Origin of the sequence: Entomohabitans teleogrylli, from assembly GCF_001484765.1 — a bacterium.
GTDB lineage: Bacteria > Pseudomonadota > Gammaproteobacteria > Enterobacterales > Enterobacteriaceae > Entomohabitans > Entomohabitans teleogrylli.
The window spans coordinates 1-57671 of sequence record NZ_LLXO01000015.1 but is presented as its reverse complement, the minus strand read 5'-3'; the positions used below and the strand labels follow the sequence as shown (position 1 = coordinate 57671).

General features: G+C 56.2%; 52 protein-coding genes (1 of these 52 running past the window's edge). 28 read left to right on the top strand and 24 right to left on the bottom strand.

Annotated features, from left to right (window positions below; all coding sequences use genetic code 11):
• Both ftsK and lrp read right to left on the bottom strand, forming a co-directional pair.
• Positions 1-3298, bottom strand: the 5' portion of a protein-coding gene (gene ftsK, locus AQ981_RS17750; protein ID WP_058913080.1) for a DNA translocase FtsK. Its footprint begins 734 nt before the window's first position; the window shows 3298 of its 4032 coding nt (coding positions 1-3298); it begins with the start codon at positions 3296-3298; its stop codon lies beyond the left edge, outside the window.
• 124 nt (positions 3299-3422) lie between these two features.
• Positions 3423-3917 carry a leucine-responsive transcriptional regulator Lrp gene (gene lrp, locus AQ981_RS17745; RefSeq protein WP_000228469.1) on the bottom strand — a complete coding sequence of 165 codons (495 nt, stop codon included), beginning with the start codon at positions 3915-3917 and terminating at the stop codon, positions 3423-3425.
• A gap of 495 nt (positions 3918-4412) precedes the next feature.
• Between lrp and trxB the strand changes: the two genes are divergently transcribed.
• The 5 genes from trxB (at position 4413) to infA (ending at position 10312) form a co-directional block, all read left to right on the top strand.
• Positions 4413-5381, top strand: a complete 969-nt coding sequence (gene trxB, locus AQ981_RS17740) for a thioredoxin-disulfide reductase (RefSeq protein WP_058913079.1) — start codon at positions 4413-4415, stop codon at positions 5379-5381.
• Positions 5382-5499: 118 nt separating this feature from the next.
• On the top strand, positions 5500-7266 hold the full coding sequence (gene cydD, locus AQ981_RS17735; RefSeq protein ID WP_058913078.1) for a heme ABC transporter permease/ATP-binding protein CydD: 1767 nt from the start codon (positions 5500-5502) through the stop codon (positions 7264-7266).
• A complete protein-coding gene (gene cydC, locus AQ981_RS17730; protein ID WP_058913077.1) occupies positions 7266-8987 on the top strand; it encodes a heme ABC transporter ATP-binding protein/permease CydC in 1722 nt (573 codons plus the stop codon). The genes cydD and cydC overlap by 1 nt, the downstream gene beginning before the upstream one ends.
• A 143-nt stretch (positions 8988-9130) precedes the next feature.
• Entirely contained in the window at positions 9131-9832 is a 702-nt protein-coding gene (gene aat, locus AQ981_RS17725) for a leucyl/phenylalanyl-tRNA--protein transferase (protein ID WP_058913176.1), read from the top strand.
• 261 nt (positions 9833-10093) lie between these two features.
• Positions 10094-10312 (top strand): translation initiation factor IF-1, encoded by a 219-nt coding sequence (gene infA, locus AQ981_RS17720; RefSeq protein WP_001040187.1) that lies wholly within the window; start codon positions 10094-10096, stop codon positions 10310-10312.
• A 183-nt stretch (positions 10313-10495) separates the two neighbouring features.
• On the opposite strand, the gene clpA is transcribed toward infA, so the two are convergent.
• Positions 10496-12772 (bottom strand): ATP-dependent Clp protease ATP-binding subunit ClpA, encoded by a 2277-nt coding sequence (clpA, locus tag AQ981_RS17715; protein WP_058913076.1) that lies wholly within the window; start codon positions 12770-12772, stop codon positions 10496-10498.
• A gap of 30 nt (positions 12773-12802) precedes the next feature.
• Complete coding sequence (clpS, locus tag AQ981_RS17710) at positions 12803-13123, bottom strand: ATP-dependent Clp protease adapter ClpS (protein ID WP_058913075.1); 321 nt, start codon at positions 13121-13123, stop codon at positions 12803-12805.
• Positions 13124-13453: 330 nt separating this feature from the next.
• On the opposite strand from clpS, the gene cspD reads away from it, so the two are divergent.
• Complete coding sequence (cspD, locus tag AQ981_RS17705; RefSeq protein ID WP_058913074.1) at positions 13454-13675, top strand: cold shock-like protein CspD; 222 nt, start codon at positions 13454-13456, stop codon at positions 13673-13675.
• Between the two features lie 61 nt (positions 13676-13736).
• On the opposite strand, the gene macB is transcribed toward cspD, so the two are convergent.
• The 3 genes from macB to AQ981_RS17690 all read right to left on the bottom strand — a co-directional run bounded on the left by macB (position 13737) and on the right by AQ981_RS17690 (position 18671).
• Positions 13737-15683, bottom strand: coding sequence for a macrolide ABC transporter ATP-binding protein/permease MacB (macB, locus tag AQ981_RS17700; RefSeq protein ID WP_058913073.1), 1947 nt, complete (start codon positions 15681-15683; stop codon positions 13737-13739).
• Positions 15680-16792 carry a macrolide transporter subunit MacA gene (gene macA, locus AQ981_RS17695; protein WP_058913072.1) on the bottom strand — a complete coding sequence of 371 codons (1113 nt, stop codon included), beginning with the start codon at positions 16790-16792 and terminating at the stop codon, positions 15680-15682. The genes macB and macA overlap by 4 nt, the downstream gene beginning before the upstream one ends.
• A gap of 205 nt (positions 16793-16997) precedes the next feature.
• The gene (locus AQ981_RS17690; protein WP_058913175.1) at positions 16998-18671 is read right to left on the bottom strand and encodes an ATP-dependent endonuclease; all 1674 of its coding nucleotides are present in this window, start codon (positions 18669-18671) and stop codon (positions 16998-17000) included.
• Positions 18672-19119: 448 nt separating this feature from the next.
• On the opposite strand from AQ981_RS17690, the gene aqpZ reads away from it, so the two are divergent.
• The 8 genes from aqpZ (at position 19120) to AQ981_RS17650 (ending at position 29371) form a co-directional block, all read left to right on the top strand.
• Complete coding sequence (aqpZ, locus tag AQ981_RS17685) at positions 19120-19815, top strand: aquaporin Z (protein ID WP_058913071.1); 696 nt, start codon at positions 19120-19122, stop codon at positions 19813-19815.
• 132 nt (positions 19816-19947) lie between these two features.
• A complete protein-coding gene (locus tag AQ981_RS17680) occupies positions 19948-20847 on the top strand; it encodes a LysO family transporter (RefSeq protein ID WP_058913070.1) in 900 nt (299 codons plus the stop codon).
• A gap of 142 nt (positions 20848-20989) precedes the next feature.
• Entirely contained in the window at positions 20990-22642 is a 1653-nt protein-coding gene (hcp, locus tag AQ981_RS17675; protein ID WP_058913174.1) for a hydroxylamine reductase, read from the top strand.
• An 11-nt stretch (positions 22643-22653) separates the two neighbouring features.
• Positions 22654-23622 carry an NADH oxidoreductase gene (gene hcr, locus AQ981_RS17670; protein ID WP_058913069.1) on the top strand — a complete coding sequence of 323 codons (969 nt, stop codon included), beginning with the start codon at positions 22654-22656 and terminating at the stop codon, positions 23620-23622.
• A 364-nt stretch (positions 23623-23986) separates the two neighbouring features.
• A complete protein-coding gene (gene poxB, locus AQ981_RS17665) occupies positions 23987-25705 on the top strand; it encodes a ubiquinone-dependent pyruvate dehydrogenase (RefSeq protein WP_058913068.1) in 1719 nt (572 codons plus the stop codon).
• A gap of 101 nt (positions 25706-25806) precedes the next feature.
• Positions 25807-26808, top strand: a complete 1002-nt coding sequence (gene ltaE / locus AQ981_RS17660; protein WP_058913067.1) for a low-specificity L-threonine aldolase — start codon at positions 25807-25809, stop codon at positions 26806-26808.
• On the top strand, positions 26805-28271 hold the full coding sequence (locus AQ981_RS17655) for a DUF2867 domain-containing protein (RefSeq protein WP_058913066.1): 1467 nt from the start codon (positions 26805-26807) through the stop codon (positions 28269-28271). The genes ltaE and AQ981_RS17655 overlap by 4 nt, the downstream gene beginning before the upstream one ends.
• Before the next feature lie 89 nt (positions 28272-28360).
• The gene (locus AQ981_RS17650) at positions 28361-29371 is read left to right on the top strand and encodes an NAD-dependent epimerase/dehydratase family protein (protein ID WP_058913065.1); all 1011 of its coding nucleotides are present in this window, start codon (positions 28361-28363) and stop codon (positions 29369-29371) included.
• A 56-nt stretch (positions 29372-29427) separates the two neighbouring features.
• Here AQ981_RS17650 and AQ981_RS17645 read toward each other — a convergent pair whose 3' ends face one another.
• A complete protein-coding gene (locus AQ981_RS17645; RefSeq protein ID WP_058913064.1) occupies positions 29428-30264 on the bottom strand; it encodes an N-acetylmuramoyl-L-alanine amidase in 837 nt (278 codons plus the stop codon).
• Entirely contained in the window at positions 30261-30584 is a 324-nt protein-coding gene (locus tag AQ981_RS17640) for a heavy metal-binding domain-containing protein (protein ID WP_058913063.1), read from the bottom strand. The genes AQ981_RS17645 and AQ981_RS17640 overlap by 4 nt, the downstream gene beginning before the upstream one ends.
• A 144-nt stretch (positions 30585-30728) precedes the next feature.
• Between AQ981_RS17640 and AQ981_RS17635 the strand changes: the two genes are divergently transcribed.
• The 6 genes from AQ981_RS17635 to artJ all read left to right on the top strand — a co-directional run bounded on the left by AQ981_RS17635 (position 30729) and on the right by artJ (position 35306).
• Positions 30729-31256 (top strand): lipoprotein, encoded by a 528-nt coding sequence (locus AQ981_RS17635; RefSeq protein WP_058913062.1) that lies wholly within the window; start codon positions 30729-30731, stop codon positions 31254-31256.
• Between the two features lie 283 nt (positions 31257-31539).
• A complete protein-coding gene (gene artP / locus AQ981_RS17630) occupies positions 31540-32268 on the top strand; it encodes an arginine ABC transporter ATP-binding protein ArtP (protein WP_058913061.1) in 729 nt (242 codons plus the stop codon).
• A gap of 20 nt (positions 32269-32288) precedes the next feature.
• Positions 32289-33020 carry an arginine ABC transporter substrate-binding protein ArtI gene (gene artI, locus AQ981_RS17625; RefSeq protein ID WP_058913173.1) on the top strand — a complete coding sequence of 244 codons (732 nt, stop codon included), beginning with the start codon at positions 32289-32291 and terminating at the stop codon, positions 33018-33020.
• Between the two features lie 8 nt (positions 33021-33028).
• Positions 33029-33745 carry an arginine ABC transporter permease ArtQ gene (gene artQ, locus AQ981_RS17620; protein WP_058913060.1) on the top strand — a complete coding sequence of 239 codons (717 nt, stop codon included), beginning with the start codon at positions 33029-33031 and terminating at the stop codon, positions 33743-33745.
• The gene (gene artM / locus AQ981_RS17615; RefSeq protein ID WP_058913059.1) at positions 33745-34413 is read left to right on the top strand and encodes an arginine ABC transporter permease ArtM; all 669 of its coding nucleotides are present in this window, start codon (positions 33745-33747) and stop codon (positions 34411-34413) included. The genes artQ and artM overlap by 1 nt, the downstream gene beginning before the upstream one ends.
• A gap of 161 nt (positions 34414-34574) precedes the next feature.
• The gene (gene artJ, locus AQ981_RS17610; protein ID WP_058913058.1) at positions 34575-35306 is read left to right on the top strand and encodes an arginine ABC transporter substrate-binding protein ArtJ; all 732 of its coding nucleotides are present in this window, start codon (positions 34575-34577) and stop codon (positions 35304-35306) included.
• A 68-nt stretch (positions 35307-35374) separates the two neighbouring features.
• On the opposite strand, the gene rlmC is transcribed toward artJ, so the two are convergent.
• The 10 genes from rlmC to AQ981_RS17560 form a co-directional block, all read right to left on the bottom strand.
• On the bottom strand, positions 35375-36502 hold the full coding sequence (rlmC, locus tag AQ981_RS17605) for a 23S rRNA (uracil(747)-C(5))-methyltransferase RlmC (RefSeq protein WP_058913057.1): 1128 nt from the start codon (positions 36500-36502) through the stop codon (positions 35375-35377).
• Positions 36503-36550: 48 nt separating this feature from the next.
• Positions 36551-37024: a YbjO family protein gene (locus AQ981_RS17600; protein WP_058913172.1), complete on the bottom strand. Its 474-nt coding sequence runs from the start codon at positions 37022-37024 to the stop codon at positions 36551-36553.
• An 83-nt stretch (positions 37025-37107) separates the two neighbouring features.
• Positions 37108-37953: a putrescine ABC transporter permease PotI gene (gene potI / locus AQ981_RS17595; RefSeq protein ID WP_058913056.1), complete on the bottom strand. Its 846-nt coding sequence runs from the start codon at positions 37951-37953 to the stop codon at positions 37108-37110.
• Positions 37950-38903, bottom strand: a complete 954-nt coding sequence (gene potH, locus AQ981_RS17590) for a putrescine ABC transporter permease PotH (protein WP_058913055.1) — start codon at positions 38901-38903, stop codon at positions 37950-37952. The genes potI and potH overlap by 4 nt, the downstream gene beginning before the upstream one ends.
• Positions 38904-38913: 10 nt before the next feature.
• Positions 38914-40047 (bottom strand): putrescine ABC transporter ATP-binding subunit PotG, encoded by a 1134-nt coding sequence (gene potG / locus AQ981_RS17585; protein ID WP_058913054.1) that lies wholly within the window; start codon positions 40045-40047, stop codon positions 38914-38916.
• A gap of 134 nt (positions 40048-40181) precedes the next feature.
• Positions 40182-41294 (bottom strand): spermidine/putrescine ABC transporter substrate-binding protein PotF, encoded by a 1113-nt coding sequence (gene potF / locus AQ981_RS17580; RefSeq protein ID WP_058913053.1) that lies wholly within the window; start codon positions 41292-41294, stop codon positions 40182-40184.
• A 356-nt stretch (positions 41295-41650) separates the two neighbouring features.
• Positions 41651-42130 (bottom strand): type III secretion system chaperone family protein, encoded by a 480-nt coding sequence (locus AQ981_RS17575; protein WP_058913052.1) that lies wholly within the window; start codon positions 42128-42130, stop codon positions 41651-41653.
• A gap of 92 nt (positions 42131-42222) precedes the next feature.
• Entirely contained in the window at positions 42223-43125 is a 903-nt protein-coding gene (gene rimK, locus AQ981_RS17570; protein WP_058913051.1) for a 30S ribosomal protein S6--L-glutamate ligase, read from the bottom strand.
• Positions 43126-43276: 151 nt separating this feature from the next.
• A complete protein-coding gene (gene nfsA / locus AQ981_RS17565) occupies positions 43277-43999 on the bottom strand; it encodes an oxygen-insensitive NADPH nitroreductase (protein WP_058913050.1) in 723 nt (240 codons plus the stop codon).
• On the bottom strand, positions 43983-44273 hold the full coding sequence (locus tag AQ981_RS17560) for a YbjC family protein (RefSeq protein WP_338031304.1): 291 nt from the start codon (positions 44271-44273) through the stop codon (positions 43983-43985). The genes nfsA and AQ981_RS17560 overlap by 17 nt, the downstream gene beginning before the upstream one ends.
• A gap of 171 nt (positions 44274-44444) precedes the next feature.
• Between AQ981_RS17560 and AQ981_RS17555 the strand changes: the two genes are divergently transcribed.
• On the top strand, positions 44445-44708 hold the full coding sequence (locus AQ981_RS17555) for a GrxA family glutaredoxin (RefSeq protein ID WP_058913049.1): 264 nt from the start codon (positions 44445-44447) through the stop codon (positions 44706-44708).
• A gap of 48 nt (positions 44709-44756) precedes the next feature.
• On the opposite strand, the gene ybjM is transcribed toward AQ981_RS17555, so the two are convergent.
• Positions 44757-45116 carry an inner membrane protein YbjM gene (gene ybjM / locus AQ981_RS17550; protein WP_058913048.1) on the bottom strand — a complete coding sequence of 120 codons (360 nt, stop codon included), beginning with the start codon at positions 45114-45116 and terminating at the stop codon, positions 44757-44759.
• Positions 45117-45410: 294 nt separating this feature from the next.
• Between ybjM and AQ981_RS17545 the strand changes: the two genes are divergently transcribed.
• Positions 45411-47099 carry an aspartate:alanine antiporter gene (locus AQ981_RS17545; RefSeq protein ID WP_058913047.1) on the top strand — a complete coding sequence of 563 codons (1689 nt, stop codon included), beginning with the start codon at positions 45411-45413 and terminating at the stop codon, positions 47097-47099.
• Between the two features lie 199 nt (positions 47100-47298).
• Here the strand turns inward: AQ981_RS17545 and AQ981_RS17540 are convergent, their stop codons facing one another.
• Entirely contained in the window at positions 47299-47886 is a 588-nt protein-coding gene (locus AQ981_RS17540) for a TetR/AcrR family transcriptional regulator (RefSeq protein ID WP_058913046.1), read from the bottom strand.
• Between the two features lie 88 nt (positions 47887-47974).
• Between AQ981_RS17540 and AQ981_RS17535 the strand changes: the two genes are divergently transcribed.
• Together AQ981_RS17535 and AQ981_RS17530 are read left to right on the top strand one after the other, a co-directional pair.
• The gene (locus tag AQ981_RS17535; protein ID WP_058913045.1) at positions 47975-49210 is read left to right on the top strand and encodes an MFS transporter; all 1236 of its coding nucleotides are present in this window, start codon (positions 47975-47977) and stop codon (positions 49208-49210) included.
• Between the two features lie 22 nt (positions 49211-49232).
• Positions 49233-50048 carry a Cof-type HAD-IIB family hydrolase gene (locus tag AQ981_RS17530; RefSeq protein ID WP_058913044.1) on the top strand — a complete coding sequence of 272 codons (816 nt, stop codon included), beginning with the start codon at positions 49233-49235 and terminating at the stop codon, positions 50046-50048.
• A gap of 18 nt (positions 50049-50066) precedes the next feature.
• On the opposite strand, the gene AQ981_RS17525 is transcribed toward AQ981_RS17530, so the two are convergent.
• On the bottom strand, positions 50067-51299 hold the full coding sequence (locus AQ981_RS17525) for an MFS transporter (protein WP_058913043.1): 1233 nt from the start codon (positions 51297-51299) through the stop codon (positions 50067-50069).
• A gap of 171 nt (positions 51300-51470) precedes the next feature.
• Here AQ981_RS17525 and AQ981_RS17520 point away from each other — a divergent pair, with 171 nt between their 5' ends.
• The 3 genes from AQ981_RS17520 to deoR all read left to right on the top strand — a co-directional run bounded on the left by AQ981_RS17520 (position 51471) and on the right by deoR (position 53674).
• Positions 51471-52202, top strand: a complete 732-nt coding sequence (locus AQ981_RS17520) for a phosphatase PAP2 family protein (protein ID WP_058913042.1) — start codon at positions 51471-51473, stop codon at positions 52200-52202.
• A gap of 4 nt (positions 52203-52206) precedes the next feature.
• The gene (gene ybjG, locus AQ981_RS17515) at positions 52207-52815 is read left to right on the top strand and encodes an undecaprenyl-diphosphate phosphatase (RefSeq protein ID WP_058913041.1); all 609 of its coding nucleotides are present in this window, start codon (positions 52207-52209) and stop codon (positions 52813-52815) included.
• A gap of 94 nt (positions 52816-52909) precedes the next feature.
• Positions 52910-53674: a DNA-binding transcriptional repressor DeoR gene (gene deoR, locus AQ981_RS17510; RefSeq protein ID WP_058913040.1), complete on the top strand. Its 765-nt coding sequence runs from the start codon at positions 52910-52912 to the stop codon at positions 53672-53674.
• A 31-nt stretch (positions 53675-53705) separates the two neighbouring features.
• On the opposite strand, the gene dacC is transcribed toward deoR, so the two are convergent.
• Positions 53706-54908 (bottom strand): serine-type D-Ala-D-Ala carboxypeptidase, encoded by a 1203-nt coding sequence (dacC, locus tag AQ981_RS17505; RefSeq protein WP_249226335.1) that lies wholly within the window; start codon positions 54906-54908, stop codon positions 53706-53708.
• A 267-nt stretch (positions 54909-55175) separates the two neighbouring features.
• On the opposite strand from dacC, the gene AQ981_RS17500 reads away from it, so the two are divergent.
• A complete protein-coding gene (locus tag AQ981_RS17500) occupies positions 55176-55802 on the top strand; it encodes a glutathione S-transferase family protein (protein WP_058913038.1) in 627 nt (208 codons plus the stop codon).
• Between the two features lie 35 nt (positions 55803-55837).
• On the opposite strand, the gene AQ981_RS17495 is transcribed toward AQ981_RS17500, so the two are convergent.
• Positions 55838-56956: a PQQ-dependent sugar dehydrogenase gene (locus AQ981_RS17495; protein ID WP_058913037.1), complete on the bottom strand. Its 1119-nt coding sequence runs from the start codon at positions 56954-56956 to the stop codon at positions 55838-55840.
• Positions 56957-57671: the final 715 nt, after the last annotated feature.

Here is a 57671-nt window from a genome sequence, read left to right as displayed (position 1 = left end):
CCGCTTCTTTAATCTTGTCGTTGTAACCCGCGAGATTACGCACTCCCAGCGCCGACATCAACTTATAGCGCCGCTCCATTTCGTTGACACTCCAGCGCAGCGCATTAGCCGCATCCTTCATGTCTGTCACCACCTCAGTCAGCAAATGCGGGATACCTTCATACACTGAAAGTTCGAGCATCTTCGGGTCGATCATGATAAAGCGCACCTCTTCCGGCGTCGCTTTGTACAACATGCTGAGGATCATAGCATTGACCCCCACCGACTTACCGGAGCCGGTGGTACCGGCGACCAGCAGATGCGGCATTTTCGACAAATCGGCAATCACCGGATCGCCCGCAATATCTTTACCCAGCACCACCGTGAGGGGAGAGGCGCTGTCGCGGAATTTCTGGCAGTCCAGCACTTCGCGCAGGTAGACGGTCTGACGCTTTTTGTTCGGCAGTTCAAGGCCGACATATGGCTTACCGGGAATCACTTCCACGACACGTACCGCCACTGTGGAAAGCGAACGAGCCAGATCGCGGGATAAGTTTGAGATGCGCGATGCCTTAACGCCCGGCGCCAGGTTGAGTTCAAAGCGGGTAATCACCGGACCCGGCGAATAATTCACCACATCAGCCTTGATGCGGAAATCCGCCAGCCGCGCTTCCACCAGACGCGCCATCTGTTCAAGAGCGAAAGTATCCACCGGCTCGACCTCCGCCGGTGGCGAGGTCAGCAAATCCAGAGACGGCAATGGCGTGCTCGGTTTGTGCAGCGGACGATCGTCACCGTTACGCATCAGCAGCGGGTGAATCAGACTCTCCTGGGCTTCAGGCTGCGGCGGCGCTGTCACCGTTGCCGGCGCCTGTCCAGGCGGATATGCCTGGCCCGGCGCTGACGGGTGACCGCTGACGCCGTGTCCCGGGTAATTTACGGCAGCAGACGGATGGCTGCCAGCCGTTTGCCCCGGATAACCGGCGGCCTGCTCTGGTCGGGGCGCCGGCGCAGCAGGCATAAATGGCTGCGCATCGGAAGACGCCGGGCTGAATGGTTGCGCAGACGCAACCCGCGGGGCCGGCTCTTCGACAAAGCCGGGCGTAAACAGCGGCGCCGACGGGCTTTCATCGACCAGTGCTTTAGTCGGCGACCAGGCATAGTCATCATCGGTGTACTGGTGCGCATTAGGCGGCTGTTCGCCGGAATAGCGCTGCTGTTGCTGAGCGGCAAACTGACGCGCCAGGTCCGCCATGTCTGCATCATCGTCATCCTGATCTGTCGTCTGTTGCGCCGCCGCAGACTCATCCTGATGATATTGCTCGCCATAGCGGTTTTGCTGCTGAGCAGCAAACTGGCGCGCCAGCTCTTCCTGCTGCAGAGCTTCCGCCTCTTCATCCGACAAAGTGGCCGACCGCGCCTGCTCTTCCGCCTGGCGCTGGGAAGGCAATTTAATACCATACGATGCCAGTTCACGGCGCGTCGGCACACGAACCCGATTGGGACGCGGCAATTGCGGCCCAATGCCTTCTTTAACCTGGGGACGCGGCATTGCTGCTGGGGTAAAGGCCATGGCGGCTCCCGCAGCAGCAGCGCCCGCGGCTTGTTTCGCACCGGGAGTTTCCGGAGGGATAATCGACGCGGCGGGGATCACCTCGGTCGTCCCTGGTCCCACAGGTTCAGGACGAGGCGACGTCTCGCTCTGTGGCAAAATTTGTTCATAAGGGCGCTGGATGGGCTCTTCCACCGGCTGATACCACGCAGCCAGTTGCTCGCGCTCCCTGGCCCGCCGCGCCTCAACCTCTTCAAAATAGTAAAGCGGCGGACGGGAAGGTTTCATCTCTTCAAGCGATTCAGAGGCTGCGCTGGCGTTTGGCGCTGGATACCCTTGTTCTGGTTGGTGATGTTGAGGTGGCTCTGGCTGATAGCCGCCCTGCGGCTGCGCCGCCGGGTTCAGCGGTTGCGTTTGAGAATACTGCGACGGCTCCGGCTGATAACCCGCCTGCGGCTGCGCCGCCGGGTTCAGCGGTTGCGGTTGAGAATACTGCGACGGTTCCGGCTGATAACCCGCCTGCGGCTGCGCCGCCGGGTTCGCCGGTTGCGGTTGAGAATACTGCGACGGCTCCGGCTGATAACCCGCCTGCGGCTGATGATAATGCCGGGCGCTTTCAGGCGCGTATTGTTGAGTATGATCGACTGATGAATTCGCCGACGTCGGCCATTCAGCCATCGGATCCGGCACCTGCGGCGCGACGGTCTGAACGGGCGGTGCTACGGTTGGCTGTTGCTCAGGCGCCATTGCATAACCGTCTGCTGACGGGTGCAATGCAGCCGTGGCTGCCAGCGACGCGCCTGCCATGCTGGCAATCGACTGCCCATTGAGCAGCGGATCGTATTCTTCAACCATACCGTCAGGCTGAGTGGCTTTATGACCGGAAAACAGCACATCATCCGCATCGACAGCAACACCCCGGGCGCTGACCTGAATATCATCATCGGCGTCGTCCATGCGCTTCCCGGAAAAGAGCGCCGCATCTGTCTTGCGCCCTACCGGGTTGGCAAATTTCTGAGCAAGACGCTGCTTGCGGGCCAGCGCGCCGCGCAAAATCCGCGCCCGCCGCGACTGTCGCGCCTCGCCTGGCTGCGCGTAGTGGTCCTCTTCCTCGTCGTAGTCATCGTCATCTTCCCAGGTATTATCGCGGCGGGTACGATTACTGGCGAAGGTTAAAACCGTCAATACCGCGCTGCCGATCTTCTCAGCGATACTGACCCACGACCAGCCGGTAAACAGCGTCAGGCCTGCCGCCCAGACGCACAGCAGCGCAATAGTGCCGCCGCTGCTATTGAGCAACGGCATCATCGCGGTACTCAGCAAACTGCCGAGTACGCCGCCGGAGGCAAAATACCAGATATCGTCAGCGTTGATCGCCGCCAGCCCGCAGGAAGTCAGTACCAGCGCCAGTACGCCGATCAGGCGCAGTGAAATGGCAAAATAGTCGACATAGTCTTCAGTACCGCGGTAGCGCCACGCAAACCAGCATCCGCCGAGAATAATCACCGGGATGGTATAGGCCATCACGCCAAAAATGAAAAACAGCGTATCCGCCAGCCAGGCCCCGGGAGCGCCTCCCAGATTATGGATCGGCTCGTGCCACGCCGTCTGCGACCAGCTCGGGTCGGAGGGGTTAAAACTTAATAAAGCCACCATCAGATAGATGGCGAAAAGCGCAATAAGAATCAGCAGTGCCTCCAGAAGGCGGCGACCGCTGCTGAGTTTCGTCAAAGTGACGTCTTTATCTTCAGTATATTCCTGGCTCAAAAAAGGCTCTCCAGGTCCTTGGTGCTAAATAACGGACAGCAGTGCCAGATTTCCCCTGGCACTGCTGCTGTATGGATTAACAGGAGTGTAATCAAACTACGCTGATTTTGCACCTGTCCCGTTATTAGCGGGTCTTAATTACCAGACGATTACTCTGTTTGACTTCTTCCATTACCACATAGGTACGCGTGTCGTTGACGCCCGGCAGGCGCAACAGGGTCTCGCCCAGCAATTTACGATACGCTGACATGTCCGGCACGCGGGTTTTCAACAGGTAGTCGAAATCCCCGGAAACCAGATGACACTCTTGAATTTCTTCAAGTTTTTGCACAGCGGCGTTAAATTGCTCAAACACATCCGGCGCGCCACGATTCAGAGTTATCTCAACAAACACCAGCAGCGACGCGTCCAGGTAATGGGGGTTCAGTAACGCAGTGTAACCCTGAATAAAGCCCTGGCGCTCCAGGCGACGCACACGTTCCAGGCACGGCGTCGGGGAAAGCCCTACACGTTTAGAAAGCTCAACGTTAGAAATTCGCCCATCCTTCTGCAATTCGTTAAGAATGTTACGATCGATACGGTCAAGATCTTTGCCAGGGCGCTTCTTGCTATCTACCATTATTATTGTCTCTCTGTATTCCTTCCTTCGCCTGCCATAACCCTGAAAACCTCACTGTTTCAGGGAGTACATGAGAAGACCGTTGCCGGAATGGCTGTCGTTGACATCACGAATGGCGTCTGTCCACGCCATGCGTAGATTTCAATGACCCGGTAAAATTGCATGGAGCCTGCATGAGGATGTCACCCCATAACCCGCCCGATGCGTTTTTCTCCCTCTGATGTTTTCGCAAAACAGCAGGTGATTGTCAAAGCAAAACATCAAAATTTAGTAGAAAGTGCCAGATGTTAATAACGACTGGCGATTATTCCTCATATTATCACCGCGCCCGTCGTGTATTTTCAGCCAGATATTTATGCACCAATAGCGACTACAATCGTGTTTTCATCGGCCTTTCCTATTGCACATATTGTTAACAAAATTGCTGCACTCTTTTTTTAATGTCGCAAATTACCTACAATCCGCCCCATTGGCTCAACGAACAATGAGGATCTCATGGGCACGGTGAAACACAGTAAACTTCTTATCCTCGGCTCCGGCCCGGCGGGCTACACCGCTGCGGTGTACGCGGCGCGCGCAAACCTCAACCCGGTCCTGATTACCGGCATGGAAAAAGGCGGCCAGTTGACCACCACGACCGAAGTCGAAAACTGGCCCGGCGACCCCAACGATCTGACCGGCCCGCTGTTGATGGAGCGTATGCATGAGCATGCCAGCAAATTTGACACGGAAATTATCTTCGACCATATCACCAAAGTGGATTTACAGAACCGTCCGTTCCGCCTCAGCGGTGATAACGGCGACTACACCTGTGACGCGCTGATTATCGCCACCGGCGCTTCCGCTCGTTATCTGGGCCTGCCCTCGGAAGAGGCGTTCAAAGGCCGCGGCGTTTCCGCCTGTGCTACCTGTGATGGTTTCTTTTATCGTAACCAACAAGTCGCTGTGATCGGCGGCGGCAATACTGCCGTTGAAGAAGCGCTTTACCTGTCTAACATCGCGGCACAAGTGCATCTGATTCACCGCCGCGACAGTTTCCGGGCGGAAAAAATCCTTATCAACCGCCTGATGGATAAAGTCAAAAACGGCAATATCGTGCTGCATACCAACCGCACTCTGGAAGAGGTTACCGGCGACCAGATGGGCGTTAGCGGCCTGCGCCTGCGCGACACCCAAAACGCCGACAACATAGAGTCGCTGGACGTCGCGGGTCTGTTTGTCGCGATTGGCCACAGCCCGAATACGGCGATTTTTGCCGGCCAACTGGAACTGGAAAACGGTTATATCAAAGTGCAGTCCGGCACTCAGGGTAACGCCACCCAGACCAGCATTCCGGGCGTGTTCGCGGCCGGCGACGTTATGGACCATATCTACCGCCAGGCGATTACCTCCGCCGGAACCGGCTGTATGGCGGCGCTGGATGCAGAACGCTATCTGGATGGTTTAGCGGAAAAAAGTCTGTAATCTGTAACACTCTCAGGGCGACTGAACAGTCGCCTTTCTTTTCATCCCAATGTAACATTGCCAGTCAAGACGGCGCCCCCTGTCGCGCCACGACGAAAACACCTGCAACTGGCACCCAATGAATAAAACCCGTCAACAAGAGCTCAGCCGTTGGCTAAAGCAGCAAAGCGTTATTTCCCGCCGTTGGCTGAACCTGTCACGCCTGCTGGGGCTGATAAGCGGTTTGCTGATCATTGCCCAGGCCTGGCTACTCGCGCGCCTGCTGCATCATATGATTATGGAGAACATCCCCGTTGAGGCGCTCCTGCTGCCCTTTGTTCTGCTGTTGCTGACCATCGTACTGCGGACCTGGATAGTCTGGCTGCGCGAAAAAGTGGGATTTCACGCTGGTTTGCATATCCGCCAGGAGATTCGCCGCCAGGTGCTCGACAGGCTGCATCAGGCCGGGCCGGCGTGGATCCAGAATAAACCCGCCGGCAGTTGGGCGACGCTGGTTCTTGAGCAGATCGAGGACATGCATGATTTCTATGCCCGCTATCTGCCCCAGATGTCGCTGGCGGTAACCATCCCTGTGCTCATCGTCCTGACTATCCTGCCCGTCAACTGGGCCGCGGCGCTCATCCTGTTGGGAACCGCGCCGCTGATTCCGCTGTTTATGGCGCTGGTGGGTATGGGCGCCGCCGATGCCAACCGCCGTAACTTCCTGGCGCTGTCGCGGCTTAGCGGTCACTTTCTCGATCGTCTGCGCGGTATGGAGACATTGCGTTTATTTTTCCGCGGCAAACAGGAGACCGCCGATATTGAGCGCGCCTCGCAGGATTTCCGTCAGCGGACCATGGAAGTGTTGCGGCTCGCGTTTCTCTCGTCCGCGGTTCTGGAGTTTTTTGCTTCGCTGTCGATAGCGCTGGTCGCCGTCTATTTCGGCTTTTCGTACCTCGGGGAACTGAATTTCGGCCACTATGGCACCGGCGTTACACTGTTCGCCGGTTTTCTGACGCTCATTCTGGCGCCGGAATATTTTCAGCCACTGCGCGATCTTGGCACGTTTTACCATGCCAAAGCCCAGGCCATTGGCGCCGCAGATAGTCTGAAAACCTTTATGGAATCTCCATTGCAATCCCCTGTCCGCGGCCAGCAAAAGCTCACCACGCAAGGTCCTCTGGAGATTGTCGCCCACAATCTGGTTATTCTGACCAGCGAAGGTAAGCCGCTCAGCGCGCCGCTTAACTTTACGCTACCGGCGGGTAGCCGCGTGGCGCTGGTCGGGCAAAGCGGCGCCGGAAAAAGTTCGCTACTCAATCTGTTGTCCGGCTTTCTGCCCTACCTGGGGTCGCTGACCATTAACGGCAGCGAGCTCCGGGAGCTTGAACCGCAGCACTGGCGCGAACAGTTAAGCTGGGTGGGGCAAAACCCCCAACTCCCGGCCACCACCCTACACCAGAACATCACCCTCGGCGCCCCCGACGCCAGCGAAGCGCAGATTGCCGCCGCCATCGACAAAGCCGGCGTCAGCGAATTTCTCAGTCAGCTTCCGGAAAAGCTGGATACCGTAGTCGGCGAACAGGCGACCCGGATTTCCGTCGGCCAGGCCCAGCGCGTTGCGCTGGCGCGCGCCCTGCTTTCCCCCTGTCGTCTGCTGTTGCTGGACGAGCCGGGCGCCAGTCTGGACGCGCGCAGCGAAGAGCTGGTGATGAACGCGCTGAATGATGCCTCGCGCCAGCAAACTACGCTGATGGTCACTCATCAACTGGACTATATTCGCGACTGGGACAGCATCTGGGTGATGCGCGACGGGCAAATTATCCAGCAGGGAAATTATGCCGCCCTTGCCGGGCAAGAAGGTCCGTTCGCCGAACTACTCACCTGGCGCGAGGAGGAAATCTGATGAAAGCCCTGCTCCCCTATCTGGCGCTGTATCGCCGCCATAAGTGGCTGTTAACGCTCGGCGTCATTCTGGCCATTGTCACGCTGCTGGCCAGCATCGGCCTGCTCACCCTGTCCGGCTGGTTTTTATCTGCATCGGCGCTGGCCGGCGTGGCAGGTATCTACACATTTAACTACATGCTGCCGGCAGCCGGGGTGCGCGGCGCGGCGATCATTCGTACCGCCGGGCGCTATTTCGAACGACTGGTAAGTCACGATGCCACCTTCCGGGTATTACAGCATTTGCGGGTCACGACGTTCAGTAAGTTGCTCCCCCTCTCTCCCGCCGGCCTGGCGCGTTTTCGCCAGGGCGAACTGCTTAACCGCATGGTGGCGGATGTCGACACCCTCGATCACCTTTATTTGCGGGTACTTTCGCCGATCATCGGCGCGCTGGCGGTGATTGTGGTCGTTATTGCCTGCCTGAGCTGGCTTGATATTACGCTGGCCCTGACGCTCGGCGGTATTTTGTTGTTGACCTTGTTACTCCTGCCACCGCTGTTTTATCGTTCCGGTAAACCTCATGGCGAGGCCATCACCGAACAGCGCGGCCAGTATCGCCAGCGGCTGACCACCTGGCTGCAGGGGCAGGCGGAGTTGACGCTGTTCGGCGCCAGCGATCGCTATCGCCGCGAGCTGGATCACTGCGAATACCAATGGCTGGACGCCCAGCGCCGTCAGGCCGGGCTCACCGCGCTCTCGCAGGCGCTGATGATTTTTATCAGCGGAATTACCGTTATTGTAATGCTCTGGCTCGCCTCGCACTCGGTGGGTGGCAACGATTCGCCGGGCGCGCTTATCGCACTGTTTGTTTTTTGTGCGTTGGCCAGTTTTGAAGCTCTGGCCCCGGTCACCGCCGCTTTCCAGCATCTGGGACAGGTCATCGCTTCAGCGCGGCGGGTTACCCAGGTGACCAGCCAGCAGCCAGAAGTGAATTTTCCACAAGCCGCTGTCCCCCTGCCCCGCCAGTTGGCGCTGACGCTGCGCGATGTCACATTTTACTACCCCGGGCAGCCGCTGCCGGCCCTGAAAACAGTCTCGTTGCAGATTGAGGCCGGTGAACGGGTAGCGATTCTGGGAAAAACCGGCTGTGGTAAATCCACCCTGTTGCAACTACTGACCCGGGCCTGGGACTGCCAAAGTGGCGAAATCAGATTTAATGACGCCAGTATCGCCAGTTATGATGAAGCGACGCTGCGCGCCAGCACCAGCGTTGTTCCACAGCGCACCCACCTGTTCAGCGCCACCCTGCGCGATAATTTGTTGCTGGCCAGCCCCCAGGCTTCTGACGATCGTCTCACAGCAGTGTTACAGGATGTGGGACTGGAAAAATTACTGGAAGACAGCGGCCTGAATTGCTGGCTCGGGGAAGGCGGGCGCCAGCTCTCCGGCGGCGAGTTGCGCCGTCTCGCTATCGCCAGAGCCTGTCTGCACAATGCGCCGCTGGTACTGCTGGATGAGCCTACCGAAGGGTTGGATGCTGAAACGGAACGCCAGATACTCGATCTGCTGCTGCGGGTGACCGCCGGGAAAACCGTATTGATTGTAACGCATCGTTTGCAGGCGCTGTCACAGTTTGACCGCATTGTGGTGATGGACAGCGGGCAAATTATTGAGCAAGGTAACCACGGTGAATTGTTGGCGCAACAGGGACGCTATTATCATTTCCGTCAGCGTCGATAAACTATGATGGTATATACCTGAATAGTTCAGGCTGCGGGTATAAAACACCTTGTGCGCTGGCGATTCAGGGGGGCTTGTTGTCAACGTGCAAACGCACTGATTTCTGGCTGATTCATGGGCTGTGGGTGGAGATTTCTGTTGATATGAGACTGGTACAGCTCTCTCGTTACTCGATGGTCTTTCCGTCACCGGAAGGCGCGCTGCGGGAGCCAAACGGCCTGCTGGCGCTGGGGGGCGATCTCAGTCCCGGCAGGCTGCTGGCCGCCTATCAGCGCGGGATTTTTCCCTGGTTTTCTCCCGGAGATCCGATCCTTTGGTGGTCGCCGGACCCGCGGGCGGTGCTGTTTCCCGAACAGTTTCATATCAGTCGCAGCTTTCAGCGTTTTATCCGTCGCTCCCCTTTTAGGGTAACCCTCAACTACGCCTTTGAGCGTGTGATAACCCTTTGTGGGCAGCAGCGCGATGAAGGTACCTGGATAACCCCGGAAGTCAACACCGCCTACTGTCTGCTCCATGAGCTGGGACATGCCCATTCAATCGAAGTATGGCAGGAAGACGAGCTGGTCGGCGGCATGTACGGCGTCGCCCAGGGGGCGCTGTTTTGCGGCGAGTCGATGTTCAGCCGCCGTGAGAATGCCTCTAAAATCGCGCTGCTGAGCTTTTGTCGCCATTTTCTGCACTATGGCGGCCAGTTGATCGATTGCCAGGTGTTAAACCCGCATACCGCCTCTCTGGGCGCCTTAGAGATTCCCCGCCGCGACTATTTACAGCATCTGTCCAGTCTGCGCCTGCAGAGCCTGGAAAAAACCTGCTGGCTGCCGCGTCTGCTCGGGCCGCTGACGTAATGTTTTAAACACAATCTCAATAAGGGTGTTATAATTGGCGCGCACAATGATTTCCGCCGTTACTCCCGCCGCTTTTTCAGGCTTCGTAACTAATAACGCCCATGTTTACCACCTGCTCTCTGTTATGCATGTGCTGCCAGTGCGGTTTACCGTGTGCCGGATAATACGGGTGATTTCACACCCATAATTCTTTACATAATACGCGAACTTCGGCATTATCTTGCCGGTTCAAACTATGGTAGTGATACCCCAGAGGATTAGATGGCCAAAGAAGACAATATTGAAATGCAGGGTACCGTTCTGGAAACGTTGCCTAATACCATGTTCCGCGTTGAACTGGAAAACGGTCACGTGGTAACCGCTCATATCTCCGGTAAAATGCGTAAAAACTACATCCGCATTCTGACGGGCGACAAGGTAACGGTTGAACTGACTCCGTACGACCTGAGCAAAGGCCGCATTGTCTTCCGTAGTCGCTGACAGATTTCGTTTCGCTGCAATCAAGCTCGTCAGCGAAGATACCGACAAAAAAGCCCGCATTAGCGGGCTTTCAGGTAACAAATAAAGATTAAACTCTGGTCTGCGGAAAACGATTTGCCAGGCAAATACGTTATTACCAATGTTTACCCTTGTTGAAAGCCCGCTAATGCGGGCTTTGCTCTTTTAGTGCGCCGCTTCCGGCTTGTGCTTCTGAGCGCTCTGGAACTGATAGGTCAGCGCGTCTTGCTTTTTATCGAGTTCCACAATCACCTGACCACCGTCCACCAGCGAACCAAACAACAGTTCGTTAGCCAGCGGTTTTTTCAGGTTATCCTGAATCACACGCGCCATCGGGCGGGCCCCCATCGCCCGGTCATAGCCCTTCAGCGCCAGCCAGTCGCGAGCTTCCTGACTGACTTCCATCGACACGCCTTTCTGATCCAGTTGCACCTGCAACTCCACAATGAATTTATCCACCACCTGATGAATAACCTCTGTGGACAAATGGTTGAACCAGATAATGTTGTCCAGACGGTTGCGGAACTCCGGAGTAAAGATTTTTTTGATCTCCTCCATCGCGTCAGTGCTGTTGTCCTGTTGAATCAGACCGATAGATTTACGCTCCGTCTCCCGTACCCCGGCGTTAGTGGTCATCACCAGGATTACATTGCGGAAATCGGCTTTGCGACCATTGTTATCGGTCAGGGTACCGTTATCCATCACCTGCAGCAGCAGGTTAAAGACATCCGGATGCGCCTTCTCGATTTCATCCAGCAACAGTACAGCGTGCGGATGCTTGATCACCGCATCGGTTAACAGCCCGCCCTGATCGAAGCCCACATAACCCGGAGGCGCGCCAATCAGGCGGCTGACGGTATGACGTTCCATATATTCGGACATATCAAAACGCAGCAGCTCAATACCCAGCGCCTTCGCCAGTTGTACAGTGACCTCGGTTTTACCAACCCCAGTCGGCCCGGCAAACAGGAAAGAACCCACGGGTTTGGTTTCGTGTCCCAGCCCGGCGCGGCTCATCTTGATAGCCTCCGTCAGCGCTTCAATCGCTGTATCCTGACCAAAGACCAGCATTTTCAGACGATCGCCAAGATTTTTCAGCGTATCGCGATCGCTGGCTGAAACGCTTTTCTCCGGAATGCGCGCAATACGCGCCACCACGGATTCGATATCCGCCACATTGACGGTTTTCTTGCGCTTGCTGACCGGCATCAGACGGCTGCGGGCCCCCGCTTCATCAATGACGTCAATCGCCTTATCCGGCAAATGACGATCGTTGATGTATTTCACCGACAGATCCACCGCTGCACGAATCGCCTTCGCGGTATAGCGGACATCATGGTGCGCTTCATACTTCGGTTTCAGACCGTTAAGGATCTGCACGGTTTCATCCGCCGTCGGTTCAGTAATATCGATTTTCTGGAAGCGACGCGCCAGCGCCCGATCCTTCTCAAAAATATTGCTGAACTCCTGATATGTGGTAGAACCAATCACCCGAATTTTGCCGCTGGAAAGCAGCGGTTTGATCAGATTCGCCGCATCCACCTGGCCGCCGGAAGCCGCGCCGGCGCCGATAATGGTGTGAATTTCGTCGATAAACAGAATGCTGTTGGTATCCTGCTCCAGTTGCTTCAGCAGCGCTTTAAAGCGCTTTTCAAAATCACCGCGGTATTTGGTGCCCGCCAGCAGCGAGCCAATATCCAGCGAATAGATGGTACAGTCGGCAATCACCTCCGGCACATCGCCGCGCACAATGCGCCAGGCAAGGCCTTCAGCGATCGCCGTTTTACCGACTCCGGACTCCCCGACCAGCAGCGGATTGTTTTTCCGCCGACGGCACAGGACCTGAATTGTGCGCTCCAGTTCTTTATCGCGGCCGATCAGCGGATCGATACCGCCGACCCGGGCAAGCTGGTTAAGATTGGTGGTGAAGTTTTCCATACGCTCCTCCCCGCCTGCCTGCTGTTCTTCGCTACCCGGATTTTCCGCCCCTGGGGACTGACCAGGTTCGTCTTTACGGGTCCCGTGGGAAATAAAATTCACCACATCAAGACGGCTGACTTCATGCTTACGCAGCAGGTAGGCCGCCTGGGATTCCTGTTCGCTGAAAATAGCGACCAGAACGTTGGCGCCGGTCACCTCGCTACGGCCGGAGGACTGGACATGGAACACCGCGCGCTGCAATACGCGTTGAAAGCTGAGCGTCGGCTGAGTATCGCGCTCCGCTTCCCCCTCCGGCAGCACCGGCGTGGTTTGTTCAATGAAGGCTTCGAGTTCCTGACGCAGCGCCACCAGGTCGACGGTACACGCTTCCAGCGCCTCCCGGGCCGATGGGTTACTGAGCAGAGCCAGTAACAAGTGCTCGACAGTCATAAACTCATGTCGGTGCTCGCGCGCTCTGGCGAAAGCCATGTTTAAACTGAGTTCCAGTTCTTGATTGAGCATAGGCACCTCCCCCAATTTACATGCCTGTCTTCAGGCTTTTTCCAGCGTACACAACAACGGATGCTCGTTTTCCCGGGCGTATTTGTTCACCATCGACACTTTCGTTTCCGCCACCTCGGCGGTAAAGACGCCGCAAATCGCTTTGCCCTGATAGTGAACGGTGAGCATCAGTTGCGTTGCACGCTCAACATCATAAGAAAAGAACTTTTGAAGTACGTCAATAACAAATTCCATTGGCGTGTAGTCATCGTTCATTAATATTACTTTATACATAGACGGCGGTTGCAGCGCATCTCGCACCTTTTCTACCGCCAGTTGGTCAAAATCCAGCCAGTCGTTCGGTTTACTCATTGCCCGTCATCATCATACTGTTCACATTTAATTGGCAATCGTATCGCCCGGATAAAGTCGAGTATATGTACTCTCAATCTACCTCAGCTACACGATAACTATCCTCTATCATTGGTATTCGCGAAGTCTGTCACATTAATGTCAATAAGCGTTAACTGCTTCAAATTTTTGACGCATTTTCCCCATTCCCCCCCTGCCCGGTGCTTGACGCTCTGCCTGAATTCTCTAAATTGTACTGGCATGAGTTGGCGAGGTTTTGAACAACCCGCCCATCTCATCAACCGGTTCATTCCATCTTACTTGAACAAGATTTATGAAGGATGTCGAAGTATGGAGACGGGTACAGTTAAATGGTTCAATAACGCCAAAGGGTTTGGATTCATTTGCCCTGAAGGCGGCGGCGAAGACATCTTCGCACATTACTCCACCATCCAAATGGATGGCTACAGAACGCTCAAAGCCGGACAAACTGTCAGGTTTGATGTACACCAGGGGCCCAAAGGCAACCACGCCAGCGTGATCGTACCTATAGAAGCAGAAGCGGTCGCGTAACTCTCGATTTATTGTGTACATCCCACAAGTAAAATGCCAGCCCGGTGCTGGCATTTTTATTTTATTCCCGGGAAAGGGCATCCACCGGGCTCAGCCGGGCGGCGTTGCGCGCCGGCAACCAGCCGAATATCACTCCGGTGAGGGTTGAGCACATAAAGGCGGTCAACAGCGCCAGCGGCGAGAGGCCAATCTGCCAGCCGGGCAGAAACAGTTGCAGGATAAATGCAATCATCATCGACAGCCCCATTCCCAGCGCGCCGCCCACCAGGCAAACCATCACCGCCTCAATCAAAAACTGCTGGAGCACATCGCCCGCCCGGGCGCCTACCGCCATTCGAATGCCAATTTCGCGCGTACGTTCGGTCACCGAGACCAGCATAATGTTCATAACGCCAATGCCGCCGACCACCAGAGAGATCACCGCCACCAGCGTCAGGAACAGTTGTAATGTACGTGTGGTGTTTTCCGCGGTTTTCAACAGGCCGTCCATATTGTAGGTAAAAAAATCTTTCTTACCGTGGCGTAACTCAAGCAGACGATTGAGTTGCTGCTCCGCCGTATGGCTGTCGTAACCGTCTTTTACCCGCACGGTTATCGAGTTCAGCCAGTTTTGCCCGGCGACCCGGCTGGTCATGGTGGTATACGGCAGCCAGACGCGGAGAATTTTGCTGCTGCCAAACATCGATTGCTTCTCTTCCGCCACCCCGATCACCGTAGCCGGTATGCTGCCCACCAGAATAACCTCGCCCACCACTTTCAGCTTGTTGGGAAACAGCTGCTTTTTGGTATTGCTATCCAGCACCACAACCTGAGACTGCCCCTGAAGCTGGCGATCGTTAAAGGTCCCCCCTTCGCTGAAAGTCATACCGTAGACATTGAAATACTGGCTGCTGACGCCGTTGGCGCTGGCAGCGGCATCAATATTGCCGTAGCGTACCCGCACGTTTTTCGACACCGATGGCGTTGCGGAACTGACCCACGGCTGCTGAGCGATCGCCTGCATATCGTCATATTTCAGCGCTTGCTGAAAACCGGGATCGTCGTCGCCAAAATCTTTCCCTGGATAGATATCAATCGTGTTAGTGCCGATCGCCCGAATATCCTCCAGCACCAGCTGTTTGGCGGCATCGCCCACTACAACGATTGAAACCACCGAGGCAATGCCAATGATAATCCCCAGCATCGTCAGCAGGGTACGCATTTTATTGGCCGCCATCGCCAGTCCGGCCATTGCGAAAGCCTCACGAAAGCGGCTCAGCGCCTGGCGCCAGGAGGACGCTGGCGGAGCATGCCGCTCAATATTCACGACCGATAGGACACCCTCGCCCGGGGCCGACTGGCGGATAATTTCACCATCGCGAATCTCTATCACGCGCTGCGCCTGAGCGGCGATCTGCGGATCGTGAGTCACGATGACCACGGTATGGCCGCGTGCGCAAAGCTGGCGCAGGGTTTCCATCACCTCTTCACCGGAATGGCTGTCCAGCGCCCCGGTGGGCTCATCGGCCAGAATCACCTGGCCACCGTTCATCAGCGCTCTGGCGATACTGACGCGCTGCTGCTGGCCGCCCGATAGCTGACCGGGGCGGTAGTCGACACGGTTTTCCAGCCCCAGCCGCGTCAACAGTTCCAGGGCCCGCCGGCGTCGCGCCTGCTGCGGTAGCCCGGCATAAATCGCCGGTACTTCGACGTTTTGTTCCGCCGTCAAATGCGCCAGCAGGTGGTAGCGCTGGAAGATAAAACCAAAATGCTCGCGCCGCAGGCTGGCCAGTGCGTCAGCGTCCAGCTTACCCACATCGACGCCGGCAATCCGGTAACTGCCGCTGGTGGGCTTATCGAGGCAGCCGAGGATATTCATCAGCGTCGATTTGCCTGATCCCGACGCCCCCATGATCGCCACCATTTCCCCGGCATTGATGGTCAGGGAGATCCCTTTTAATACCTCCACGTCGCCATCTCCGGAAGGATAGCTGCGTCGCACATCCGTTAATTCAAGTAGAGGCGTCATGGCGTCTTCCCGGTAATGGCCGGCCCGGTCACGATCTCATCACCTTCGGCCAGGCCATTGACCACCTCTACCTGAGTGTCATTACGCACGCCAATGGTAATCTCCCGCTCCCGGGTTTCTCCATTACGCAGCAGAGTAACCTGATAGCGATTCTCCCCCACCGGTTCCCCCAACGCTGACAGCGGGATCACCAGCACATCTTTTACGCCGCCAAGCTGAATATGCACCTGCGCCGTCATCTCAAGACGCAAAATGCCTTTCGGGTTAGGAACCTCAAAGCGCGCATGATAAAAAATCGCATCGTTGACTTTTTCCGGGGTCGGCAGGATATCTTTCAGAACCCCTTCATAGCGGGTCAGCGGATCCCCGAGTACCGTAAACCAGGCAGACTGGCCGGGCCTGAGATGTATCACATCCGCTTCCGATACCTGGGCTTTGACCAGCATGGTACTGAGGTCGGCCAGCGTCAGGATGTTCGGCGCCTGCTGCGCGGCAATCACGGTCTGCCCCTGCAGGGTAGTAATTTGCGTGACCTCACCCGCCATTGGCGCCACAATGCGGGTATATTCCAGGTTGGTTTTCGCGGTATCCAGCGTCGCCTGATTACGTTTAATCTGCGCTTCAATAGTCCCGGTTTGCGCCTGTTTAACCGCAAATTCGGTGGCGGCGGTGTCCAGATCCTGTTGCGAAATCGCCTGGGTTTTCGCCAGCGCCCGCTGCCTGCCAAGCGTGGCCTGCGCCAGCCGCGCTTCGGCCTGCGCCTGGCGCAGTTGCGCTCTGAGCTCCATCAGCGTGGCCTCCACTTCTTTAATCTGGTTTTCCGCCTGCTCGGGGTCGATAATCCCCAGGAGTTGGTCTTTCTCTACTTTATCGCCAATATTCACAGACAGCGTTTTCAACTGACCGCTCACCTGGGCTCCGACGTCGACTTTACGCAGCGCATCCAGTTTCCCGGTCGCCAGGACGCTTTGTTCCAGGTTGCCTTTACGGACAATCATGGTCTGGTATTGCGGCGGCGGCGCATTTAATTTTTGCCAGCCCCAGACGATCGCCAGAATTATAATCACCGCCAGTAGCAGATAACGCTTTTTAAATTTTCCCTTAAACATTCCACAGTCCTGAAGTCAGGCGACTAAAAAGTATTTAATTAAACAATATAACAACCAAAATGCATTTCTCATTAAAATAAATTAATGGATAACCACACCAACAAAACGGGTGCTCCCTATACAGCATCCGCTGATGAAATAAAAATAACCCGCCGGACATTCGCCCGGCCAGCAAGATGAATAACCTACGGCGAGCCAGGCGGCGCTAATCCGCCCGCCCACGCGCCAGCCACAGTACCCGGGTAAACATCGTACGTAACAATGTCGGCACGGCATTGGTTCCACGCCGGGAGGCCTCCATTGCTACTTCGATCGCTAAATCCGGTTTTGAGGAACGATGAACCGCTTTGGTGATCACCCGGCGCATATTCATCGGCACATCCTCCGGGATCTGAGCAACCCGGTGATAGACATCGCTGAACCCCTGGCGATACATAAAATGCTCCATATCCAGCGCCGGCAACGCCGTCAGATGTTCTTTTTCCATTTGACGATCGTTGTCCAGCAGGCCCCGGACCGTGGCGGCGTACTTCTTACCGGCTTCATCGCCGTCAACCAGGACGTGCCACTGGATCCCCATCCGCCTGGCGAACTTAACTAATGGCCGCAGTCCGGACTGGGCGAACTCAATCACCTTAATCCCTTCCGCATCAAAATGGTGGCCGCACTGCCTGGCCAGTTCATTCATAACCCAGACTTCGGTTTCCCCTTCCACCAGTAGCCAGCAGCGGGCAAATAGCGAAGAAGCGCGGTTAAACTGAATATGGAAGGCGATACGCCGGCTGTCTTCGGCATTCATCCCCCCGGGCCCCAGACGCCAGGCCGCGACCCGGTTGGATTCACGCACCAGTCGGCAAATATGTTCTACCCGGGTCAGGGACAGCAGTTCACCGGAATTGGTGGTCGTCACTCTCTGCAATGGCAGCAAGTTAAGCAGATTCCAGGCCACGGAAAGCATGATCGGATGTAACCGGGTTTCCGGGTCTTCCACCAGCAGTAGCGGACGCGCGTCGCGATCGAGCTTAATCGCGCCTTTCGCCTGTAGCAGAGTGGAAAACATACCCAGCAAAATAATCCGGTGCGCCCGGCTACCGGGGCGATCGATCATACGGTTAATGACATCCAGATAACGCCAGCTACGCTGTTCATCATGAGAACGTCGCCGCATCAGGCGGTAGCGGGCCTCCATTGAGCCCTGTTCAGAGAAATAGTGCTCAAGCAATTGCACCATCGCCGACAGCCCCTGGCGCAGTTGCGCGTCCGTCAAATTCTGCGGATGGGAGACCAGTTCCCTGGCCAGCACGTCGAGTTGCCGGGCTGTAGCTTCGGTTTCCGGAAGCGAAGGCACCGTCCCCGTGACCCCATTGCCGTTGCGCAGACGCCGCAAAAAACGCGCGTCGCGCAGGCGCAGCACCGGATTCAGGCGGCTGACGTGGCGGGCGATAACATCAATATCCGGCAGTTCGATAGCCTGACCATCATTATTGATAAAGCTGCGCAGGGTCAGTACCGTATCCTCTTCCGCCAGTTCCCCTTCCAGGCGATACAGAATGCGGCAATAGCCGTCTTCCCCTTCCACCCATACCGGCGCAAGACAGCGATAGCGGCGGCCAAGGTGATGTCCCGGAGCGTTTTCCCGCAGCGTCAGGATAATGTGCAGATGGTGTTCCCGGCCGCTGACATCGCCAGGAGGAAAGTAGAAGTCATTCCGGGAAAATGAGTACAGCTCCGGTCCCGGCGACAGCAGCAACGTCAGGGCATCCAGCAGGCTCGATTTACCCCAGGCGTTTTCCCCAATCAGGACATTATTTTGCTCAAGCATCAATGACAGGCGGTTGATACCGCGAAAACCGACAATTTCCACACGCTCGAGAAACATCTTTCCCTCCAGGTTGCCTTTCACATCATCCATAGCCGGCAGAACCGAGACACAACCCAGAGTATAGCGATAACCTCTGGCTCCTGACATTGCGTCGATCTCATTCAAAAGTAAAAAATTTTAAAGCCTGCTGATTTTTTAGGAGTAATCCTGAGAAGGAAACTTCTTAAAAATTAAGATATTTAATAGTTATTTATAATAAGCACGCTTCATTCGAACATAATCTATACTTCATTCACCGCCAATTGATAAAGGAATGTTATCATACCCGCAAAAGCTCATTATTTAAGCTGTTAAGCAACTGGATAAAGGATGGTGATTTCATTAGTATTAGCGCGCTTATTTTATGATGTTCTCATCATTCTGGTTTTGGCATGCCGGCATAATTCTGGATAACCGGCACGGAAATAATGTCATCAATAGTTGTTATAAATAATTAGAGGTAGTTATGTTCAGAAAATTAGCAGCCGAGTTTTTTGGAACGTTCTGGCTGGTATTTGGCGGTTGTGGCAGCGCAGTGCTTGCAGCAGCCTACCCGCAACTCGGGATCGGTTTTGCTGGTGTCGCGCTGGCATTTGGTTTAACCGTTTTAACCATGGCTTACGCCGTGGGGCATATTTCAGGCGGGCACTTTAACCCGGCGGTGACTCTCGGTCTGTGGGCCGGCGGTCGCTTCCCGGCCAAAGATGTAATCGGCTACGTTGTCGCTCAGGTGATCGGCGGTATTGTCGCCGCTGCCGTTTTGTATCTGATCGCCAGCGGTAAAGCCGGCTTTGACGCGGCCGCCAGCGGTTTCGCCTCAAATGGCTATGGGGAGCATTCTCCCAATCAATACTCCATGCTGTCCGCTATCGTCATTGAAATCGTCCTGACCTGTGGTTTCCTGCTGGTGATTCATGGCGCCACCGACAAAAATGCGCCGGCTGGCTTTGCGCCGATTGCCATTGGCCTGGCGCTGACGCTGATTCACCTGATCAGCATCCCGGTTACCAATACCTCCGTTAACCCGGCGCGTAGCACCGCGGTTGCTATCTTCCAGGGTGGCTGGGCGCTGCAACAGTTGTGGCTGTTCTGGGTGATGCCGATTATCGGCGGTGTACTGGGTGGATTTATCTACCGCAACCTGCTGGAAAAACGCGATTAATGTCCTCAGCCCGGTGAAAGCCGGGCTTTCCATATCTGCTATATCTCCGCACCATCCCCCCTTTACTGACCGTCCTGACACAGGTAGTGTGTCCTGCGCCTTTTATATTTCTTGTGCAAGGATTTTCCTGTCATGTTTTCGGGACTTCTCATCATACTGCTCCCACTGATCGCCGGGTACCTGATCCCGCTGCGGCAGATATCTCTGCTGCGGTTGATTAACCGTATGCTGAGCTGGATTGTCTATATCATTCTCTTCTTTATGGGCATCAGCCTTGCGTTTCTCGATAATCTATCCAGTAATTTACTGGCGATTTTTCATTACGCCGCCGTCAGCGTCGTGGTGATCCTTGGCTGCAACTTTGGCGCCCTGCTGCTGCTGGAGCGCTGGCGCCCCTGGCGTTATCAGCATCAACAGGAAACCCTACCGTCACGTATCGCCATGGCGCTGGAATCGCTGAAACTGTGCGGTGTGGTCGTGATTGGTTTTCTGCTGGGACTCACCGGCGTAGAACTGTTCCATTACGCCACCCAGGCCAGTGAATACACACTGATCTTCCTGTTGTTTCTTATCGGTATCCAGTTACGTAACAGTAGTATGACTCTCAGGCAGATAATCCTTAACCGCCGCGGCACGCTTATCGCGCTGGTTGTCGTGGCCAGCGCCATGGTTGGCGGCGCCATCAATGCCCTGCTGCTTGACCTGCCGTTAAAAACAGGCCTGGCGATGGCCTCAGGCTTTGGCTGGTATTCGCTGTCCGGGATCCTGATGACTGAAGCTTATGGCCCGGTTATTGGCAGTGCCGCATTCTTCAACGATCTGGCCCGGGAACTGGTGGCAATTATGCTGATTCCGGGTCTGGTACGCCGCAGCCGTTCGGCGGCTCTTGGCCTGTGCGGCGCCACCTCTATGGATTTCACTCTGCCGGTGCTCCAGCGCAGCGGCGGGCTGGAACTGGTGCCGGCGGCGATCGTGCAGGGATTTATCCTGAGTTTGCTGGTACCGCTGATGATTGCGCTATTCGCGGCCTGATGACCCGCAGGCATCGCCTGGCTGCGGCAAAAATTGCGCTAAATCAAACAACCTTAAAGTTGCATTAAAAATACCTTTTACATCCCATCATCCGGACATAACCTTAAACATGCATATTAAATATAACTTTAAGGGTGTGATCATGTTTTGCGTGCAATGTGAACAAACTATCCGTACCCCTGCAGGCAACGGCTGCTCCTGGGCACAGGGAATGTGCGGGAAAACCGCTCAGACCTCCGATCTTCAGGACCTGCTCATCGCCGCTCTGCAGGGACTGTCCGCCTGGGCTGAAAAAGCGCGTGAGCTGGGTATCATCGATCATGATACCGACAGTTTCGCCCCACGCGCTTTTTTCTCAACCTTAACCAATGTTAATTTCGATTCTCCACGCATTGTGGGCTATGCCCGGGATGCTATTGCCCTGCGCGAATCGCTGAAAGCCCGCTGTCTGAGCATTGACCCTGGCGCCGCGCCCGACAACCCGATGGCCGAACTACAACTGGTCAGCAACGCCCTGGAGGAATTGCAGCACCAGGCCGCCGACTTTACGCCCAATCGCGATAAAGCCCGGATTGGCGAAGATATTCTCGGCCTGCGCCTGTTGTGCCTGTACGGTCTGAAAGGCGCCGCCGCCTATATGGAACATGCCCATGTTCTCGGCCAGTACGACAACGACATTTACGGCCAATACCATAAAATTATGGCCTGGCTGGGCACCTGGCCCTCCGACATGAACGCACTGTTGTCCTGCGCGATGGAAATCGGCCAGATGAACTTTAAGGTCATGAGTATCCTTGATGCCGGCGAAACCGGGAAGTATGGCCATCCGACCCCCACCCAGGTCAATGTGAAGCCGGTCGCCGGAAAATGCATTCTGATCTCCGGTCACGATTTACTCGATCTCTACAACCTGCTGGAACAAACCGAAGGCAGCGGCGTTAACGTGTATACCCACGGTGAAATGCTGCCGGCCCACGGCTACCCGGAGTTGCGCAAATTTAAACACCTGGTCGGCAACTACGGCAGCGGCTGGCAGAATCAGCAAACCGAATTCGCCCGCTTCCCCGGGCCGATTGTCATGACCTCGAACTGTATTATCGATCCTACCGTCGGTTCCTATGACGATCGTATCTGGACGCGCAGCATCGTCGGCTGGCCTGGCGTAAATCACCTTGAAGGCGATGATTTCAGCCCGGTAATTGCCCAGGCGCAACAACTGGCCGGCTTCCCGTACAGCGAAATCGAGCACCTGATCACCGTTGGCTTTGGCCGTCAAACCCTGCTGGGCGCCGCCGATACGCTGATCGATCTGGTCAGCCGCGAGAAGCTGCGCCATATCTTCCTGGTCGGCGGCTGTGACGGCGCCCGCGGCGAACGCAGTTACTTCACCGACTTCGCTACCAGCGTTCCGCAGGATTGTCTGATTCTGACCCTCGCCTGCGGCAAATATCGCTTTAACAAACTGGACTTTGGCGCTATTGAAGGATTGCCGCGTCTGGTGGACGCCGGACAGTGCAACGATGCTTACTCGGCGATTATTCTGGCGGTCACGCTGGCGGAAAAACTGGGCTGCGGCGTCAACGATCTGCCGCTCAGTCTGGTGCTCTCCTGGTTTGAGCAAAAGGCGATCGTCATTTTGTTAACGCTGCTCTCTCTGGGGGTTACCAATATTGTCACCGGCCCGACAGCGCCCGGCTTCCTGACGCCTAACCTGCTGGCAATTCTTAATGAGAAATTTGGTCTGCGCCAGGTCACCAGCGTCCAGCAAGATATGCAGCAACTGCTGAGCGCCTGAGGAGGACAACCATGACCATGCCGACACCGCTGTGCCCTTACCGTATGCAGGTTCATCACATCCACCAGGAAACGCCGGATGTCTGGACGCTGTCGCTGTTCTGCCATGACTTTTATCCTTACCAGGCAGGCCAGTACGCGCTGGTCAGTATTCGCCACAGCAGTGATACCCTGCGCGCTTATACCCTGTCCTCCACCCCCGGCGTCAGTCCCTTTATCACACTGACAATCCGGCGGATACAGGACGGCGCGGGATCGCAATGGCTGACCAGGGAAGTGAAACGCGGCGATTATCTCTGGTTGTCCGGCGCCGAGGGGGAATTTACCTGCACCGAACATCCGGCGCAACGCTATCTGCTGCTGGCGGCTGGCTGTGGGATTACCCCCATTATGTCGATGCGCCGCTGGCTGGCAAGGTTTCAGCCTCAGGCCAACGTACAGGTTATCTACAGCGTACGTTCACCGCAGGATGTGATTTTTGCCGATGAATGGCGCCAGTATCCGGTCACCCTGATCGCTGAAGAGGGCGCCGTTTCGGGATTTATCCACGGACGGCTGACCGGGGAGATTCTCGCCAGCGTCCCGGACCTCACTGAGCGGATGGTGATGACCTGTGGACCGGCGCCATATATGGAAATCGTGGAGCAGACCGTACGCCGCCTGGGCGTTAGCCGCTTCTGTAAAGAGCAGTTCTTCACTCCGGTCGCCGCTCCCGCCGCCAGTGGTCTGAAAATCTCCACGCTGCAACCATTGCGTGAAGGCTATACGCCGCCAGGCTCTACGCTGCTGGAGGCGCTGGAGAGTAATCAGATGCCGGTGAACGCCGCCTGTCGCGCCGGGGTATGCGGCTGTTGCAAAACCAAAGTCGTCTGCGGAGATTACACGGTCACCAGCACCGCCACGCTCAGCGAACAGGAGATTGCCGAAGGTTATGTGCTGGCCTGCTCCTGCCACCCACAAAGCGATCTGGTTGTCGCATAACACCACACAGGCTCCGCAAGGAGCCTGTCAGGCTGTTGACAACGAAGGAAAACGGGGTCTTTCCTGCTTTGCGGTTATCAGCCGAAAATCAATAAATTGATTTTCCTTATTTTTATTCTGATGATATCTGCACCTCCGGCAATGAAACGAAGTTTGTCGTCAATCTCCCGGGCTCCGTAACGGGCCCGTCTTTATCCCGTCCCGAATGGGAAGCACGCGCTGGCAGGACGCCATATCCATCACGACGATCCCTTCTTCTATTATCATCTGTGAACCTTAACAAATCGGGCTGCTAAGCCGCTGTGCGGCGGGGAAATCAACTATCCTCAAAGCTGGTCTTTGCCTGGCTTCAAGGAGAGGATGAATGAAACAAACCGTAGCCGCATATATCGCGAAAACCCTGGAACAAGTGGGCATCAAACGTATCTGGGGAGTCACCGGCGATTCGCTTAATGGCCTGAGCGACAGTCTCAACCGCATGGGCACCATCGCCTGGATGCCAACACGACACGAAGAAGTGGCGGCCTTTGCCGCCGGCGCTGAAGCCCATCTGACCGGAGAACTGGCGGTATGTGCCGGCTCCTGCGGCCCGGGAAACCTGCATCTGATCAACGGGCTGTTTGATTGCCATCGCAACCATGTTCCGGTGCTGGCCATTGCCGCCCATATCCCTTCCAGTGAAATTGGCAGCGGTTACTTCCAGGAGACTCATCCTCAGGAGCTGTTCCGGGAATGTAGTCACTTTTGTGAGCTGGTTTCAACGCCGGAGCAAATTCCGCAAATCATGGCCAGAGCGCTACACAGCGCCATTCTCGGGCGCGGGGTATCGGTCATTGTCCTGCCTGGCGATGTCGCCCTGAAGCCCGCGCCGGAAAGCGCCTCTACCCATTGGTATCCGGCGGTAGCGCCGCAGGTGGTTCCAGAGCGGGCTGAACTGGAAAAACTGGCGCAGCTACTGCGCTATGCCAGTAATATCGCGCTGATGTGCGGCAGCGGCTGCGCCGGCGCCCATGAGGAACTGGTTCAACTGGCGGCGACGCTCAAAGCGCCGATAGTGCACGCGCTGCGCGGTAAAGAGCATGTGGAATATGACAACCCCTACGATGTTGGCATGACCGGGTTAATCGGTTTTTCTTCCGGTTTCCACACCATGATGAATGCCGATACGCTGGTCCTGCTTGGTACGCAATTCCCCTATCGGGCGTTTTATCCCACAGACGCCAGAATTATTCAGATAGATATCAATCCCGCCAGCATTGGCGCACACAGCAAGGTGGATATGGCGCTGGTGGGGGACATCAAAGGTACGCTCCGGGCGCTCTTGCCGCTGCTGGAAGAAAAATCAGACCGCCGTTTTCTGGACAAAGCGCTGGACGACTACCGGAAAGCCCGAAGTAACCTCGACGATTTAGCCAAAGCCGACGACAAGACCATTCATCCCCAATATCTGGCCCGGCAAATCAGCCATTACGCCGCCGACGACGCGATCTTTACCTGCGATGTCGGCACGCCAACCGTCTGGGCGGCCCGTTATCTGAAAATGAACGGTAAACGGCGGCTGTTGGGCTCCTTTAATCATGGTTCGATGGCCAATGCCATGCCCCAGGCGCTGGGGGCCAAAGCCACAGCGCCGGAACGCCAGGTGGTCGCCATGTGCGGCGACGGCGGCTTCAGCATGCTGATGGGGGATTTCCTCTCCGTCGCCCAGCTAGGGTTGCCAATAAAAATCGTGGTTTTTAACAACAGCGTACTGGGTTTTGTGGCGATGGAGATGAAAGCCGGCGGTTATCTGACGGACGGCACAGAGCTACACGATACCAACTTCGCCCGCATTGCCGAAGCCTGCGGGATTAAAGGACTGCGGGTGGAAAACGGCAGCGAGTTGAACAGCGCTCTGGAACAGGCATTCAGCCATGATGGACCGGCCCTGGTCGACGTGGTGGTCGCCAGAGAAGAACTGGCAATACCGCCGCAGATAAAGCTGGAGCAGGCTAAAGGATTTAGTCTGTATATGTTGCGGGCAATCATCAGCGGTCGCGGGGACGAAGTGATCGAACTGGCGAAAACCAACTGGTTCCGGTAAAAAGAATCTCCAGGAACGCCAAATTAAGGCAGGATATTCCCGTTCCCGGGAGCCGTTGCGCCGGGAACATGGATATTGATGCCCGCAGAACAGGATGAATCATGATCGACTTACGCAGTGATACGGTTACCCGCCCCAGCCACGCGATGCTGGAAGCCATGATGGCCGCCCCGACCGGCGATGATGTGTACGGCGACGATCCCACGGTGAACGCCCTGCAGGATTACGCCGCCCGGCTTGCCGGCAAACAGGCGGCGCTATTTCTGCCTACCGGCACCCAGGCCAATCTGGTGGGTTTAATGAGTCACTGCGCGCGCGGTGAAGAGTACATTGTCGGCCAGCTGGCGCATAACTACCTGTATGAGGCCGGCGGCGCCGCGGTACTCGGCAGTATCCAGCCGCAGCCAATTGATAATGCGCCGGATGGTTCGCTGCCGCTGGATAAGGTCGCCGCCCGTATCAAGGCTGACGATGTCCATTTCGCCCGTACTAAATTGCTGAGTCTGGAAAACACCTTCAACGGCAAAGTGCTGCCCGTCGAATATCTGAAACAGGCCTGGGAATTTACCCGTCAGCGCAGTCTGAAACTGCACGTTGATGGCGCGCGTCTCTTTAACGCCGTGACGGAATACGGCGGCACGCTGGAGGAAGTCACCCGGTACTGCGATTCTCTGACTATCTGCCTGTCCAAAGGGCTGGGAGCACCGGCCGGTTCACTACTGCTGGGAGATGAGGAGTATATTCAGCGCGCCCGGCGCTGGCGGAAAATGGCCGGCGGCGGTATGCGCCAGGTCGGTATTCTGGCCGCCGCCGGACTGTATGCTCTGCACAATAACGTTCAGCGTCTGAAAGACGATCATGCCAATGCCGCCTGGCTGGCGAAAGCGCTGCGCGAAATAGGCGCCGATGTTATCCGCCAGGACACCAATATGGTGTTCGTCCGCATCCCCGGGGAAGAGGTTGCGCCGCTGGGTGAATACATGAAACAGCACAATATTTTAATCAGCAGCGCGCCGGTCACTCGCCTGGTTACCCATCTGGATACGCCCCGTCAGGCGCTGGGAGAGGTGATTGAACGCTGGCAGGCGTTTATCAGACAATGAGCCTGAGTCGCGTTATCTCATCCCCACAGCGGATTCTGGTGCTCGGCGCCAGCGGTTATATCGGCCAGCGCCTGGTGCCGCGCCTGTCGCAGGCCGGACACCAGATCACCGCCGCCGCGCGCCGTAGCGACTGGCTGGAGAAACAGCCATGGCCCGGCGTCATCTGCCGTCATGCCGATCTTCACCGGCCAGAAACCCTGATGCCGCTGCTGAAACAGACCGATACCCTTTACTACCTGGTACACAGCATGGGGGACGGCGATGATTTCGTCGCCCGGGAGCAGCAGGCGGCGCGCAATCTGTGTAGCGCCCTGCGCCAGTATCCGGTGCAACAGATCATTTTCCTCAGTTCCCTGCAAACGCCCCGCGGCGAGCGGCCCTCGGCCCACCTGCGCGCCAGGCAACTGACGGCGGATATCCTGCGCGAATCCGGCGTCCCGGTCACGGAGCTACGGGCGGGTATTATTGTCGGCGCCGGCTCTGCCGCTTTCGAAGTCATGCGCGATATGGTTTACAACCTCCCGGTGCTGACGCCCCCGCGCTGGGTACGCTCTCGCACCACCCCGATCGCACTGGAAAACCTGCTGATCTATCTGCTGGGTTTGCTTGATCATCCGGCGCATGAGCATCGGGTGTTTGAGGCCGCCGGGCCGGAAGTGCTCAGTTACCAGCAGCAGTTTGAACATTTTATGACCATCAGCGGCCGCCACCGTCCTCTGATTCCAGTCCCCTTCCCCACCCGTTGGGTCTCGGTGTGGTTTCTGAACACCATTACCTCCGTTCCTCCGGAGGTCGCACGGGCGCTGATTCAGGGGCTGAAACACGATCTGCTGGCCGATGACGCGACACTCAGAGCCCTGATTCCCCAAACGCTGATTGGCTTTGATGACGCTGTACGTCAGACTCTTGAAGAAGAGCGCCATCTGGCGAACTCCCAGGACTGGGGCTATGACGCGCAGGCCCACGCCCGCTGGCGACCGGAGTACGGATACTATCCCAAACAGGCAGGCTGCACGCTTGAGACCCAGGCGTCCTGCGCCGATCTCTGGAAGGTCGTTAATCGTCTCGGCGGCAAAGAGGGCTATTTTTTCGCCAATATTCTGTGGTCTATCCGCGCCTCAATGGATCGTCTGGTAGGCCACCGGCTACGCAAAGGGCGCCCCGCCCATCCCTTACTGCGGGTCGGCGATCTGGTTGATAGCTGGAAAGTGATTGTCGCTGAGCCGGAAAAAGAGCTGACGTTGCTGTTCGGGATGAAGGCTCCCGGGCTGGGTCGACTGTCGTTCACCATTAAAGACACGAGTTCCCGACGCACGCTGGATGTCCGGGCCTGGTGGCATCCGCACGGAACGCCGGGGCTGATGTACTGGCTGGTGATGATCCCGGCGCATTTATTCATTTTTCGCGGCATGGCGCGCAAAATTATCACAATGGCCGAACAATCAGCGCACAAACATGGCTAACAGAGCCGATTGTCTGGTTATTCCCATTGCATACGCGGTGAAATCGCGAAAGAATGCGCAGCACGAGGTCATTAACACAGTGAGTGGACATGAAGGTACTGGTCACCGGCGCTACCAGCGGGCTGGGCCGCAACGCGGTTGAATATTTACGGCGTAATGGCATCAGCGTGCGGGCGACCGGGCGCAACGAGGCCATGGGCAAACTGCTGCAGAAAATGGGCGCCGAATTTATCCATGCCGACCTGACCGAACTGGTCTCCTCCCAGGCAAAGATGATGCTGGCGGGCGTAGATACGCTCTGGCACTGCTCCAGTTTCACATCGCCGTGGGGAACCCAGCAAGCGTTCGATCTGGCCAACGTGCGCGCTACTCGTCGCCTCGGCGAGTGGGCCGTCGCCTGGGGAGTGCGCAATTTCATCCATATCTCCTCGCCCTCGCTCTATTTCGACTACCACCACCATCGCAATATTCAGGAAGATTTCCGCCCGATACGCTTCGCTAATGAATTTGCCCGTAGTAAAGCCGCGGCGGAAGAGGTCATTCAGTTACTCGCCCAGGCCAACCCGCATACCCGCTTCACTATTCTGCGTCCGCAAAGTTTGTTCGGCCCCCACGATAAAGTCTTTTTTCCCCGCCTGGTCCAGATGATGCGCCACTACGGCAGTATCCTGCTGCCGCGCGGCGGCGAGGCGCTGGTGGATATGACCTATCAGGAAAACGCGGTGCATGCGATGTGGCTGGCCAGCTCAGCGCAGTGCGACAAATTGCCCTCCGGGCGGGCCTACAATATTACCAATATGGCCCCGCGCCCGCTGCGCGCCATTGTGCAACAACTGATCGACGCGCTGGGGATCCCCTGCAGGATACGCCCGGTGCCGTACGCCATGCTGGATATGATTGCACGCAGTATGGAGCATTTCGGCAATAAAAACGCCAGGGAACCGGTATTAACCCACTACGGCGTTTCTAAGCTCAATTTCGATCTTACCCTCGACACCAGCCGCGCCCAGGCTGAACTGGGTTACCAGCCGATCGTCTCGCTTGAGGAAGGCATTACCCGCACCGCCGACTGGCTGCGCGATCACGGTACGCTGCGTTAATCGGCCATCGACGCCAGGGCGCGGCTAAAGCGCGCCTGCACAGCGCACTGCCAACATCACCCCTGGCCATACTTTTCCAGCAGCGCCCGGGCGATAGCTTCAGTCTCGGCATCCGCCACGCCATCATAGCGCGCGGGGCGAAAATGCATCTGGAAGGCGGCAATGACTCTCTGCTGCTGTTGCGGCGTCATTTCCGGGGCGACTTCATAACCATAACGGGACAGCAGATCCAGTAGCGACAGACGATCGACTGGCTGCCAGCCCGGACGCCCGAACAGGTAAAAATTGACCCGCCCGGCCTCCGGCCACGCGCCAATACCCTGTTGCGCCAGTTGCCGCCAGGGGAACAGCGGACCGGGATCGTCCTTGCGCTGGGGCGCAATGTCGGCATGCGCCACGACATTCCACGGTTTGATTTGATAACGCTCGATAATCGATCGCGCCAGCTTTTCCAGCGCCGCTATCTGCGCCGGCTGAAATGGCGCAAACTGCTTCTTCCCTGCCGCCAGTCGCCAGCCGTCATTTTCCAGTTCAACGCCGACAGAGGTATCGTTGATGCGCGTCGCCCCGCGCCAGAAGCTGATTCCGGCGTGCCAGGCCAGCTTTTCTTCAGGAACCAGTTGCCAGATAACCGGTTTAGCGCCGGACTGCGGCGGCACTGCGGGAATCAAATAATGCGCGCTGACGTCATGCCCGGTCAGAGTAGCCAACGAAGTGTCAAAATCCCCGGCGGTATAGTGGATGACCAGCACTTTTACCCGTGAATACGCGGCTGGCGCCTGATGGCGCACATCCACTTTGTAAGCGCCGCGATCCTCAATCCCTGTATTGCCGGCACAGCCGCTCAGCAGCGCCGCCAGTAGCGGTATCGTCCACCAGCAACCTTTACTCATCGACGGGTTTTCACCGCCGTACCGGTAATGCTCACCATCAGCATGCTGCTCTCTTTCCCCACGGTTTCATAATCGATATCAATGCCCACCACAGCATCGGCCCCCAGCTCTTCCGCCTGTTCCTGCAGTTCGCTAAAGGCTATTTCCCGCGCTTTACGCAACTCTTTCTCATAGGCGCCGGAACGTCCGCCGACAATGTCGCGCACACTGGCGAAAAAATCGCGGAAAATATTGGCGCCAAGAATGGCTTCACCGGTGACCACACCGCAGTATTCTACAATGACCTGCCCTTCCAGAGTGGGCGTGGTGGAAAATTGCATATTTTTCTCCTTTCATTGGCAATCAATGCGTTAGCCCGGGGGCCGACACGCAATTCAGTGGCGATACGCTATGCTAAAGCTTAGACTGTGAAAATTAAACTCACGCCTTTATCTATCCTGAGACAAACATATAAGGAAATCACTATGCGTCGCTCAGTTCTGGCTGTACTGCTTCCCTGTTCACTGCTGTTAAGCGCCTGTACAACGGTCACGCCGGCCTATAAGGATATTGGCTCCCGGTCAGGTCCCTGTGCAGAAGGCGGTCCGGACGCCGTGGCACAGCAATTCTATGACTACCGTATCGCTCATCCGGGCGAAGGGATTACCGATTTCAGCGCCCTGCGCCCCTGGCTGAGCGACAGTCTGTGGCAGGTGCTGCAGGACGCCGGCCGCGACAGCGCAACGCAAAACGCCGCGCGCGCCAGCGATATTTTCGCCAGCTATACCGGCGGCGTGGATAAAGCCGATGTCGCCAGCGCCTCCACCATCCCCAATACGGACGCACGCAATATTCCGCTACGCGTCAACCTCAACAAAGGCTCAAAGTCCTGGCAGGATGAAGTGCTGATGGTACGCGAAGGCCAGTGCTGGGCGGTGGATGATGTGCGCTATCTGGGCGCTGGCGCTCAGGGTGTCGCTGGTAGCCTGCGCCAGTCTCTGGAACGCCGCTGACGGATGGACGCAAGGACCAGCGCGCTTGCGAAGCGCCTGTTCTTCATAAAGTTAACTGGCAAGCTGTGATAACAGTCAGCTTGCCGGTATCTAATTTCTCCCGTAAATAGTCTGGCATTTGTTATGAATGCCGACTTTTATTCTTAGCTCCCCCCTGCCCTGGTATTTTGTGCTAATTTTAAAGCCTGTGGTCAGTAGTTTTTAAGTTTTAACCCACAAATATTGCATAACTATTCTGTCAACGGTACTATTTGCGGTCTCAATTGCTATTCAACTGCTGCGCATGAGTATTCAACTAAACGGCATTAACTGCTTTTACGGCGCCCATCAGGCGCTGTTCGACATCACACTGAGTTGCCCCCAGGGCGAAACGCTGGTGCTGCTGGGTCCCAGCGGCGCAGGCAAGAGCTCTCTGCTGCGCGTGCTCAATCTGCTGGAAATGCCGCGTTCCGGTACGCTTAATATTGCAGGCAATCACTTTGACTTCACCAAAGCGCCTGGCGATAAGGCCATCCGCGAACTGCGCCAGAATGTCGGCATGGTGTTCCAGCAATACAATCTGTGGCCGCACCTCACGGTACTGCAAAACCTGATTGAAGCGCCGTGCCGGGTACTGGGGTTGAGTAAAGAACAGGCCCGGGAGCGGGCGGGAAAACTGCTCGAACGCCTGCGTCTGACCCCGTATGCGCAAAGGTATCCGCTGCATCTTTCCGGCGGCCAGCAACAGCGCGTGGCCATCGCCCGGGCGCTAATGATGGAGCCTCAGGTGCTGTTATTTGATGAACCTACCGCCGCGCTGGATCCGGAAATTACCGCCCAGATTGTGAGTATCATTCACGAACTGGCGGAAACCGGGATTACCCAGGTGATTGTCACCCACGAGGTTGAAGTGGCGCGTAAAACAGCCAGCCGCGTGGTGTATATGGAAAACGGTCATATTGTTGAGCAGGGAGATGCCAGCTGTTTCGCCCAGCCGCAGACCGACGCGTTTAAATTCTATTTATCTCACTGATGTTGATCGGGAATATGACGATGAAAAAAGTACTGCTTGCCGCGCTGTTAGCCAGCCTGAGCCTTTCCGCCACGGCCGCACAAACAATTCGTTTCGCCACTGAAGCGTCCTACCCGCCATTTGAGTCTATCGACGCCAGTAATAATATCGTGGGGTTTGATGTCGATCTGGCCAATGCCCTGTGTAAAGAGATCGATGCCACCTGTACTTTTACCAATCAGGCTTTCGACAGCCTGATCCCGAGCCTGAAATTCCGCCGTTTTGATGCCGTTATGGCCGGTATGGATATCACTCCGGAGCGTGAAAAGCAGGTTCTGTTCACCACGCCTTACTATGACAACTCGGCGCTGTTTGTCAGCCAGAAAGACAAATACGCCAGCATTGACCAGTTAAAGGGTAAAAAAGTCGGCGTACAGAATGGCACCACGCACCAGAAATTCATCACCGATAAATATCCGGAAATCACCATGGTGCCTTATGACAGCTACCAGAATGCGCGTCTGGATCTGCAAAACGGACGTATTGACGGCGTATTCGGCGACACCGCGGTGGTAACGGAATGGCTGAAAACCAATCCGGCGCTGAGCGCCGTGGGCGATAAAGTTACCGATAAAGACTATTTCGGCACCGGTCTGGGTATTGCGGTACGTCAGGGCAACACCGAGCTGCAGCAGAAATTCAACGCCGCGCTGGAAAAGGTTAAGCAAGACGGTACCTACCAGACCATCTACGATAAATGGTTCCAGAAGTAATTTCCTGAATGAACGAATTTTTTCCTTTAGCAAGCGCCGCCGGGATGACCGTCGGCCTTGCCGTTTGCTCGTTGATCATCGGCCTGGTGCTGGCGATGCTGTTCGCCGTCTGGGAATCCGCGAAGTGGAAACCGGTCGCCTGGCTGGCCTCGGTGATTGTGACGCTGCTGCGCGGCCTGCCGGAGATCCTTGTCGTCCTGTTTATCTATTTCGGCGCCTCGCAGTTGCTGCTGACGCTTTCGGACGGCTTTACCCTTAACCTCGGCATCGTCGAGATCCCGGTACAGATTCCAATCGAAAATTTCGACGTTAGCCCGTTTATGTGCGGGGTGATTGCACTGTCGCTGCTGTACGCCGCTTACGCCTCACAGACCCTGCGCGGCGCCCTGAAAGCGGTACCGGTCGGCCAGTGGGAGTCCGGCCAGGCGCTGGGACTGTCAAAAAGCGCGATTTTTTTCCGGCTGGTAATGCCGCAGATGTGGCGCCATGCCCTGCCAGGCCTGGGTAACCAGTGGCTGGTACTGCTTAAGGATACCGCGCTGGTGTCGCTGATCAGCGTTAACGATCTGATGTTGCAGACCAAGAGTATCGCTACCCGAACCCAGGAGCCTTTTACCTGGTATATCGTGGCAGCGGCTATCTATCTGGTGATTACCCTCATCAGTCAGTACATCCTGAAGCGTATTGATTTGCGCGCTACGCGTTTTGAAAGGAGTGCCGACTGATGCTCGATTACTTACCGGAGCTGCTCAAAGGCCTGCATACCAGTCTGACGCTGACCGCCGCCTCCATCGCCGTCGCGCTGGTGCTGGCGGTGTTGTTCACCATCGTCCTGACGCTGAAAACACCGGTGCTGAATCTTCTGGTGCGTGGATATATCACACTGTTTACCGGTACCCCGCTGCTGGTGCAGATCTTCCTGATCTACTACGGGCCCGGGCAGTTCCCGTCGCTGCAGCATTACCCGGCGATCTGGCACCTGCTGTCTGAGCCGTGGCTGTGCGCGCTGATTGCACTGTCCCTGAACAGCGCCGCATATACTACTCAACTGTTCTATGGCGCCATGCGCGCCATTCCGGCCGGGCAGTGGCAATCGTGCAGCGCGTTGGGAATGAGCCGCAAAGACACTCTGGCGATTATGTTGCCGTATGCATTTAAGCGCGCCCTGTCGTCTTACTCCAACGAAGTGGTACTGGTATTCAAAAGCACCTCACTGGCTTATACCATCACCCTGATGGAAGTGATGGGCTACAGCCAGTTGTTGTATGGCCGCACCTATGACGTGATGGCTTTCGGCGCCGCCGGGATTATTTACCTTATCGTCAATGGTTTACTGACGCTGCTGATGCGCCTGCTTGAGCGTCGGGCGCTGGTTTTCGAACGCCGTAACTGAGATTTGACGATGTAAAAAGGCGCGCCACGGTGCGCTTTTTTTATTGCCAAAATAAAATAAATATACCGATATATTGAATATAAATTCATTTTAAGGCATGGTGTTAACCACGCCGGGATGCGGCTAATCAGCACAAAAAATTGACAGACGGGAGTTTGATAATGAAGAAATTACTTTTGGCCGCGCTGCTCGCCGCCGGCGCATTCAGCGCTAATGCCGCCGACAAAATCAGCTTTGGTTCCTCCGCAACCTACCCGCCGTTTGAATCACTGGATGCCAGCAACCAGATTGTCGGGTTTGATATCGATCTGGCGAAAGCGTTATGCAAACAGATGCAGGCGGAATGTACTTTCACCAACCAGGCTTTCGATAGCCTGATCCCAACCCTCAAATTCCGCAAATATGATGCAGTGATTTCCGGTATGGACATTACCCCGGAGCGCAGTAAGCAGGTGGCGTTTACCGATCCCTACTACGCTAACTCGGCGCTGGTGATTGCCAAAAAAGAGACCTACAAGTCATTTGAGGATCTGAAAGGCAAGCGTATCGGCATGGAAAACGGTACCACGCACCAGAAATACCTGCAGGATAAGCACCCGGAAGTGAAAACCGTCTCTTATGACAGTTACCAGAATGCGTTTATCGACCTGAAAAACGGGCGTATTGACGGCGTGTTCGGCGATACGGCGGTGGTGAACGAGTGGCTGAAGACCAATCCCCAACTGGGCGCGGCAACCCCGAAGGTCACCGACCCGGAATACTTTGGCACCGGTCTGGGTATTGCGGTACGTCAGGATAACCAGCCCCTGCTGAAAAAGCTTAATGACGCGCTGGCGGCGATCAAAGCCGACGGTACTTACCAGAAAATCAGTGATAAGTGGTTCCCGGAGTAATTTCCCCGTTAACCCGGTCAGAATAAGAGACCGTCTGCGGTCTCTTTTCTGTTCCGTGTACCGATCAATTAATTACGCTGTAACAGGCTCAGCACTTCATAGTGCGCGGTATGCGGGAACATATCGAAAAGCTGCGCCCGCACCAGCCGATAGCCAGTCAACAGCGCGATATCCTGGGCCATTGTCCGGGCGTTACAGCTGGAATAAATAATATACTGCGGCGCCATCGCGTTCAGATATTCGCACAGCGCCTGGCCAATACCGCGCCGCGGCGGATTGACCAGCACCAGCTCCGGCACCTGCTGTTGCCCGGTGGCGAATTGCGTGGAATCCAGCGCCTGAAACGCCAGCCGGGTCAGTCCCAGTTCCCGGGCCGACTGGCGGGCGCAGGCAATCGCCTCCGGAGCTATCTCAATACCGGTTAATTGCATTTCCGGGGTGGCGCAGTGCAGTCCAAACCCGCCCACGCCGCAGAACAGATCCCACATATGAGTGACCGGCAATTCACGTACCCAATCGCGGGCGGCGGCGTACAGCGCGCTCGCTACCGCGGGGTTGGTCTGGAAAAAGCTTTGCGGACGAATCCACAGCGGCACATCGTTAAACCGCTCCGCCAGCGCGCTCTGCTCCGTGAGCCAAATCTCCTGCGGCCCTTCCATGATGGCCATATGTACTGGCTGAATATTTACCGAGATCACCTTCAGTTGCGGCAGTTGCGCCTGCAACCACGGCAGCGCCGTGCGCAACTGTTCCAGTTTGCTGGTCGACTGCAGGACAAAGCGCAACATCATTGCGCCATCGTAGCGGCTCTCGGTCAGCAGCAAATATTTCAGTTCGCCGCGCCGGCGCGCTACGTTGTACGGCGTCAGACCGGCGCGGGGAATAAACGCTTTCAGCACCGTAAACACCGGCAGAAACGAAGGCGGATACAGCGGGCAGTCGGTTAAATCCTCGGCGCTGCCATCGCGCTTCAACATGCCGAGCAGCGGTCGTTCCACGCTGCCGCTGACCACCATTTTGGCTTTATTGCGAAACCCACGCTCCGGCCCGCTCACCGGCGGCAGCCAGCATTCAGGCGGCGAATCCGCCAGTAGCTGGCGTAAATCGGCCATTTTTTTCGCTATCTGTTGATCAACAGACAGTTCAATCCACTGGCAGGAGCGACAGCGGTCAGCGTCATAGAGCGCGCATTGCATAACAAAACCCTGAAAGATGAAGGCGGCAGATTGTACCACTCTGCGCGTTTACTGCAGCCGAAAAAAGCGCCGGCTGGAGGCGGGAACAAAAAGTAAAAATAAAATCAGCAGATCCGGCAATTTCTGGACCATCAGCGAATGCAGAATTTCCTGACTGGTTTCACCGGCAATACTGAACAGCTCGGGATAGCCCCAGCCCAGCGATGCCAGCCACAGATAAACGCCGGAAATGACCTGGGTGAGCAAAAAGACCCAGCGCCCCCAGTTACGCCCGCGCACAATCACAAAAGCGCAGCGTACTTCGACGCACAGCATCACCAGACTGGCGAAGAAAATCAGCGTCAGCGCCCAGGTCTGGATACTGCGCTGAATGAAATCGAGGATCCCCGACGGCCCCAGCGTGTTAAACAGCATCAGCAAATCCACGCAGCGAACCGTAACGATAGCAATCGCCGCTATCGTCACCAGCGTTGGCGTGTTCAGTCGGGCATGAGAAGCAGAACGTTTACGGATAATATCCAGCACCTCGTATTCCTTACGAAGCGGCGCCGCCACTCATACGGCGCCGGGTAATCTCTGCCCAATTTTATGCTTTATTGCGTCATTCAACCACGTCTGGCGCGTTGAATATCTCGCAACCGCTGTTTTTCTGTACGCGCCATCAGATACCAGGCAATCAAACCGATGATACCCACCACGCCAAGGATGATCGACGCCAGGGCGTTGATTTCCGGATTAACCCCCATGCGCACGCTGGAGAACACCAGCATCGGCAGTGTGGTGGCCCCCGGCCCGGAGACAAAACTGGCGATCACCAGGTCATCCAGCGACAGTGTAAACGCCAGCAGCCAACCGGAAAGTACCGCCGGAGAGATCATCGGCAGCGTAATGACGAAGAACACTTTCAGCGGCGTGGCGCCCAGATCCATCGCCGCCTCTTCAATCGAACGATCCAGTTCGCGCAGGCGAGCGCTGATCACCACCGCCACATAGGCGGTACAGAAAGTGACATGGGCCAGCCAGATAGTGAGCATTCCCCGCTCGCTGGGCCAGCCAATGGCCTGCCCGAGGGCGACAAACAGCAGCAGCAGCGACAAACCGGTTATCACGTCCGGCATAACCAGCGGCGCGGTCAGCATAAAAGCGAAACCGTTGGCGCCGCGAAAGCGGCCAAAGCGCACCATCACCACCGCGGCAAGCGTGCCGAGGATCACCGCCGCCGTCGCGGCGCAGGCGGCGATGGTCAGACTCAACCCCACAGCGCTCATCATCGCCGAATCCCGGAACAGCTCGCCGTACCAACGGGTAGACCAGCCGGCCCACACCGTTACCAGCCGGGAGCTGTTGAACGAGTAAATCACCAGCATCAGCATCGGCGCATAGAGAAACGTGAATCCGATCAGCAAAATCACCCTGCGCCACGGCGAGCGCACGACCGGTAAATTATTCATACATGTCCCTCCGCCGCTTTGTTCTGATGCTTGTGGAACCACATGATCGGCACAATCAACAGCAACAACATAACAATCGCCACCGTCGAGGCCACCGGCCAGTCGCGGTTATTGAAGAATTCCTGCCACAGTACCCGGCCAATCATGATGCTGTCCGGCCCGCCAAGCAGTTCCGGAATCACAAACTCGCCGACCGCCGGAATAAATACCAGCATCGACCCGGCGATAATGCCGCCTTTGGTCAGCGGGACAATAATGGTAAAGAAGGTCTTCAGCGGCCGGGCGCCGAGATCCAGCGCCGCTTCCACCAGCGAGTAATCAATACGCGTCAGCGCGGTATAGACAGGCAGCACCATAAACGGCAGATAGGCATACACGATGCCGATGTACACCGCCAGATTGGTGTGCAGAATAGCCAGCGGCTGATCGATAACCCCCAGCCACAGCAGTACGTTATTCAGCACGCCGTTTTCTTTCAGGATCCCCATCCACGCATAAACCCGGATCAGGAACGAGGTCCATGACGGCAGAATCACCAGCAACAGCAAAATATTGCGGGTCGACGAGTGACTGTGGGCCACCGCCCAGGCCAGCGGGTAGCCGAGCAGCAGACAGCACAGGGTCGAAATAGCCGCCACCTCCAGCGATTGTAGATAAGCCTCCACATATAGCGGATCGTCGGTCAGTTGCAGGAAATTACCAAAGTTCAGGGTGATGGAAAGCTGCCCGTCCGCCCAGGCCAGAAGGTCGGTATAAGGCGGGATGGCGCGGGCTATTTCAGCCAGGCTGATTTTGAAGACAATCAGAAACGGCACCATAAACAACAGAATCAACCACAGGTACGGCAGGGCAATCACCAGCTTGCGCCCGTGAGCCACCCATATCCGCGCCAGCCAGCCGGGGCGTTGCGCCGCCGCAGTGCCCGGCGGTCGTTCAGATAAAACGCTCATCTCTTTCCCCCTACACCGTCAGGACCACGCAGCTATCCGCTTCCCAGCACAGACGCACTTCATCTCCCCAGGTGGGAGCGCCTTTACGGTAGCGATGCGCATTCTGCAACTGGGCGCTAATCATCTGACCGCTGTGCAAACGGATGTGGTAAATGGAAAGGTCGCCCAGGTAGGCGATATGCACCACTTCGCCCACCGCGAAGTTATAGCCGTCCGCCGGCGGCGTCTCGCAGAGCATCACTTTTTCCGGACGCAGCGCGACGTACACCGGTACGCCATCCACCACCGAGGCATCCGGATCGACTTTCAGCGGATGCACCAGCCCCGGGGTTTCAATCACCAGCCCGTCCTCCTGGCGATCTTTGAGCAGCCCTTCAAAGACGTTGACCGAGCCGATAAATTCAGCACTGTAGCGCGTGGTCGGGTGCTCATAAATCTCTTCCGGCTCACCAATCTGCACAAACTTACCGCGGTTCATGATGGCGATCCGCCCCGCCATGGTCATGGCTTCTTCCTGGTCGTGGGTAACCATGACGCAGGTCGCGCCGACCCGCTCCAGGATATCCACCACCTCAAGCTGCATCCGGTCGCGCAGTTTTTTATCCAGCGCCCCCATTGGTTCATCAAGCAGCAGCAGTTTCGGACGTTTAGCCAGGCTGCGCGCCAGGGCTACGCGCTGACGCTGGCCGCCGGACAACTGGTGCGGTTTACGCTTCGCGTACTCCTGCATATGCACCAGCGCGAGCATCTCTGCTACCCGGCTGGCGATTTCCGCTTTCGGCAACTTATCCTGCTTCAGACCAAAGGCGATATTCTGTTCTACCGTCATGTGCGGGAACAGCGCGTAAGACTGAAACATCATGTTCACCGGCCGCTGGTACGGCGGCACATGGGCCAAATCCACGCCGTCGAGCACGATCTGCCCGGCGGTCGGCTGCTCAAACCCGGCCAGCATGCGCAGCAACGTAGATTTGCCGCAGCCGGAAGCGCCGAGCAGCGCAAAAATTTCACCTTTATAAATGGTCAAACTAACGTCATCCACGGCGTGCTGGCCGTCGAACGATTTAGTCAGATTACGGATTTCCAGCAGCGGGGTCAGCGCTTTGAGGGTTTTCGCCCGTGGGCGGGGGATAGCGTCGTTCACTCAGGGTGCTCTCCGGCAACAAACAATAAAACCTGCACGGCCCGGTTGCCGTACAAATGGCAGGACAGAGACCCGAAAGCCCCTGTCCATGGTGGGGCAGTTGCACTCCCCCGGTGCATATCACATCTGGCGGATTATTTACCGCTCTTCACCTTCGTCCACGCGCGGGTAATCACGCGATCCACTTTCGGCGACTGCACTTTCAGGGTGAACAGTTGGTCGCGAATCGCTTCCGGCGGGTAGATTCCCGGGTTATTACGCACATCGGCGTTGAGTAGCGGCGTGGCCTCTTTGTTGCCGTTGGCGTAATACACATAGTTACTGATATTCGCCACAACATCCGGCTTCATCAGGTAATTCAGGAACTGGTAGGCTGCGTCCTTATTCTTCGCATCCGCCGTGACGGCGAACATGTCGAAATACGCCAGCGCCCCCTGTTTCGGAATGCTGTATGCCACGTTGACGCCATTCTTCGCCTCTTTAGCGCGGTTGGCCGCCTGCAATACATCGCCGGACCAGCCGATGGCGACACAGATATCGCCGTTAGCGAGATCGTTAATGTACTGAGAAGAGTGGAAATAGCGCACCGACGGACGCAGTTTCAGCAGCAGATCGTTGGCCGCGCCAGTGTAATCCTGGGGATCGGTACTGTTGGGATCTTTGCCCAGATAGTGCAGCACCGTGGCATACACTTCGCTGGGCGCGTCAAGGAAGGCCACGCCGCAGCTTTTCAGCTTTTCCAGATTCTCCGGCTTGAAGATCAGATCCCAGCTATCCACCGGCGCATTTTCCCCCAGCGCGGCTTTCACTTTATCGACGTTATAGCCAATACCGGTAGTCACCATCATGTACGGGATACCGTACTTGTTGTCATGGTCATTCTGGGCCGCCAGTTTCAGCATCGCCGGATCGAGGTTTTTATAATTCGGCAGTTTGCTTTTATCCAGCGCTTCAAAAATACCTGCCTGGGACTGGCGCTCCAGGAAGCTGGACGATGGCACTACTAAATCATAACCGGTACTACCCGCCATCAGTTTTCCTTCCAGAACTTCGTTGGAATCGAAAACGTCATAGACCACTTTAATACCGGTTTCTTTCGTAAAGTTCGCCAGCGTATCGGGCGCAATATAGTCAGACCAGTTATAAATGTGCAGCGTCTTTTGCTCATCAGCTAAGGCGGTGGCAGAAACAACCATTAACCCAGCGGCTACCGCACCCGACAACCATTTCTTAGATTGGGTGGACATATTTCATTCCTTCTTAACAAAAAGGTCAGTTCCCGCCAGACCGGGAAAAATAACGCCATCAAGATATGCAAGATTTGTGCATACTTTCTCAAGCAGTAAGCAAAAAAGAGCCAGCCCTTTTCTGCCAGACGTTGCATGCTTTGCGCCGCACCGCAAGAATAACTGTAGCCAGGGTTGCAGGCTATAGGGCAGATAAAAAAACCCCTTTTATCAATTTTATAAGCGTTTTTTGTCTACGTGATAAGCCATAACGGCATTAACAGGAGTGAATCACTCTACAAAAGAGCGATAAAGTCAGAATAAAAATTGGATGAACGCAGCCGCGCTGGTAGCGGCTACGCTAATTTCAGAAGGAATCAGTGGAGAAAATGGGTTTGCATAACTTCGCTATTTTGTTCTTCTTCCAGGGCGCTGTACAACAGATGGTGTGCCCCGGCTTCGAGGATCACCATAGAGATCTGTTCTTCGCTCTGTTTCAGAAACCAGGTAAACTGCTCGCGGGTAACCCCCACCGCCGCCGACAGCGACTGGCACACCACCAGCTTGGGCAGGTTATCATCCTGAATATCGAGGAAAGCTTTTACTGTCAGCGAGCTGGCGTTAATAGCCGACAGGTCTGCGGAAAGCGGCAGCAGCGCTGACGGTTTTACCTCCGCCAGGGCAGAAAACAGAACAATGTTATCGACCAGATCGATTTTCGCGTCAAAGATCCCGTCAAAATTCTGCATGTGAGGGAGATGCAACGCCTGGCAGGTATCACACTCAAAAAAACTCACACCGATTTCATCCAGCCAACGGCGTAAAATATCCAGCGTCGGGACGACGAGCGAATCCATAAAATCTGATACCTCTGTTTCTTGCTGTGTTGAAAGCGGCATAGCTTACGCAAAAAGGGGCGTACATACCATGATTATGCGCGCCTTAATGACTATCCGCCGATTTTCAGACAGAAGCCGGGCTGCGCCTGTTTTTCTATCCATTTGATCATTAATGCCGCAATATCAATCCCGGTCACTTTCTCTATTCCTTCGAGACCGGGGGAAGCATTGACCTCCATCACCAGCGGACCGCGGGCCGATCGCAGAATATCCACCCCCGCGACCTCCAGGCCGAGGGTTGAGGCCGCTTTGAGGGCGACTTCCCGCTCCTGCGCAGTGATATTCGCCACCCGGGCAATACCGCCGCGATGCAGATTCGAACGGAAATCCCCCTCTTTCGCCTGGCGTTCGATGGCCGCCACGACCTGATTGCCAACCACCAGACAGCGCACATCTTTCCCTTTGGCTTCTTTAATATATTCCTGCACCAGAATATGCGCGTTCAGACCGCGGAAAGCATCGATCACGCTTTCCGCCGCCTGGCGGGTTTCCGCCAGCACCACGCCAATGCCCTGAGTACCTTCCACCAGTTTGACCACCAACGGCGCGCCGCCCACCATCTCGATCAGATCGCTGGTATCGTCCGGGGAGTGCGCCATACCGGTAAGCGGAAGATCGATACCCTGGCGCGCCAGCAGTTGCAGGGAGCGCAGTTTATCCCGCGCCCGGGTGATCGCCACTGATTCGTTCAGCGGATAGCTCCCCAGCAGCTCAAACTGGCGCAGCACCGCGGTACCATAATAGGTAATCGCGGAACCGATACGCGGAATCACCGCATCATAATGGGGAAGCTGGCGCCCTTTATAGTGCACCGAAGAGGCCGTCGGGTTGACGGTCATATAGCAGGAAAGTGGATCGATGATATCCACCAGGTGACCACGATTAATAGCCGCTTCACGCAGCCGCTTACAGGACCAGAGCGTACCATCCCTGGATAAAATGGCGATTTTCACCCTTCACCTCGGCGTTAAACCCGTCGCACGTCATTCGCCGCGCCATCATACCACTCTCCCCCGGCCGCCACGACGACGCCCGGAGGAAATCAGATTAATTATGTCGGCGGTTTTACCCCCGGCTCATCTGGTTATTTGATGTACCCGGCGTTTAGCGCGTCGCCCAGCCCTGCTTATGTAAATACTCAAGAATAAACGGGCGACTCTCTTTGACAATAGTACGCCGGATATGATCGCTCCAGGTATCGCGACGCGTATTGCTGCCGCGGGTCAGGTAATAGTTGGCCATCTCTTCGTCATAGGCGTCGAGCCGCGACCTGTCCAGCGGTTGATAACGGTTCTCGTGCACCACCAGTTCCGCCGGCAGACGCGGCTTCAGCCCCGGCTCATCCGCGGGCCATCCCAGACACAGACCAAACAGCGGCAGTACATATTTCGGCAGCCTGAGTAGCTGTGTCACCTCATCAATGTGGTTGCGAATGCCGCCAATATAAACGCCGCCCAGCCCCAGAGATTCCGCCGCCGTCAGGGCATTCTGCCCCATCATCGCGGTATCCACCACGCCGAGTAACAGTTGCTCCGCCAGCCCCAGTTGCGCCTCCGGGCAGATCTGCAGGTGGCGATTAAAATCGGCGCAGAAGACAAAGAATTCAGCCGCCTGCGCGACGTGCTGCTGCCCGCCGGTCAGAGGGACCAGTTGCTGGCGCAGTTCGGGACAGGTGATACGAATGACAGAGCTACACTGCAAAAAACTTGAGCTGGAGGTAGCCCGGGCGGCGGAAATAATCGCATTGCGCTGTTCGTCACTAATCGGCTTGTCGGTAAAGTGGCGAATGGAACGGTGCGCGCAAAGTAAATCAATGGTCGGCGTCATCGCGTTTATCCTTATCCGGAGAAGTTTTCTGTTGAGTGTCATGATTCAGCAGAGGGGCCAGCCGCCGCGACATCGCCATCATTAACGCCAGCGCGGCCGGAATCATCAGCGCAATACCGGCAAATACCATCAGTACCGCCGCTGTGCTGGTATCAAACGGCGCCGGCAGCGCCAGGTAGTGGTTGATGGATAGCCAGGCAAGGCCCAGCAAAGCGATCCCGATAACTTCCAGCGCCAGTAACGATTTCGGTAGCGCAAAGGCAGAGCGCATCATCGACTTCCCCCTCCATACGAAAACGCCAGTATAGCGCTAATTGTTAGCTTCGCCGCAATCCGCCATAGCTTACAGGTATCAGACTAACAGGCGCTATCTGCTTTGCAGTTCCTGACTTTGCATGCATGATGAATGCCATTCGCCATCAGGCTTCCGGTATCAGGAGAATCTATGTTTGTCGTTATTTTTGGTCGCCCGGGCTGCCCGTACTGTGTTCGCGCTAAAGAACTGGCAGAGAAACTGAGCAATGAGCGGGATGATTTTAACTACCGCTACGTGGATATCCACGCCGAAGGTATCACTAAAGCCGATCTGGAAAAGACCGTGGGCAAACCGGTAGAGACGGTACCGCAGATTTTCCTCGACCAGCAGCATATCGGCGGTTACACCGAATTCGCCGCTTACGCGCAGGCAAATCTCGTGTTGCCTGCCTGAGCCGATATTTTATTGATGATTTCTGACAGCCGGCATGGTCCGGCTTTTTTATTTCCGACGGCGCAGCAGCAACACCAGCAGATACCCCAGGGAACCCAGCACGCTCCAGAATACGGCGCTGAACAGCCAGGCGACTTCCTGCCAGAAAGCACGATCGGAAGAGAAGAACAGGTGTAAAAAAAGGATACACAGAGGAAGCGCCAGCATCGCGCCGATTAAAGGTTCGATCAGCCGTTCCTGACGGGAGAAAAAACTGGCGACGGCGCCGGGCAGCAGAAACAATAACAGCCCCAGCTCCGGATGACCTGCAGAGATAAAAGCGCCCTGCATATGCCAGCGCAGCGAGCAGAAAACCACCACAAACAGCACACAACAACAGACAATGCCCAGCCAGCGGTATCGACTCATTACAACGTTCCTCCTGACATGACGGATATCAGATTCAGAACCACTCACCCACCACATGCGGCCGGGGAAATTACCCATTCCGCTATTTTCAGTCGCCGCAAATTCAACGGCTAATACGCTATTCTCGCTGGCTGTCTATTCTGATAACGATTAAACTAGCGCCAATATTGTGCGTTGTGTCGACCCGACAGTATCGTTCGCGAGTATTTCTGAACAGCGTCTGAAGTTGCACAAACACTAACTAAAAAAACCGTCACTTTCAATAGCTTACTGGTAAACAAGAAGTTAGCCTTCGTGAATATAAACGTCGCCGATTTGTTAAACGGGAATTACATCCTGTTATTATTTGTAGTACTGGCTCTCGGTCTGTGTCTCGGGAAATTACGTATTGGCCCGGTACAACTGGGCAATTCTATTGGTGTTTTGGTTGTCTCTTTATTGCTCGGCCAACAGCATTTCACCATTAACACTGACGCGCTGAATCTCGGTTTTATGCTGTTTATTTTTTGTGTTGGCGTGGAGGCCGGTCCGAACTTTTTTTCCATTTTTTTCCGCGACGGCAAGAATTACCTGATGCTGGCGCTGGTGATGGTGGGTAGCGCCCTGTTGCTCGCCCTCGGGTTAGGGAAACTGTTTGGCTGGGATATCGGCCTGACCGCCGGGATGCTGGCCGGCGCGATGACCTCCACCCCGGTACTGGTGGGCGCCGGAGATACTCTGCGCCATGCCGGGATGAACGGCGCCGAGCTTACCGCGGCCCTCGATAACTTAAGCCTCGGCTATGCCCTGACCTACCTGATAGGCCTGGTGAGCCTGATTGTCGGCGCGCGCTATATGCCAAAGCTTCAGCACCAGGATCTGCAAACCAGCGCGCAGCAGATCGCCCGCGAGCGCGGCCTGGACACCGATGCCGCCCGCAAAGTTTACCTGCCGGTGATCCGCGCCTATCGCGTCGGCCCGGAACTGGTATCGTGGGCCGACGGCAAAAATCTGCGCGAGCTGGGGATCTATCGCCAGACCGGCTGCTACATTGAGCGCATCCGCCGCAACGGTATTCTCGCCAATCCCGACGGCGACGCCGTACTGCAGGTGGGCGATGAAATTGCCCTGGTGGGTTATCCGGACGCCCACGCCCGTCTCGATCCCAGTTTCCGCAACGGAAAAGAGGTGTTCGACCGCGATCTGCTGGATATGCGCATCGTCACCGAAGAAGTGGTGGTAAAAAATCACAACGCCGTCGGCCGCCGTCTCGGGCAGCTAAAACTCACCGACCACGGCTGTTTTCTGAACCGGGTGATCCGCAGCCAGATTGAGATGCCGATTGACGACAATATCGTGCTTAATAAAGGCGATGTGTTGCAGGTGAGCGGCGACGCGCGCCGGGTGAAAACCGTGGCGGAACGCATCGGCTTTATCTCCATTCACAGCCAGGTCACCGACCTGCTGGCGTTCTGCGCCTTTTTTATCGTCGGCCTGATGATCGGCATGATTACCTTTCAGTTCAGCTCGTTCAGTTTTGGGGTCGGTAATGCCGCCGGGCTGCTGTTCGCCGGCATTATGCTCGGCTTCCTGCGCGCCAACCACCCGACCTTCGGCTACATCCCCCAGGGGGCGCTGAATATGGTGAAGGAATTTGGTCTGATGGTGTTTATGGCCGGCGTCGGGCTGAGCGCCGGCAGCGGTATTAACAATGGACTCGGCGCCGTGGGGGGCCAGATGCTGATAGCCAGCCTGATTGTCAGCCTGGTGCCGGTCGCCATCTGTTTCCTGTTCGGCGCCTGGGTGCTGCGCATGAACCGCGCGCTGCTGTTTGGCGCGATGATGGGTGCCCGCACCTGCGCCCCGGCGATGGAGATCATCAGCGACCAGGCGCGCAGCAATATTCCGGCCCTCGGATACGCCGGCACCTACGCTATCGCCAACGTGCTATTGACCCTGGCCGGGACGCTGATCGTCATTATTTGGCCCGGTCTGGCGCTGTAGATTGGGCGAGAAAAAAAGTAATAAGATTTTTTTGTCTATGGGTGAACTTTTCTGGCAGGTGCCAGTCTTAATTAGTGCCACTGCTTTTCTTTGATGTCCCCAAATTTGTGGAGCCCATCAACCCCGCCTCTTTGGTTCAAGGTTGATGGGTTTTTTATTGCCTGAAATTTGTATCCCCATGAATCTTCTCGCCATTATTTTACTGCTTCCCTCTTAATCCCTGGTCATCCGCATTCGTCCCGATACCAGCAATCCGCCTGACGATGGCCCCGATATCTTCCCGATGCAGCGGCTGGCGATCGGTAGCGACGTGCAACGTCATGCCCTCAATAAAAGCATCCAGCGCCCGGGCGGTCCGGGGATCGAACCAGCGCTCCAGCGTCTGCTGGCTGCGCTGCATCCAGTCCTGCATCACTTCTTTCAGCGCCGGTTTGCGGCTGGCGAAAGCGTACATTTGATACATCAGTTCCATATTGCGCGGGCTGGTCATATGGGGATCCATAATCAGGGTGGTTATGGCTTCGCAGGCGCTGCCCGGGCCGCTGACGCCAGCAAAAAATCCGTGGTAGCGCTGCGACATATCCAGCGTAAAGCGGGTCAGCGCCTCCTGAAGCAGCGCGTCAATACCGGTAAAATAGTAGGTCATTGAGCCCAGCGGAACGCCGGCACGTTCGGCGATTTTACGGTGCGTCACTTTGCTGACGCCAAATTCAGCGATCGTCTCCAGGGTTGCCAGGAGTATCCGCTCGCGGCGCACGGGATCGTTAGGTCGTCGGGTAGTGATCATCAGGGCAAAATACCTTATCAGCGAATGTGTACAAATGTACACAAGCTTGCTAGTGTTGTCGCTGTCTTAATTCGAGCTGATGGTAACTATGTCCGTAACCGCCGTATCATCCCGTAAAGCGTTGCGTCACCGCACCTGGGCGCTGTTCACCTTCTTTTTCCTCCCTGGTCTGTTGATGGCCTCCTGGGCTACCCGTACTCCGGCGATCCGCGACATCCTGCAGGTATCCACCGCGGAGATGGGGATGGTGCTGTTCGGTCTTTCTATTGGCTCGATGAGCGGCATTCTCGGCTCCGGCTGGCTGGTAAAGCGTTTTGGCACCCACACCGTGATCCGCAACAGCCTGACCATGGTGATCGTCGGCATTCTGCTGGTTAGCCTGGCGCTTTATTTCGCCTCTGCGCTACTGTTCACCGCCAGCCTGGCCGTATTCGGCGCCGGAATGGGCTCGTCGGAAGTGGCTATCAACGTCGAAGGCGCAGTGGTTGAGCGGCTCATGAAAAAAACCATTTTGCCGATGATGCACGGCTTTTACAGTCTGGGCACCCTGGTGGGGGCCGGGCTGGGAATGGGGCTGACCGCCCTTGGACTGCGCGCCGACCTGCATATCCTGCTGGCGGGACTGGTATCTATCGCGCCGATCCTGATCGCCATCAGCGCTATCCCGCACGGCAGCGGTCATAATGATGATGCCGCCGCCGGGAGTGGCGGAGAACAACAACGACGCCCGTTCTGGAGAGACGGTCAGCTGTTGCTGATCGGTTTTATCGTCCTGGCGATGGCGTTCGCCGAAGGGTCGGCCAACGATTGGTTACCGCTGCTGATGGTGGATGGCCACGGATTTAGCCCGGCCTCGGGTTCACTGATCTATGCCGCTTTCACGCTGGGTATGACCATCGGGCGCTTCGGCGGCGGCTGGTTTATCGACCGCTATAGCCGGGTTAACGTAGTACGCGCCAGTGCGATCATGGGGGCGCTGGGCATTGCCATGGTGGTATTTGTCGATAATCCGCTGATTGCCGGACTGTCGGTCATTTTCTGGGGAATGGGCGCTTCGCTGGGATTCCCGCTGACCATTTCCGCCGCCAGCGATACCGGCCCGGATGCCCCGGCGCGGGTCAGCATTGTCGCGATCACCGGCTACATCGCGTTTCTGGTGGGACCGCCGCTGCTCGGCTTTATGGGCGAGCACTACGGGCTACGCAGCGCGATGGTGGTGGTGATGGCGCTGGTGGTGATCGCCGCGCTGGTGGCGAAGGCGGTTGCCAAACCGGTTGCGCTCGCCGATCATAGCGCACCAGAAAAAGAAACCTCGATACCCTGATTCAGCAAACGGAGCGCGCACCATGGCTGTAAAAATGATCGCCGTCGACATGGATGGCACTTTTCTTGACGATCGCAAAACCTATAACCGGCCGCGCTTTCTTGAGCAGTACCGGCAGCTAAAGGAGCAGGGCATCCGCTTTGTGGTGGCTAGCGGCAACCAGTATTACCAGCTTATCTCTTTCTTCCCGGAAATCGCCGATGAGATCTCCTTTGTCGCGGAAAACGGCGGATGGGTGGTCAGCGAAGGAGAAGATCTGTTTAATGGCGAAATCAGCGCCGCGGACTATGCCGCTGTGGTTGAGCGCCTGAAAGCCTTTCCGGAAATCGAAGTCATCGCCTGCGGTAAAAAACAGGCCTGGACCCTCAGCCATTACAGCGATGAAGTTAAAGAGATGGTGGCGATGTACTATCACCGCCTGCAAGTGGTGGACGAGTTAGACGGACTGGAGGATATCTTCTTTAAATTTGGTCTCAACGTCCCGCATCGCCACCAGCCGGAAACTCTCGCCCGGCTCAACGCCGCGCTGGACGGGCTACTGGTACCGGTCTCCAGCGGCCATGGCTCCATCGATTTGATTATTCCCGGCATCCACAAGGCTAACGGCCTGCGCATTCTGCAGGATCGCTGGGGGATTGACGACAGCGAAGTGATGGCTTTCGGCGACAGCGGCAATGACCTGGAAATGCTGCGCCAGTCGCGCTATAGCTTTGCCATGGCCAATGCGGCCGAAGCGGCAAAGGCCGCCGCCCGTTACCGGGCGCCGCATAACAATGAGCAGGGAGTCCTGGAAATCATCGATAAATTACTTGTCGGCCAGGCGCCCTTTAATGACTGACAGCGTGCCTGCAGCCGATCAGGGCTGCAGGCCGCCGCCCACGCGCCGATCTTTCAGGAAGTAAACCATCAGTCCCAGCCAGATAGCGCCGCTGGCGAAGTTGAACAGGCTAAAACCGCCGTTGCCCGCCGTCATCCATACCGACTTGCTGATCTCAATACCAGCGGTGAAAATCAACATCTGTAGCATCCCCATTGCGGAAGAGACCGTCCCTTTACTCATGTCGCTGGCAAACAGCGTCAGGCGCACCAGACCGGCGTTAGCCAGCCCGATCCCGAAAGCGTAAATACTCAGCCCGGCCGTCATCCATAAATAGGCGTGAGCGGAAAAGAGGGTCGCCAGCGCCGCCAACAGCAGACCAGCGACGATAGGCCAGCCGCCAAAGATAATCAGCGCCCGCACCGTGTGGCGCGAGGTCATACGCGCCAGCGCCAGATTACCAAGAATCAGCGCGCCAAAAACCGGTACCTGCAACATGCCGTACTCATAACTGGTCAACTGCTCACCGCTAATAATGATCACCGGCGACTGGGCTATCCAGGCCAGTAGCGGCAGACTGACAAATCCGGTAGCCAGCGCGCCGGCCACAAAGCGGCGGTTTTTTATCACCAGCGCATAATCGCGGCCCAGTTGTTTCAGGGATAGCGGTTCGCCCAGCCGGGTGGCGGTTTCCGGCATCGCCCGCAGCAGCCCGAGCAGCGCAATCACGGCAAGCGCGGCAAACAGTACAAACATCCATTCCCAGGGCGCCATATGGATCCACGCCGCGCCCACCAGCGGCCCGAGCAGCGGTGCAATCAGCGCGACATTCGCCATCAGCGCGGTAATCTTGATACACACCGCCTCTTCAAAGGACTCCTGGATCGCCGCATAGCCGACTGCGCCGATAAAACACAGGCTGATCCCCTGCAGGAAACGCAGCGCAGTGAACTGCTCAATATTTTGTACCAGAAATGTCGCCAGACAGGTGACGATAAACCACACCACCCCGGTCAGCATCACCGGACGCCGCCCTATCCTGTCTGACAACGGTCCGAGCAGCCAGAGCAGAAACATGCCCCCGGCCATATAAGCCGTCATTGACGCGGAAACCCAGGCTTCACCGGCGTTGAACTGCTCCACGACTGTGAGCATACCCGGCTGGATCATGTCATTGCCGATATAGGTGGAAAACTCATACAGCACCAGGCACAACGGAAACAGCAGCGCCCGGCGTCCGAGCCGCTTAGCGGATGAAGAAGGATTTGGCATCAGAAACTCACGGAGGAAAAAAACCGCCAGAGTGTAATGAAATCCTCGCGAAAGAGACAGCCTTTTCTCGGTGCGCCGCCGGCGTCCGGCTATTCGCGCTTCGTTTAAGGTTTTCTTAATTTCAGCGGCTTAGGCTATAGCGGATATCTCCCCGGATAAAATGTTGTCACTATGCTTTCACCTGAAAAATCGCTTTCTTTATCTGAATATGGACAAATTCGGACGAAAGCACTTTACCGATTGCCGGTTCGCTTCTACGTTTACCAGTTCGCCGGATTACTGGTAACCGGATTGTTGTTTACCGCCCTGTCGCGCTATGAAGGACTGGACCGGCTAATCTGCGATTTCTGGTATGACGCCGCCAGCCACAGCTTTCCGCTACAGCATAACCGCTGGCTGGATCTGCTGAATCACCGGTTATTAAAGGACCTGGTGATCGCCACCGGCGCTGTCGCACTGCTGTACGGTCTGGTCCGGCGCCAGCCGCGGCTGGTCGCCGTCGCACTGCTGATGGGGACTGGCGCGCTGGCGGTCGGAATACTGAAAGCCACCAGCCACCACTCCTGCCCCTGGGATCTGCTGGAATATGGCGGTAAAGCGCTCTCTTATCCGCTGTTCGATGCGGTTCCGGCCAATAGCGGCCCCGGGCGCTGCTTCCCCGGCGGCCATGCCTCCAGCGGATTTATCGTCATGGCGGGCTTTTTTGCCTTCTGGCGCGAACGTCGGCGGCTGGCGTGGAGCTTTTTCGCCGGCGGTATTGCGCTGGGGATGTTGATGGGGTTTGGTCAGGTGGTACGCGGCGCGCATTTTTTAAGCCACAACCTGTGGGCAGGTTGGTGGGTATGGTTTTCTCAGGTGGCGATGTATGGCATCGCCACAACATGGCTGGTAAAGGATCATTAATTGTATGTTACAGGCGCTCAATCACAGTTGGTTTCTGCTTATTAACGCCACGCCGCAGTCTGCGGACTGGGCCATCGATCTGGCGCAGTTTATTGCCCGGGATCTGATATTTGTGATGCCGCTATTGATTACTATCCTGTGGCTTTGGGGGCCGCGTCGCCAGGTGCAGGCCCAGCGTCATCTAGCAGTGAAAACCGCGCTGGCGCTACTGTGCAGCCTGGCCATCTCCTGGGCCATGGGCTTGCTGGCCCCCCACGACCGTCCTTTTGTTGTTGGCCTGGGCTATAACTTCCTGCATCATGCGCCGGACAACTCATTCCCCAGCGATCACGGTACCGTCAGTTTTACCTTTGCGCTGGCGTTTTTGTTCTGGCATCGGCTATGGTCCGGCGCGGTAATGCTGATGGTCGCGGCGGCTATTGCCTGGTCGCGGGTTTATCTCGGCGTACACTGGCCGCTGGATATGGTCGGCGCGCTGCTGACGGCGCTGTGCGGCTGCATGATGGCGCAGATCGCCTGGAACCTGTGGGGCAATCGTCTCGCGGCGCGTCTGCAACAACTGTATCGCCTGTTCTTTGCACTGCCGATTCGCAAAGGCTGGGTGCGCGAGTAGCTATCATCACAGCGCCTGGTGACTCCGGTCGCGCTGACAGGTAAAATTCACCACCCGGTATCATCAATACCGGGTTTTTTATATCGGGAGAGCTATGGAAACGCGGCGTGAAGAGCGTATTAATCGCCTGATGCAGGCACTGAGACAGAGCGACAAGATCCATCTTAAAGACGCGGCGACCCTGCTGGGGGTCTCGGAAATGACCATCCGCCGCGATCTCACCGCCGAAGCCTCCCCGCTGGTATTGCTTGGCGGTTATGTGGTGCTGGAACCGCGCGGCAGCGCCGTCAGCCATTACCTGCTCAGCGATCAGAAAACCCGTCACGTCGTCGAAAAACGCGCCGCGGCCCGACTGGCGGCAACGCTGGTCGATCCGCACCAGACGCTGTTTTTTGATTGCGGCACCACCACGCCTTTTATTATCGAAGCGCTGGACGACGCCTTGCCATTTACCGGCGTGTGTTACTCCCTGAATACCTTTCTTGCCCTACAGGAAAAGCCTCATTGCCGGGTGATTCTGTGCGGCGGGGAGTTTTGCGCCAGCAACGGTATTTTCCGTCCCCTTAACTTTCAGGACACCCTGAGCAATCTGTGCCCGGATATTGCCTTCTTTTCCGCCGCCGGCGTCCATCCCCACCACGGCGCCACCTGTTTTAACCTCGACGAACTACCGGTCAAACACTGGGCGCTGCGCATGGCGCAGCGTCGTGTTCTGGTGGTGGATAACAGTAAGTTTGGTAACGTGAAGGCCGCCTGTATGGGGCCGTTGAATCAGTTCGATACCATCATCAGCGACGCGACGCCGGAGGACGATATTATCGTTTTCGCCCGCCAGCAGGGTATCGCACTGCGCTGGTAGGGCCCCCCGGCCGGGAAGCCCGGAAGCATCATCAGGAGAACCAGCCGCCAAACCACTGGTGCAGTTTCATCAGCACAAAATCCACCATGCGGCTGAAGAAACCGCCTTCAGGCACCGCTTCCATCACGATCAGCGGACGCTGTTCAATGGATTTGCCATTAAGCTGGAAGTCGATAGTTCCCACTACCTGGCCCCTGGTCAGCGGGGCGGTAAGCTGCGGATCGTTCAGGGTATAGCTGGCCTTGAGATTTTTAAGCTGGCCGCGCGGAATGGTGATCGACCCCTGCTCCCCGGCGCCGAGTTTCGCTTCACTGGCATCGCCAAACCATACCCGCTGAGATACAAAGGTGGCATCTGGTTTAATCGGCGTCACGGTTTCAAAGAAACGGAATCCCCAGGTCAACAGCTTTTCCGACTCCCGGAAGCGAATACCGTCGGTCTTCGCCCCCAGCACCACCGAAATCAGGCGCATATCGCCCTGGGTCGCAGAGGCGACAAGGTTATACCCGGCGCCGGCGGTGGTGCCGGTTTTCGCGCCATCGACATTCAGGCTGCTGCTCCACAGCAGGCGGTTGCGATTCGGCTGGCGGATTTTGTTAAAGGTGAACTCTTTTTCTTTATGAACCGCGTATTCATCCGGCACATCGTGAATCATCGCTTTAGTCAGCAGCGCCATATCCCGGGCGGTACTGAATTGCCCCTGAGCGTCAAGGCCGTGAACGGTTCGGAACTGGGTATTCTGCAGGCCAAGCTTTTGCACATAGCCATTCATCAGATTGATAAAGGCATCCTGGCTACCGGCGACATAATCCGCCAGCGCGATACAGGCGTCATTACCGGACTGAATAATAATGCCTTTATTGAGGTCCTCCACCGATACCCGATCGCCTGGCTTGAGGAACATCACGGAAGAGCCGCGCAGTTCAGGGTTCCCCGTCGCCCAGGCGTCTTTGCCCACCGTCACCATATCGGTCAGCTGAATTTTGCCCGCTTTCAGCGCCTGGCCCACCACGTAACTGGTCATTAGTTTGGTCAGACTGGCCGGATCCAGCTTTTCGTCGGCGCTCCCCTCCGCCAACACTTTACCGCTGCTGTAATCCATCAGAATCCAGGCTTTTGCGTCAACCTGAGGCGTGCCCGGCGCCTCTTCAGCATGAACCAGCGGCGCAGTCGCCAGCAGTAATGTTGTCCCGGCAACCCAACTGCGCCATAAAGTAAAACTTATACTTTTCATAAATGCCACCCGAGTATCCTTTCTAACAATCAGCACACCAGCCAATGCCAGCCTGCGACAAACAGTCAGTAAACTAACGTGCTCAGCCACTTAAAGAAACCTGACGTTGGTAAAGTTTTTTAAGTTTATGCGATATCCACGCGCCATGCCGCCCTGTCGCGGTTTTTTTTGCCCCTGGTTAAGGTATTACTTTTTCAGCTTTTCTCGCCAGCTACGCGGATCGGGTATATAACTTTGCGAAGCCATCGTTATTACCCGGGAGTCAACATGATTACAGTGTGGGGCAGAATTAACTCAACCAACGTCAAGAAAGTCCGCTGGTGTTTACAGGAGCTGGCGATGAATTATCAGCACATTCCGGCCGGCGGCCAGTATGGCATCACCCACGACGCCGACTACCTGGCCATGAATCCCAACGGCCTGGTACCGTGTCTGAAGGATGACGCCGGCGAGCTGATTCTCTGGGAATCAAACGCCATTGTGCGCTATCTCGCCGCCCGTTATGGCGCCGGCACGCTGTGGCAGGAAGCGCCAGCCGAGCGGGCGCAGGGGGATAAATGGATGGACTGGGTAGCCTCTACGGTGGTCGGCCCGTTTCGCGGCGTATTCATCAGCCTGGTGCGCACCCCGGAAGAACAGCGCGATGCCCGCTTGATTGAGGAGAGCATTCGCCAGTGCGACGCCTTGCTGGCGATGCTTGATGCCGAGCTTGCCAACCACCGCTGGCTTTCCGGCGCACAGTTCGGCATTGGGGATATTGCCGTCGGCCCAACGGTTTATGCGCTGCTTAACCTTGATATTACCTGGACAGACTATCCTCATCTGCGCCGCTGGTACCAGCAACTCAGCGAACGTCCGGCGTTTCGCGATACGGTAATGATCCCCCTGAGCTGACATGGCCTCTGGCCGCACAGTTGGCCAGAGTAGCGCTATGGTTGCGGGCCGGCCCGCACCAGTTTCCCGTTGCGCTCATCGGTCAGCAGATAGAGAAAACCGTCCGGACCGACGCGCACATCGCGGATCCGCGCCTGTAGATCCCCCAGAAGGCGCTGCTCATCGCCAACGCGATCGCCCTGCACCGTCAGCGCGATAACCTCTTTTTCCTTCAGCGCGCCGATAAACAGTTTGTTTTGCCACGCCGGGAAGCGTTTGCTGTTGTAAAACGCCATACCGCTGATGGCCGGAGAGACTTTCCAGACATAGCGCGGCGGTTCGGTGCCGGCAACCTGCTCCCCCTGCGCTTCGGGAATTGGCAGCCCGCTATAATTCACCCCGTGGGTCGCCAGCGGCCAGCCATAATTTTTGCCGGGCGCCAGCACATTAATTTCATCGCCGCCGCGCGGACCGTGTTCGTTAAGCCACATCTCGCCGGTCCATGGGTTAAGCGCCAATCCCTGCGGATTTCGGTGACCGAGGGTCCAGATTTCCGGGCGCGCTCCCGGCTGACCGTAGAACGGATTGTCCTCCGGCACCCTGCCCTGGGCAGTGAGTCGCACCACCTTACCCTGCAATTTATCGTTATCCTGAGCCGTGGTACGGCGGTTATTTTCCCCGAGCGTAATATACAGATAGCCCTGGTTATCAAACGCCATGCGTCCGCCAAAGTGATTGCCGTCGGATAATTTCGGCTGTTGGCGGAAAACGACGGTAAACCGGGTTAACTGACGGCGATCGTCACTTAACGTGCCATAACCCACCGCCGTTCCGGCCTTGCCGTCAGCGCCCGCTTCAGAAAAACTGAGCCATACCCGGCGACTGCTGGCAAAATCCGGCGCCAGAACCACATCCATCAACCCCCCCTGCCCCCGGGCCCAGACTTGTGGAACACCGCTAATCGGCCCGGATAGTGCTTTACCTTCCTGCCAGAGACGCAGCTCTCCGCCGCGCAGTGTGATAAGCATTCCCTGATTTTCCGGCAAAAACGCCAGCGACCATGGATGGTCCAGCCCCTGCTGGAGCACCTCGCTGTTGATCGATTGCGCGTTAGCAGCAAACGTAAACCAGAGCGGCAGCAACACAATAAGCCAGCGGGGGAAACGGGCAGGCATGGCGATCTCCTGATTGTCGCGATCCGATAACCATAGCCGCCGGGAGCGGAAATGGCCGTTTTTTTACACAGTTTTAAACATGAACACTGGAACCTACTCTCTGCTGCCAGAGAGCCAGGAATGATGCAGTGGTTGAAAAGCTCCCCAACTGGTTAAGATGTTTTAAATAACAGTGGATTTCATGGACTAAAACAAATATGCAATAGAATATTAATTTAACCTGCCATCTGAAAAATAATAAAAGACACGTCTGAAAAATATTTTCTGGATAATCAATAGGCTCTCAAATAAAAGATAATGCCACTTGAACAATCTTAATTTATCCATGACAGAGAAAATAGATATCTGCGCCATTTGACAATCAATTCACTAAAAACAATTAATTTTTTTAATGATAGATCATAAAAAGCAAAACGCAATTAATTGATATTAAAGTAAATTTATTTCTACACCCCAACAAAAATCAGAAAAACCACCAATTTAAATTAATAGGTTTAAACGATCAATATAGTAAAAACAACATTGATTATCTATCATTCATATGGTATCGATCGATACTAACGATTATCTCTACCCAGACGAATGTTATATAAAATACATAAACCCACACCCTGAAAATAAAGACGCAGGAATTACAATCTCTATTTTCTGAGATTTACATCAGATAGACGGTGGTGAAATGAATCTGAGAACGGTGACTATTCTCTGGCCGACA

Excerpts from the sequence above, each read along its gene's own strand:
- lrp (WP_000228469.1), bottom strand. The coding sequence starts at position 3,917 with ATGGTAGATAGCAAGAAGCGCCCTGGCAAAGATCTTGACCGTATCGAT.
- trxB (WP_058913079.1), top strand. The coding sequence starts at position 4,413 with ATGGGCACGGTGAAACACAGTAAACTTCTTATCCTCGGCTCCGGCCCG.
- cydD (WP_058913078.1), top strand. The coding sequence starts at position 5,500 with ATGAATAAAACCCGTCAACAAGAGCTCAGCCGTTGGCTAAAGCAGCAA.
- cydC (WP_058913077.1), top strand. The coding sequence starts at position 7,266 with ATGAAAGCCCTGCTCCCCTATCTGGCGCTGTATCGCCGCCATAAGTGG.
- aat (WP_058913176.1), top strand. The coding sequence starts at position 9,131 with ATGAGACTGGTACAGCTCTCTCGTTACTCGATGGTCTTTCCGTCACCG.
- infA (WP_001040187.1), top strand. The coding sequence starts at position 10,094 with ATGGCCAAAGAAGACAATATTGAAATGCAGGGTACCGTTCTGGAAACG.
- clpA (WP_058913076.1), bottom strand. The coding sequence starts at position 12,772 with ATGCTCAATCAAGAACTGGAACTCAGTTTAAACATGGCTTTCGCCAGA.
- clpS (WP_058913075.1), bottom strand. The coding sequence starts at position 13,123 with ATGAGTAAACCGAACGACTGGCTGGATTTTGACCAACTGGCGGTAGAA.
- cspD (WP_058913074.1), top strand. The coding sequence starts at position 13,454 with ATGGAGACGGGTACAGTTAAATGGTTCAATAACGCCAAAGGGTTTGGA.
- macB (WP_058913073.1), bottom strand. The coding sequence starts at position 15,683 with ATGACGCCTCTACTTGAATTAACGGATGTGCGACGCAGCTATCCTTCC.
- macA (WP_058913072.1), bottom strand. The coding sequence starts at position 16,792 with ATGTTTAAGGGAAAATTTAAAAAGCGTTATCTGCTACTGGCGGTGATT.
- AQ981_RS17690 (WP_058913175.1), bottom strand. The coding sequence starts at position 18,671 with ATGTTTCTCGAGCGTGTGGAAATTGTCGGTTTTCGCGGTATCAACCGC.
- aqpZ (WP_058913071.1), top strand. The coding sequence starts at position 19,120 with ATGTTCAGAAAATTAGCAGCCGAGTTTTTTGGAACGTTCTGGCTGGTA.
- AQ981_RS17680 (WP_058913070.1), top strand. The coding sequence starts at position 19,948 with ATGTTTTCGGGACTTCTCATCATACTGCTCCCACTGATCGCCGGGTAC.
- hcp (WP_058913174.1), top strand. The coding sequence starts at position 20,990 with ATGTTTTGCGTGCAATGTGAACAAACTATCCGTACCCCTGCAGGCAAC.
- hcr (WP_058913069.1), top strand. The coding sequence starts at position 22,654 with ATGACCATGCCGACACCGCTGTGCCCTTACCGTATGCAGGTTCATCAC.
- poxB (WP_058913068.1), top strand. The coding sequence starts at position 23,987 with ATGAAACAAACCGTAGCCGCATATATCGCGAAAACCCTGGAACAAGTG.
- ltaE (WP_058913067.1), top strand. The coding sequence starts at position 25,807 with ATGATCGACTTACGCAGTGATACGGTTACCCGCCCCAGCCACGCGATG.
- AQ981_RS17655 (WP_058913066.1), top strand. The coding sequence starts at position 26,805 with ATGAGCCTGAGTCGCGTTATCTCATCCCCACAGCGGATTCTGGTGCTC.
- AQ981_RS17650 (WP_058913065.1), top strand. The coding sequence starts at position 28,361 with ATGAAGGTACTGGTCACCGGCGCTACCAGCGGGCTGGGCCGCAACGCG.
- AQ981_RS17645 (WP_058913064.1), bottom strand. The coding sequence starts at position 30,264 with ATGAGTAAAGGTTGCTGGTGGACGATACCGCTACTGGCGGCGCTGCTG.
- AQ981_RS17640 (WP_058913063.1), bottom strand. The coding sequence starts at position 30,584 with ATGCAATTTTCCACCACGCCCACTCTGGAAGGGCAGGTCATTGTAGAA.
- AQ981_RS17635 (WP_058913062.1), top strand. The coding sequence starts at position 30,729 with ATGCGTCGCTCAGTTCTGGCTGTACTGCTTCCCTGTTCACTGCTGTTA.
- artP (WP_058913061.1), top strand. The coding sequence starts at position 31,540 with ATGAGTATTCAACTAAACGGCATTAACTGCTTTTACGGCGCCCATCAG.
- artI (WP_058913173.1), top strand. The coding sequence starts at position 32,289 with ATGAAAAAAGTACTGCTTGCCGCGCTGTTAGCCAGCCTGAGCCTTTCC.
- artQ (WP_058913060.1), top strand. The coding sequence starts at position 33,029 with ATGAACGAATTTTTTCCTTTAGCAAGCGCCGCCGGGATGACCGTCGGC.
- artM (WP_058913059.1), top strand. The coding sequence starts at position 33,745 with ATGCTCGATTACTTACCGGAGCTGCTCAAAGGCCTGCATACCAGTCTG.
- artJ (WP_058913058.1), top strand. The coding sequence starts at position 34,575 with ATGAAGAAATTACTTTTGGCCGCGCTGCTCGCCGCCGGCGCATTCAGC.
- rlmC (WP_058913057.1), bottom strand. The coding sequence starts at position 36,502 with ATGCAATGCGCGCTCTATGACGCTGACCGCTGTCGCTCCTGCCAGTGG.
- potI (WP_058913056.1), bottom strand. The coding sequence starts at position 37,953 with ATGAATAATTTACCGGTCGTGCGCTCGCCGTGGCGCAGGGTGATTTTG.
- potH (WP_058913055.1), bottom strand. The coding sequence starts at position 38,903 with ATGAGCGTTTTATCTGAACGACCGCCGGGCACTGCGGCGGCGCAACGC.
- potF (WP_058913053.1), bottom strand. The coding sequence starts at position 41,294 with ATGTCCACCCAATCTAAGAAATGGTTGTCGGGTGCGGTAGCCGCTGGG.
- AQ981_RS17575 (WP_058913052.1), bottom strand. The coding sequence starts at position 42,130 with ATGGATTCGCTCGTCGTCCCGACGCTGGATATTTTACGCCGTTGGCTG.
- nfsA (WP_058913050.1), bottom strand. The coding sequence starts at position 43,999 with ATGACGCCGACCATTGATTTACTTTGCGCGCACCGTTCCATTCGCCAC.
- AQ981_RS17560 (WP_338031304.1), bottom strand. The coding sequence starts at position 44,273 with ATGATGCGCTCTGCCTTTGCGCTACCGAAATCGTTACTGGCGCTGGAA.
- AQ981_RS17555 (WP_058913049.1), top strand. The coding sequence starts at position 44,445 with ATGTTTGTCGTTATTTTTGGTCGCCCGGGCTGCCCGTACTGTGTTCGC.
- ybjM (WP_058913048.1), bottom strand. The coding sequence starts at position 45,116 with ATGAGTCGATACCGCTGGCTGGGCATTGTCTGTTGTTGTGTGCTGTTT.
- AQ981_RS17540 (WP_058913046.1), bottom strand. The coding sequence starts at position 47,886 with ATGATCACTACCCGACGACCTAACGATCCCGTGCGCCGCGAGCGGATA.
- AQ981_RS17535 (WP_058913045.1), top strand. The coding sequence starts at position 47,975 with ATGTCCGTAACCGCCGTATCATCCCGTAAAGCGTTGCGTCACCGCACC.
- AQ981_RS17530 (WP_058913044.1), top strand. The coding sequence starts at position 49,233 with ATGGCTGTAAAAATGATCGCCGTCGACATGGATGGCACTTTTCTTGAC.
- AQ981_RS17525 (WP_058913043.1), bottom strand. The coding sequence starts at position 51,299 with ATGCCAAATCCTTCTTCATCCGCTAAGCGGCTCGGACGCCGGGCGCTG.
- AQ981_RS17520 (WP_058913042.1), top strand. The coding sequence starts at position 51,471 with ATGCTTTCACCTGAAAAATCGCTTTCTTTATCTGAATATGGACAAATT.
- ybjG (WP_058913041.1), top strand. The coding sequence starts at position 52,207 with ATGTTACAGGCGCTCAATCACAGTTGGTTTCTGCTTATTAACGCCACG.
- deoR (WP_058913040.1), top strand. The coding sequence starts at position 52,910 with ATGGAAACGCGGCGTGAAGAGCGTATTAATCGCCTGATGCAGGCACTG.
- dacC (WP_249226335.1), bottom strand. The coding sequence starts at position 54,908 with ATGAAAAGTATAAGTTTTACTTTATGGCGCAGTTGGGTTGCCGGGACA.
- AQ981_RS17500 (WP_058913038.1), top strand. The coding sequence starts at position 55,176 with ATGATTACAGTGTGGGGCAGAATTAACTCAACCAACGTCAAGAAAGTC.
- AQ981_RS17495 (WP_058913037.1), bottom strand. The coding sequence starts at position 56,956 with ATGCCTGCCCGTTTCCCCCGCTGGCTTATTGTGTTGCTGCCGCTCTGG.